The 57,671-nt window shown below is 42.6% G+C and carries 44 protein-coding genes (2 of these 44 running past the window's edge); 22 read left to right on the forward strand and 22 right to left on the reverse strand.

From position 1 onward, the window contains the following. Together PGR74_RS02015 and PGR74_RS02020 are read left to right on the forward strand one after the other, a co-directional pair. Nucleotides 1–2,729 carry the 3' portion of a golvesin C-terminal-like domain-containing protein gene (locus tag PGR74_RS02015; RefSeq protein WP_041504912.1) on the forward strand. 493 nt of this gene lie to the left of the window's left edge, so only the last 2,729 of its 3,222 coding nucleotides appear in the window; its start codon lies beyond the left edge, outside the window; it ends in the stop codon at nt 2,727–2,729. 230 nt (nt 2,730–2,959) lie between these two features. Further along, a complete protein-coding gene (locus PGR74_RS02020; RefSeq protein ID WP_270516654.1) occupies nt 2,960–5,266 on the forward strand; it encodes an ABC transporter permease in 2,307 nt (768 codons plus the stop codon). Nucleotides 5,267–5,375: 109 nt separating this feature from the next. On the opposite strand, the gene PGR74_RS02025 is transcribed toward PGR74_RS02020, so the two are convergent. The 3 genes from PGR74_RS02025 to PGR74_RS02035 form a co-directional block, all read right to left on the reverse strand. Further along, a complete protein-coding gene (locus PGR74_RS02025) occupies nt 5,376–6,551 on the reverse strand; it encodes a porin (protein ID WP_041503692.1) in 1,176 nt (391 codons plus the stop codon). 88 nt (nt 6,552–6,639) lie between these two features. Beyond that, nucleotides 6,640–7,701, reverse strand: a complete 1,062-nt coding sequence (gene ansB / locus PGR74_RS02030) for an L-asparaginase 2 (RefSeq protein WP_041503691.1) — start codon at nt 7,699–7,701, stop codon at nt 6,640–6,642. Between the two features lie 38 nt (nt 7,702–7,739). Beyond that, entirely contained in the window at nt 7,740–9,050 is a 1,311-nt protein-coding gene (locus PGR74_RS02035; protein ID WP_041504044.1) for an anaerobic C4-dicarboxylate transporter family protein, read from the reverse strand. Nucleotides 9,051–9,262: 212 nt separating this feature from the next. Between PGR74_RS02035 and PGR74_RS02040 the strand changes: the two genes are divergently transcribed. From PGR74_RS02040 to PGR74_RS02050, 3 genes are all read left to right on the forward strand, one after another. Beyond that, nucleotides 9,263–10,465, forward strand: coding sequence for a hypothetical protein (locus PGR74_RS02040; RefSeq protein ID WP_110688391.1), 1,203 nt, complete (start codon nt 9,263–9,265; stop codon nt 10,463–10,465). A 161-nt stretch (nt 10,466–10,626) separates the two neighbouring features. After that, the gene (gene gyrB / locus PGR74_RS02045) at nt 10,627–12,588 is read left to right on the forward strand and encodes a DNA topoisomerase (ATP-hydrolyzing) subunit B (protein WP_041503689.1); all 1,962 of its coding nucleotides are present in this window, start codon (nt 10,627–10,629) and stop codon (nt 12,586–12,588) included. Between the two features lie 96 nt (nt 12,589–12,684). Further along, entirely contained in the window at nt 12,685–13,248 is a 564-nt protein-coding gene (locus tag PGR74_RS02050) for a TIGR00730 family Rossman fold protein (RefSeq protein WP_041503688.1), read from the forward strand. A gap of 135 nt (nt 13,249–13,383) precedes the next feature. Here PGR74_RS02050 and nusB read toward each other — a convergent pair whose 3' ends face one another. Continuing rightward, entirely contained in the window at nt 13,384–14,331 is a 948-nt protein-coding gene (gene nusB, locus PGR74_RS02055; protein ID WP_041503687.1) for a transcription antitermination factor NusB, read from the reverse strand. A gap of 116 nt (nt 14,332–14,447) precedes the next feature. Here nusB and recN point away from each other — a divergent pair, with 116 nt between their 5' ends. The 5 genes from recN (at nt 14,448) to PGR74_RS02080 (ending at nt 21,294) form a co-directional block, all read left to right on the forward strand. Continuing rightward, a complete protein-coding gene (recN, locus tag PGR74_RS02060; RefSeq protein ID WP_041503686.1) occupies nt 14,448–16,106 on the forward strand; it encodes a DNA repair protein RecN in 1,659 nt (552 codons plus the stop codon). A gap of 134 nt (nt 16,107–16,240) precedes the next feature. Further along, complete coding sequence (locus tag PGR74_RS02065; protein ID WP_041503685.1) at nt 16,241–17,068, forward strand: enoyl-ACP reductase FabI; 828 nt, start codon at nt 16,241–16,243, stop codon at nt 17,066–17,068. Nucleotides 17,069–17,112: 44 nt separating this feature from the next. Then, nucleotides 17,113–17,685, forward strand: a complete 573-nt coding sequence (locus PGR74_RS02070) for a 3'-5' exonuclease (protein ID WP_041503684.1) — start codon at nt 17,113–17,115, stop codon at nt 17,683–17,685. Nucleotides 17,686–17,930: 245 nt separating this feature from the next. After that, nucleotides 17,931–19,469 (forward strand): replicative DNA helicase, encoded by a 1,539-nt coding sequence (dnaB, locus tag PGR74_RS02075; protein ID WP_041504043.1) that lies wholly within the window; start codon nt 17,931–17,933, stop codon nt 19,467–19,469. A 16-nt stretch (nt 19,470–19,485) separates the two neighbouring features. After that, on the forward strand, nt 19,486–21,294 hold the full coding sequence (locus PGR74_RS02080; protein WP_041503683.1) for an LTA synthase family protein: 1,809 nt from the start codon (nt 19,486–19,488) through the stop codon (nt 21,292–21,294). On the opposite strand, the gene PGR74_RS02085 is transcribed toward PGR74_RS02080, so the two are convergent. From PGR74_RS02085 to PGR74_RS02105, 5 genes are all read right to left on the reverse strand, one after another. Next, entirely contained in the window at nt 21,281–23,188 is a 1,908-nt protein-coding gene (locus PGR74_RS02085) for a SpoIIE family protein phosphatase (RefSeq protein WP_041503682.1), read from the reverse strand. The two genes, PGR74_RS02080 and PGR74_RS02085, sit on opposite strands and share 14 nt — an antisense overlap. After that, nucleotides 23,185–24,372, reverse strand: a complete 1,188-nt coding sequence (locus PGR74_RS02090; protein ID WP_041503681.1) for a metallophosphoesterase — start codon at nt 24,370–24,372, stop codon at nt 23,185–23,187. Before PGR74_RS02090 ends, PGR74_RS02085 begins: the two co-directional genes overlap by 4 nt. Nucleotides 24,373–24,382: 10 nt before the next feature. After that, the gene (locus tag PGR74_RS02095) at nt 24,383–24,967 is read right to left on the reverse strand and encodes a carbohydrate-binding family 9-like protein (RefSeq protein ID WP_052634662.1); all 585 of its coding nucleotides are present in this window, start codon (nt 24,965–24,967) and stop codon (nt 24,383–24,385) included. Nucleotides 24,968–25,111: 144 nt separating this feature from the next. Beyond that, nucleotides 25,112–26,782, reverse strand: a complete 1,671-nt coding sequence (locus tag PGR74_RS02100) for a formate--tetrahydrofolate ligase (RefSeq protein WP_059026145.1) — start codon at nt 26,780–26,782, stop codon at nt 25,112–25,114. Between the two features lie 21 nt (nt 26,783–26,803). Further along, entirely contained in the window at nt 26,804–27,691 is an 888-nt protein-coding gene (locus PGR74_RS02105) for a hypothetical protein (RefSeq protein WP_041503679.1), read from the reverse strand. A 168-nt stretch (nt 27,692–27,859) separates the two neighbouring features. Between PGR74_RS02105 and PGR74_RS02110 the strand changes: the two genes are divergently transcribed. Beyond that, entirely contained in the window at nt 27,860–29,149 is a 1,290-nt protein-coding gene (locus PGR74_RS02110; protein ID WP_041503678.1) for a DUF2851 family protein, read from the forward strand. On the opposite strand, the gene PGR74_RS02115 is transcribed toward PGR74_RS02110, so the two are convergent. Both PGR74_RS02115 and PGR74_RS02120 read right to left on the reverse strand, forming a co-directional pair. Further along, nucleotides 29,141–29,503 (reverse strand): hypothetical protein, encoded by a 363-nt coding sequence (locus PGR74_RS02115; RefSeq protein ID WP_041503677.1) that lies wholly within the window; start codon nt 29,501–29,503, stop codon nt 29,141–29,143. The two genes, PGR74_RS02110 and PGR74_RS02115, sit on opposite strands and share 9 nt — an antisense overlap. A 4-nt stretch (nt 29,504–29,507) precedes the next feature. Further along, complete coding sequence (locus tag PGR74_RS02120) at nt 29,508–30,158, reverse strand: hypothetical protein (RefSeq protein ID WP_041503676.1); 651 nt, start codon at nt 30,156–30,158, stop codon at nt 29,508–29,510. 327 nt (nt 30,159–30,485) lie between these two features. On the opposite strand from PGR74_RS02120, the gene PGR74_RS02125 reads away from it, so the two are divergent. Further along, on the forward strand, nt 30,486–31,673 hold the full coding sequence (locus tag PGR74_RS02125) for a carboxypeptidase-like regulatory domain-containing protein (RefSeq protein WP_041503675.1): 1,188 nt from the start codon (nt 30,486–30,488) through the stop codon (nt 31,671–31,673). Nucleotides 31,674–31,787: 114 nt separating this feature from the next. Here the strand turns inward: PGR74_RS02125 and PGR74_RS02130 are convergent, their stop codons facing one another. Then, entirely contained in the window at nt 31,788–33,137 is a 1,350-nt protein-coding gene (locus tag PGR74_RS02130) for a sodium-dependent transporter (RefSeq protein ID WP_041503674.1), read from the reverse strand. 252 nt (nt 33,138–33,389) lie between these two features. On the opposite strand from PGR74_RS02130, the gene guaA reads away from it, so the two are divergent. The 8 genes from guaA to PGR74_RS02170 all read left to right on the forward strand — a co-directional run bounded on the left by guaA (nt 33,390) and on the right by PGR74_RS02170 (nt 42,264). Continuing rightward, nucleotides 33,390–34,919, forward strand: a complete 1,530-nt coding sequence (guaA, locus tag PGR74_RS02135) for a glutamine-hydrolyzing GMP synthase (protein WP_041503672.1) — start codon at nt 33,390–33,392, stop codon at nt 34,917–34,919. 230 nt (nt 34,920–35,149) lie between these two features. Next, a complete protein-coding gene (locus PGR74_RS02140; RefSeq protein ID WP_041504909.1) occupies nt 35,150–36,175 on the forward strand; it encodes a DHH family phosphoesterase in 1,026 nt (341 codons plus the stop codon). 4 nt (nt 36,176–36,179) lie between these two features. Next, the gene (locus PGR74_RS02145) at nt 36,180–36,506 is read left to right on the forward strand and encodes a DUF1904 family protein (RefSeq protein WP_041503670.1); all 327 of its coding nucleotides are present in this window, start codon (nt 36,180–36,182) and stop codon (nt 36,504–36,506) included. A gap of 88 nt (nt 36,507–36,594) precedes the next feature. Next, nucleotides 36,595–37,020, forward strand: coding sequence for a MarR family winged helix-turn-helix transcriptional regulator (locus tag PGR74_RS02150; protein ID WP_041503669.1), 426 nt, complete (start codon nt 36,595–36,597; stop codon nt 37,018–37,020). A gap of 135 nt (nt 37,021–37,155) precedes the next feature. Next, on the forward strand, nt 37,156–38,610 hold the full coding sequence (locus PGR74_RS02155; protein ID WP_041504908.1) for an aminoacyl-histidine dipeptidase: 1,455 nt from the start codon (nt 37,156–37,158) through the stop codon (nt 38,608–38,610). Between the two features lie 114 nt (nt 38,611–38,724). Next, nucleotides 38,725–39,183, forward strand: a complete 459-nt coding sequence (locus PGR74_RS02160) for a GAF domain-containing protein (RefSeq protein WP_041503667.1) — start codon at nt 38,725–38,727, stop codon at nt 39,181–39,183. Nucleotides 39,184–39,306: 123 nt separating this feature from the next. After that, complete coding sequence (locus PGR74_RS02165; RefSeq protein WP_041503666.1) at nt 39,307–40,059, forward strand: hypothetical protein; 753 nt, start codon at nt 39,307–39,309, stop codon at nt 40,057–40,059. 336 nt (nt 40,060–40,395) lie between these two features. Then, nucleotides 40,396–42,264 (forward strand): PAS domain-containing sensor histidine kinase, encoded by a 1,869-nt coding sequence (locus tag PGR74_RS02170; RefSeq protein ID WP_041504907.1) that lies wholly within the window; start codon nt 40,396–40,398, stop codon nt 42,262–42,264. 146 nt (nt 42,265–42,410) lie between these two features. Here PGR74_RS02170 and PGR74_RS02175 read toward each other — a convergent pair whose 3' ends face one another. After that, on the reverse strand, nt 42,411–43,127 hold the full coding sequence (locus tag PGR74_RS02175; RefSeq protein WP_041503664.1) for a tetratricopeptide repeat protein: 717 nt from the start codon (nt 43,125–43,127) through the stop codon (nt 42,411–42,413). Nucleotides 43,128–43,185: 58 nt separating this feature from the next. Further along, nucleotides 43,186–45,018 carry a YgiQ family radical SAM protein gene (locus tag PGR74_RS02180; RefSeq protein WP_236684948.1) on the reverse strand — a complete coding sequence of 611 codons (1,833 nt, stop codon included), beginning with the start codon at nt 45,016–45,018 and terminating at the stop codon, nt 43,186–43,188. An 80-nt stretch (nt 45,019–45,098) separates the two neighbouring features. Here PGR74_RS02180 and rimO point away from each other — a divergent pair, with 80 nt between their 5' ends. Both rimO and PGR74_RS02190 read left to right on the forward strand, forming a co-directional pair. After that, a complete protein-coding gene (gene rimO, locus PGR74_RS02185) occupies nt 45,099–46,394 on the forward strand; it encodes a 30S ribosomal protein S12 methylthiotransferase RimO (protein WP_041504905.1) in 1,296 nt (431 codons plus the stop codon). Nucleotides 46,395–46,510: 116 nt separating this feature from the next. Beyond that, a complete protein-coding gene (locus PGR74_RS02190; RefSeq protein WP_041504904.1) occupies nt 46,511–48,694 on the forward strand; it encodes a sodium-translocating pyrophosphatase in 2,184 nt (727 codons plus the stop codon). 67 nt (nt 48,695–48,761) lie between these two features. Here the strand turns inward: PGR74_RS02190 and ftcD are convergent, their stop codons facing one another. From ftcD to purH, 8 genes are all read right to left on the reverse strand, one after another. After that, entirely contained in the window at nt 48,762–50,462 is a 1,701-nt protein-coding gene (ftcD, locus tag PGR74_RS02195) for a glutamate formimidoyltransferase (protein WP_041503660.1), read from the reverse strand. A 173-nt stretch (nt 50,463–50,635) separates the two neighbouring features. Then, complete coding sequence (gene hutI, locus PGR74_RS02200) at nt 50,636–51,889, reverse strand: imidazolonepropionase (RefSeq protein WP_041503659.1); 1,254 nt, start codon at nt 51,887–51,889, stop codon at nt 50,636–50,638. Between the two features lie 103 nt (nt 51,890–51,992). Further along, nucleotides 51,993–53,414 carry a rod shape-determining protein RodA gene (gene rodA / locus PGR74_RS02205; protein ID WP_041503658.1) on the reverse strand — a complete coding sequence of 474 codons (1,422 nt, stop codon included), beginning with the start codon at nt 53,412–53,414 and terminating at the stop codon, nt 51,993–51,995. Further along, entirely contained in the window at nt 53,407–55,245 is a 1,839-nt protein-coding gene (gene mrdA / locus PGR74_RS02210) for a penicillin-binding protein 2 (RefSeq protein ID WP_041504902.1), read from the reverse strand. Before mrdA ends, rodA begins: the two co-directional genes overlap by 8 nt. Nucleotides 55,246–55,277: 32 nt before the next feature. Further along, complete coding sequence (locus PGR74_RS02215) at nt 55,278–55,724, reverse strand: rod shape-determining protein MreD (RefSeq protein ID WP_236684946.1); 447 nt, start codon at nt 55,722–55,724, stop codon at nt 55,278–55,280. Between the two features lie 52 nt (nt 55,725–55,776). Further along, the gene (gene mreC, locus PGR74_RS02220) at nt 55,777–56,604 is read right to left on the reverse strand and encodes a rod shape-determining protein MreC (RefSeq protein ID WP_041504900.1); all 828 of its coding nucleotides are present in this window, start codon (nt 56,602–56,604) and stop codon (nt 55,777–55,779) included. 3 nt (nt 56,605–56,607) lie between these two features. Further along, complete coding sequence (locus PGR74_RS02225) at nt 56,608–57,630, reverse strand: rod shape-determining protein (RefSeq protein WP_041504040.1); 1,023 nt, start codon at nt 57,628–57,630, stop codon at nt 56,608–56,610. A gap of 5 nt (nt 57,631–57,635) precedes the next feature. Beyond that, nucleotides 57,636–57,671 carry the end of a bifunctional phosphoribosylaminoimidazolecarboxamide formyltransferase/IMP cyclohydrolase gene (gene purH / locus PGR74_RS02230; RefSeq protein ID WP_041504899.1) on the reverse strand. It continues 1,503 nt past the right edge of the window, so only the last 36 of its 1,539 coding nucleotides appear in the window; the start codon falls outside the window, past its right edge; its stop codon occupies nt 57,636–57,638.

The raw sequence follows: 57,671 nt of genomic DNA on the forward strand, positions 1-57,671 counted from the left end.
TGAACAGGTTAGTCAAATACCCGTTTGTCAGTTGGCTTATCCTGTTAGCTTTTCTCTATTTCGCGTACACTTACCTGACGACACCTCTTCACGGGATACTTGATTTCCGGGGAAGTCTGTTGCCTGACTCTTTTTCCACTATCGTTGGATTCATGCATCTCGGGGATTATCTGCTTCAGCGGGGGGTTTTTTTACTATTGGGAACAAGTTTTCTCTATTTTGCCGTTTTGTTCACGAAGAGACTTCCCGGTGTTCCCGGCCGAAGACGCTATTTTATCGTTCCGGCCTCCCTGTTTTTAGTAATTGCTATAGGTCTCGGGTTTTTCTATATTGAAAAGTTTCGAACCCGTTTTAAAAATAGAATCGAATACCGTGCGGTCTTTCTTAAATACGATGAATACCCCAAGGCACGGGTACTCGAGCACGATATCACTTATCGACCTATGGGAGATAATTTCTCGGCAACAAGCCGGATGAAGATCCAAAACCGGAAAAAAGTAACAATGGATCGGCTTCTGCTCTTTTTAAACCCGGGATTAAAGATCGGCAGGATTGAATCCGGGGGACAAAACCTTTCCTTTCACAGGGATCGGCAGGTGATCGTTATCGAGCGTCCCCTGGCTCCCGGGGAAAATATCGAGATAGAGATGGAGTACGAGGGATGTATCGACGAGGATATTTACCAGGTAAACATTCCGGACGAGGATTTCTTTTCTCCCGTCATGTATAGTTCCCGCGGAGAAAATTACGGCAAGCGTTCGGCTTTTGTATCGGGTAAATACACTTTGCTTTTGCCGCCATTGATGTGGTACCCGATGGCGGTTGCCCCGGTCGGGTTGCAGGCGTCCAGTGAGACCGATTTCACGGATTACACCCTCCATGTCAAGAAACCGGGGGATATGACCGTTTTATCGCAAGGCAAACCGACGAGTGAGGGAGATAAGGTCACGTTCCATAATCTACAAAACCTGACGGGGTTAAGCCTTTGTATCGGGAAATACGAGAAAAGAGCGATCACCGTCGATTCTCTTACCGTCGAGTTTTACACTTACCCGGGAAATGATTTTTATCTGAAATTCCTCGATGAGTGGGAGGAGTTGGAAGAAGACAACCCGGAGCGGGAGAGAAATTTAACGAGGATATTTAATCGATGCAAAGCTATCATCGAGGAGGGTAAGCCCAATCCTTACCCCTTTCACTATTTCAAGCTGGTCGAGGTTCCAGTATCTTTTCTGAACAGTGTGCCGTTCAGCGATAACATTCAACCGGAAATAGCGTTTTTCGAGGAACGATTTTGCACGAAGACCCATAGAAAACCCGGTACTCTTTCCGGGAGGTCTCCCAAAGACATGAGTGTACAGGAATACATGCTGTACAACGATATGCCCTATTACTTGGATCGGGTAAACACGGGTTATATTTTCACGGACCACAATCGAAGTATAACCTCCGACCGGTATAGGGGGATGGACTTGATATTCAATCAAATGATACAGCCGGAAGAAGTCAGATTAAATATAACGCCGAAAATATTGAATCGTATCGTGGAAAAAGGATTGGAAGGGGTCATCACGGAAGGGTATAGCCCGGAGCAAAGCATCGCCATTTCATTAAAAGTTTCTCATTTATTGGGTTACCTCACGACGATTACCACCTGGGACTCCCTGACCCGGTTTACACGGGAATTTAGCGAGCGTGCCCGTTTCCGGGAAGCGGACTTCGACTCGTTTGTCGAGGAGTTCGAACGGCGTTTCGGGCAGAACATCAAGGAATACATGGACGAGTGGTACGCGAGTCGTCAACTTCCCCTGTTATCGATAAAAGATCTCTCCTGTAAAACGGCAAAAGAGATACAAGTCATCGATTTCAAGGTCGGCAATTTCAGTGAAACGGAAGGTATCGTTTCGGTCATTACACGCGGTTGGACGCAAAGCGGGGAAGAGACGATCGTAAATTGCCGGGGTTACCGGATCGAACCCGGGGGATGTAAACGAATCGTCGTTCATGAAAACTTGAGATATTCCCTGAAATTAACCACGAACTACTCGGGCAATTTACCGAAAAATATTTTATTGAATAGGGGGGAGTCACCCTTGTCGGGTCCTGTACCCAAAGAAGGGGTTATCCCGCTCGATAGGGATCAATTCTACCCCCCGAGGGAGATTGTCGTGGACAACGAGGACGAGAACTTCCAGTTGACCGATTCGGCAAACAACCGGAAACGATTGGCGGATCTGATCAAAAGCGAGGACAATCAAGAATACTTTTTCGCAGGTTGTAATATTAAGGCTAACGCCTGGGGGGGGCCAGCCTTAGAAAATGGATTAAATAAGGCTTACGGCGAGTATATTCGGAGCGCTTTTACAAAAGCCGTCGGCACGGGACAATTCAAGGCCGAATGGACGGCAAGTCTTCCGGAAGCAGGCAAATACGAGATATTTATCCATCGGCCTCATGTAGAGACACAGAACATAGATCAATATACAACCGATTACCCGGGGATGAAAAACTACTATACCGTCTACACTTCAGGGGGAAAGGAAGAAATCGTCTTAGAAGTTCAAAAAGGCGATCCGGCATGGTTATCCCTGGGTACCTTTTCCTTACCGGCAGGTGCATCCCGTGTCGTGTTGGATGACCGGGGAGTTCCTCCTATCGAAAGTGATGGCGGGTTGAAGTATGCCCAATTAGTCGTGGCCGACGCCGTTAAATGGGTAAAGCTAAAGTAATAATGAAAATTTAATGTTATGAGATGAATCTTCGGATCATAATACGCTTTATCTTTGTTTTTTTCGAAATCGAGATTTTGAGAGAAAGGGATAGTGACAAAAAATCATACACTCGTTGTATGATTTTTTGATAGGATAAGAGAACCGTTCGAGCGTACCTTGTTGGCAATAAACAGGTTGTTTTTATGGCATAAGGGTTGATAATTCTCTTTGGACTAAAAATAATCCGTATGAATTTATCGAATTTAAAAATATTTTTTAGAAACCTGCAGAGAAATAAGCTCTATACTGCTATCACCGTTTCGGGTTTTGCCTTTTCCATGGCTTTTGTTATCTTGTTGAGCGTATATATTCATCAGGAACTGTCGGTAGATAATTTCCATAGTAAGAAGGATAGGATTTACAGGGCGATTGCCGATTACGGTTCTTATTTCGGCACTTTGGTGGGAGGGGAGTTGGCTTCAAAATATCCGGAAATCGAATCGTATACCCGAATCTTTCAGCAAAATGTAATTGTTACCGACGAACAGGGGCAGAAGTCGGACATAAATATTCTTATGGCGGATTCCTCTTTTTTTAATATCTTCTCTTTTCGTTTGTTGGAGGGAGACCCGAATGAGGTGTTGTGTACGACCAGAGGTATCGTTCTTTCTCAATCTTATGCCCGCAAGTTGTTTGGCGACAAATCGGCTATCGGGCGGGAGGTGATTGTTAACGAGCAACATCGGTTAAAGGTAACCGGAATCATGGAGGATATGCCCAAGGATACCCATTTCGATGCATGCGATGCGATGGTTAATTTTGAATTTATTGCCCAATTGTGGGGAGACCCGGATCTTTTGACGAATAATAATAATAATTCGTTCGGGCTGTATTTTCTGGTTAAACCCGGTGCGGACCTGGTTTCAAAGATTCCTCAGATTTTGGCTGAATTTAAGGAACATTACTGGATATATCAATCGGAACGTGCAAAGATTTTTGATTTACAGCCCTTGCAGGATATTTATTTTGGCGGGTATGAAGGCAGCGGGACACATGGGAATAGCAAAGTTTTAGTGAGTATTCTAACGGTAATCGTGGTTATTATTTTTCTTTTGGCATTGATTAATTACAACAATCTGTCGATGGCCCGTGCCGGATTTCGGGCGAAGGAGGCTGCCGTGAAAAAAATGCTGGGGGCTGGTAACACCAATCTTTACAAACAGTTTATCGGAGAGTCCGTTTGGCTTTGCATGCTTGCTTTTATCATAGCTGCGATATTGGCTGTAAGTATGGAGCCTTTGTTCAATACCTTGTTGGAGACTGAAATATCTATCAAAGACCATTTCTCTCTTTTTAATCTTATCGGTATTCTGGGATTTGTCGTTTTGACGGGTATCGTTGCCGGCATTATGCCTGCCTGGATGGTTACCCGTTTTAATTCCGTGGAGGTGGTTAAAGGGATGTTTCACCGGAAGAGCAAGAGCGTGTACGGTAAGGTATTGATCTGTTTCCAATTTGTAGTGACGATCGTTTTAATTATCGGCACCTTGGTGATTCGGGGACAAACGGATTATATGCGAAATTATTATTTGGGTTTTGACAAAGAGAACGTTATTTGGTTGACGAACAGGATAAATTATGGCCAGGATGCCGGATTCAGAAGCGAATTATCTCAATTGCCGGAAGTAAAAAGCTGTACTTTCTCTTCGGGAGCTCCCGGTTTTTGGGGAGATAACAACACGTTTGAATCCGAAGGTAAGTGGATCGGTTTTACCGTTTATTGTACGGATACGGCCTTCTTTTCTGTTTTCAATATACCGGTGACTCCTACCGGGATAACGGGTCCGGGGGTTTATCTGAATCGTACGGCCGTAAAAAACCTGGAACTGGAAGGTGAACCTACTTCATACAAACGGAATGGGCGGCTTATTCCCATCTTGGGGATTATGGATGATTTTCATTTCGCCGGATTTAAAGAGGCGATGGGGCCGTTAGAGGTGTCGTTCGGTAATAGATTTGGCAGATCTTTGATTCTGGTGAGGGTTACCGGAAACCCGATAAAGGCATATGAACGGGTAAAGAGCGTGTACGCGAAATTCATCGAAGGACGTCCTTATGGTTCCGGTTTCTTGGACGATAGAATTAATTTGTGGTACAAAGAGGGCGAACGTACCGCTTCTTTGGTAGGTATTTTTTGTTTGTTAGCCGTTATGTTGAGCATGATGGGTATATTGGCTATGTCCACTTATTTTATTCAACAACGATTGCGGGAGATCGGCTTACGCCGGGTAAACGGAGCTTCGATCCGGGAAGTACTGAGGATGTTGATATCCGGTTTTCTCCGGTGGATTCTGTTTGCTTTCGTGATTGCTTGTCCGATCGGTTGGTGGGCGACGGACTACTGGTTATCCGGGTATGTATACCGAATCGGGATTAGTTGGTGGATATTTGTTGTCGCCGGTGTTTTTGCTTGTATCGTGGCCTTATTGATGGTGGGTTGGCAAAGTTACAAAGCGGCAACTCTTAATCCGGTGCATTCGCTGAAAAGCGAATAATCCGAATAGATGATTAAGTGATCGGGTGATTAATTGATCGGAGGGAGGATAAACGATTTCGGGTTGGATTAAAAAATCCGGCAGTTCGAATCTGCCGGATTTTTTTATATTAGAACATCGGTAACTGGTAAATGAATCCAACGGATACCCGTTGAGTATCGTAATTATTGTAACCTGCTGCGCGGTGTGTGAAGTTATAAGAACGTCCGGTAAAGTTAGCGAAGAAATGCAGATTGCTTTCCATCGGATAGTATTCCACACCTGCCAAATAACCGTAAGAAGTACGATATTTACCTTTTTCAATTCCGTCCGTAGCTTTGAATATGGAGGCCGTTTCGTACATTCCTTTGATGAAAACGTTCCATTTCGGTGCCACGCGGTAGTTGAATTTGGCTACCATCGACATGTATTTGGCATTGAAGGCCACGTGGTTGTCCAGGTTGTTTCTTCCGCCTAAAATGTCGGTCATGATTCCTTTACGATCCAAATCTTCGTCAGAATACATAAAGTCGAAATACATATTGAAATCACCCAAGGTTAATTCATTACCCAAAGCGTAATAATACATCTGTTTTTTTTCAGCTTCACTCATGATGGAGGCAGACCAACGGGTTTTGAAGGCTCCGTCGAAGAAATTACCGTTCCAGTTTAAGGTATACACGAGCGGGGCCCGGCCGTTACCGATACCTACTTCGTTGATATCACCGTAAGTCTCTTCTACTGAACCGTTTCTGCTGTCCAAAATCTGAAACTGGATTTGGTGGTTTTCGTTGGCCTGGAAGGCGATATTCAATCCGGTCATGAAGTTACTCATGTATTCGATCATATCGCAATACTCGTAGATCTCGATCGGATTGAGGTCAAATTCGATACCTCCGTAAACGGTACATTGCTTACCGGCAAAAAAAGAAAACTGATCGTTCAGTCTTACTCCGATTCCGGCAATGTCGATAGAGGTCGGCATATTATCGATATTCGTGCTTCCGTTACCGCTTCCCCGGTTCAGACGTTGTCTCCAGCGGTAAGATAACCACGGTGTAACATTGCCTTTGGCCTCGATACGCAATTGGTTCATTTTGAAAGCAGCCTGTTGAAGTCCGTTTACACCTTCGTAGTTAAAATTGGCGTTGAATGTTCCTTGCATGTTCAAATAAAGGTGGAACCAGTCTACTTTCTTTTCGATTTTGGAAACCCTTTCGAAAAGCGTTTTCTCGTTGGATGTACTTTGGGCAAAAAGTCCTTGTACGCAACCCATTACCAATACTAATAATACTATTTTTTTCATAAGATAGCGTTTTCTTTTGGTTTATACCCCGGCAACATTCTTTTTACGGCTTGTATGCCGGGGTGTTTATCTTTATAAAAGAATCAGATTAATATTCGTTGAAATATTCTTGGATCGTCTTCCAGTCGTTGGTTTTTGTTAAGGCGAGCATCAGTAAAATTCTTGATTTCTGAGGATTCAATTCCTGAGAAGCAATGAATTGGTATTGATTATCATCTACTTCGGCATCTAAGGTAGTAGGACCTGTCGGAACTCTGGTTGAGCGAACGACAAGTATACCTTTTTTACGTGCGTTAATCAATTCCGGGAATACATTCTTATGGATGTTGCCATTTCCTAAACCGGCATGAATAATTCCTTTATATCCGCTATTAGCCATCATTTTTACGACATCGCCTTCCATATTTGAATAACTGTAAACGATACCTACTTTCGGAAGAGAATTTAAGTTGGTTACATCGAAAATAGATTGCGTGGTGTGTTTTTTCAACGGACTTTGGTTATAGAAAACTTTTCCATTGTAGATGTATCCGAGGGGACCTGCATTAGGGGCCTGGAATGTTTGTACGTCAATGGTATTCATTTTCAGTACACTTTGAGCTCCCAAAATGATGCCGTTCATGGCTACCAATACGCCTTTGCCCATGGATTCTTTCGCACCGGCCACAACGACGGCATTGTAAAGATTCAACGGTCCGTCAGCACTTAATGCCGTGGAAGGACGCATGGCTCCGACCAATACTACCGGCTTATTGCTTTTTACGGTCAGGTTCAAGAAAAAGGCTGTCTCTTCCATCGTATCGGTCCCGTGAGTGATCACAATACCGTCGATATCTTTTCTGGCCAATAAAGTGTTAATGGTTTTGGCTAATTTTAACCACACGTCGTCTGTCATATCCTGAGAACCGATCTTTACGATTTGTTCACCGGTAACATTGGCAATTTTCTGAATTTCAGGAACGGCAGAAAGCAGGGTGCCAATGGCAACTTGACCGGCCGTGTAATTCGTTCCCGTACTGGAAGATCCTGTACCTGCGATCGTACCTCCCGTGGCAAGAATGTGGATGTTCGGTAATTTTTGTGCAAATACGGTTGCAACCGAGAATAGCGCTAAGGCTATCACCAAACTGATTCTTTTTAACATTTTCATGATTTCTCAATTTTAGTTAAACGATTAAGCTATGTTTATTAAAAAATTTGGACAAATAACAGGCCGAGTCCCACGGCGACAACCGTGGCGATAAGACCGGGCATCATAAATGAATGATTTAATATGTATTTTCCGATATGAGTTGTTCCCGTTCTGTCGAAGTTAATAGCTGCAACGACGGTCGGATAGTTAGGTATGAAGAAATAGCCGTTTACGGCCGGGAACATGGCGATTAACATATAAGGAGATATGCCTAAAGCGATTCCTAAGGGCATAAAGGCTCTTACCGTCGCGGCCTGGCTATAAAGCAAAATAGACATGGCGAAAAGGGCGATTCCGAATAACCAGGGCATTTGGGTAACGATTCCTTCAATGGAGCTTTTTAGTTCTGTCATATTTCCTTGCAGGAAAGTATCACCCATCCACGCGATACCGAAAATTGCGACAACGGCCTGCATGCCGGCGGAGAACACGGAACCCTGTGCGGCTTTTAAGCCGTTGGTTTTCGTTAACATGAGTATTAAAGCTGCTGCTGTCAACATTAGGATTTCGATGATTGAAGGCATATCGAGAATGACGGTTTCTCCGTCGATCAAATAGGAGGGACGGAAACTGTCGAAAGAGCCAAAGAGTACGATAAATACCGTAGCTATAATAAAGACGAATACGGATATGCTGGCGTTTCTTTTATTTTTTACATCCTGGGTTTGGTATTTTTTATTGGAAAATTCTCCGTCGGCCAATCGTTTTTGGTATTCCGGATCATCCACCAGCTCTTTTCCAACCCGCATGGAATAGATCGCTCCTGTCAATACTCCGATCAAGGTTGCGGGAATCGTGACTTTCAGAATATCGAACAGAGAAATGTCATATCCTGCCAATAATCCTAATAGTGCAACCGTCGCCGCGGATATAGGGCTGGCCGTGATAGCCTGTTGGGAGGCTATGACCGCAATTCCCAAAGGACGTTCGGGTCGGATCTTGGTTTCCGTGGCGACCTCTGCGATTACCGGCAGTACGGAATAAGCCACGTGACCTGTTCCGGCGATGAACGTAAAAATGTAAGTTACCAGGGGACTTAAAATGGTTACGTGGGCCGGATTTTTACGGAGTAATCTTTCGGCTACTTTTACCATAAGATCCAATCCTCCGGCAGCTTGCATACAGGCCGCCGCGGATATTACGGCCACAATCATCAACATTACATCGATGGGAGGGGCCGTCGGTTGTAAGCCGAAAACGAAAGTAAGAATTCCTAGTCCGATACCACCCATGACGCCAAGCCCGATACCTCCAAGGCGGGCTCCGACAATGATAGCTGTTAAAACGAATGCTAATTGTAAAATCATCTCATTTAAATTTTCTGTCATTAACCGATTATCGACACATAAGCGTGTATACTTATATTCTTAAAAAAGGTTTCGTTAATTATGTTATAGAATGATTAATATTTATAACGTTATATAATTTTTTTTTGCTTAACCGCATTTTGTCGATAATTTTGTATGGATAATACAAAAAATATACCACGATGGTGTGTTGTTGTTCACAAAATTTTAACATGATGCAAAATCTTTACTTTTTTAATTCGGATAACGAGATGGCAATTGCCAATGGACGAATTAGTTATACTCCTCCCGTGAAGATTATGAAGATGATGAACGATTTGGCATTTTTGCCAGCCTTTTTGGCAGATAAAGGAGATTTCGTCTTGTTAAACAGTCCTTTAGCGGATTGTTTTAAGAAAGAATGCGAGGTTTTTCCTGGGCTGGTCGAATCCGGAATTACCTGGGAAGAAGCGGATCGGATCTTTTTCGATGAATTGCGTCCTTGGGGGTGGAGTCCCAGAGTGCATTATGTATTAAAAAAGTTGAAATCTCAATGTAAAAAAGAGTTTACGGAGAGCGTCATGGGGGAATGGGGTCCGGGACGGGAGGAGTGGTATAGTCGCCGGAAAGTGATCGATTATTTTCACATTTTACGCTCTTATATGGATTTTTCGGATGAGCTTGTCCCGGTAGTATGCTATTCGGTAGAGGAGGTCAAAAGATTATCGGAGAAGGGGAGTATCGTTGTAAAATCGCCTTGGTCTTCTTCGGGAAGGGGAGTATTTATGCTTGAGAAAGGAAAGCTGACCTCTAAGACGATCGAATGGATGAATGGTATATTCCATAGGCAGAAATATGTAATGGTAGAAAAAATGTGGGATAAGGTATGGGATTTTGCCATGGAGTTTGAGATTGACGGCAATGGGATTTCCTCTTTTTTGGGATTGTCTGATTTTTACGTGGGGGGGGAAGGCGGATACAAGGGGAATTACGTGGGAAAACAGGAAAAAATCGAAGAGAAAATTACGCGTTATGTCGGAAAAAAAGATTTTCTGGTTTTGCGGGATACCGTAAATCTGGTTATAGAAAGGTTATACGGTAAAAATTATATCGGTTGCCTCGGGGTCGATATGATGATTTATCGGGACGAACGGGGTGAATATAGGATTCATCCTTGCGTGGAAATCAATTTAAGATACACGATGGGGATTGTGGCTCTCTCTCTTTTCAGGCATTATATGGCAGAAGAGAGTGAAGGGGTGTTTCAAGTGCAATGTTTTTCTCGCCAAGGTGAAGCTTATCGCTATTATTTAGAAACGAAAAGGGATTTTCCCTTGATTGTTGAAGAAGGGAGAATCGTGTCGGGTTGCCTCTCTTTGACACCGGTTCTTGAAGATACGATCTTTATCGCCAATCTGCTGGTCAATGGAAGATAAAATGTGATGTAATGTATTTATTATCAAATATTTGTATTGTGATGTTCCCCCACAAAAATATCTTGTATTCTGCTCGTTTATTTGGACAAAAATGTTTATATTTGCATGTTTAAGAAAGAGGTTGGTATTGTATACAGGAATAAAATAAAATATATAAATCAATGAGTGAAGAATTAGAGCAAGCAGCAGCAAAAGAGTATTCTGCGGATAGTATTCAGGTGTTGGAAGGATTGGAAGCCGTTCGAATGCGGCCTTCCATGTATATAGGGGATGTGAACACGAAGGGGTTACACCATTTGGTATATGAGGTCGTGGATAACTCCATTGATGAGGCATTAGCCGGTTATTGTAAAAATATAGAAGTCACGATAAACGAAGATAATTCGATCATGGTCGAGGATGACGGGCGGGGAATACCGACAGCGCAGCACCATAAAGAGAATCGTTCTGCCTTGGAGGTCGTTATGACCGTTTTGCATGCCGGGGGAAAATTCGACAAAGGTTCTTATAAAGTGTCCGGCGGTTTGCACGGGGTTGGCGTATCGTGTGTGAATGCCTTATCGGAGAAATTGGTGGCATTGGTATATCGCGAAGGAAAAATTTGGAAACAGGAGTATAGCAAAGGGGCTCCTTTAGGAGATGTAGAGGTCGTCGGAGAGACGGATCGTACCGGGACGACGATTTTATTTAAACCCGATGATACGATATTTTACGTAACCGAGTACAAATACGATATCTTGGCGGCTCGTTTACGGGAATTAGCCTATTTGAACAAAGGTATTCGTTTGTCGCTTACGGATAAGCGGATGATAGATCCCGATACGAATGAATATAAATCGGAGGTTTTCTATTCCGAAGAGGGACTGAAAGAATTTGTGGAATATTTGGACGCCAACCGGGAGAAGCTGATAGATGAAACCATTCATATCACTACGGAGAAAAACGGTATACCTATTGAAGTCGCGTTACATTATAACACGGAGTTTAAAGAGAACATATTTTCGTACGTGAATAATATCAATACCATGGAGGGGGGAACTCACTTGGCCGGTTTCCGTCGCGGGTTGACGCAGACTTTGAAAACCTACGCCGAAAATATGGGTATGTTGAATAAGTTAAAGTTTGAAATCAATGGCGACGACTTCAGAGAGGGATTGACGGCAATTATCTCCGTGAAGGTGGCAGAACCGCAATTCGAAGGCCAGACGAAGACCAAGTTAGGAAATACGGAGGTCGGAACAGCCGTTGCGCAAGCGGTTAGTACGGTGTTGGCCAACTATTTGGAAGAGCATCCGAAAGACGCCAGAGCTATTGTGGATAAAGTCATATTGGCGGCGACAGCCCGTCATGCGGCTCGTAAAGCCAGAGAATTGGTACAGCGTAAAACGGTGCTTTCCGGTTCCGGTCTTCCCGGTAAATTAGCTGATTGTTCCGATAATAACGCGGAGAATTGTGAGATATTTTTGGTCGAAGGAGATTCGGCGGGGGGTACGGCCAAACAAGGACGGGATCGTCGTTTTCAGGCTATATTGCCTTTGCGCGGAAAAATATTGAACGTTGAGAAAGCGATGGCCCACCGGGTATGGGAGAGTGAAGAAATTAAAATCATATTCCAGGCATTGGGAATCACGATAGGTACGGCCGAGGATAGCAAGGCGGAAAACCTTGAGAAGATACGTTATCATAAAATTATTATTATGGCCGATGCCGATGTCGATGGAGCGCATATTGCCACGTTGATCATGACTCTCTTTTTCCGTTATATGAGGTCGGTTATCGAGAACGGTTATCTTTATATCGCAACGCCTCCTCTTTATTCCGTGAAGAAGGGGAAGGAGCAGCGTTATTGCTGGACGGAAGAACAGAGACTGCAATTGATACAGGAGATGGGCGGTGGTAAAGAGAATAGCTTGCATATTCAACGTTACAAAGGTCTTGGAGAGATGACGGCGGAACAATTGTGGGATACGACCATGTCTCCGGACGGCAGGACGTTAAGACAGGTCACCATTGAAAATGCTGCCGAAGCGGATCGGATATTCTCCATGCTGATGGGAGATGATGTTCCGCCAAGACGGCAATTCATCGAACAAAACGCTACTTACGCGACGATTGACGCTTGATATAGCGAATAAAATAGTACTGCTTTTCAATGGTTCGGATGTTGTTAGGTTCGACGCTTGTTAAGCGGTATTTTTTTAGAAAATAAATTGAATGGTATGAATATTTGTGTTTTTTGTGCTTCTTCAGAACAAATCGACCCGACTTACGTTCGTGCAGCATCTCTGTTGGGGAAACAAATCGCTGCCCGGGGATGGAATTTGGTTTACGGAGGGACGACTTGCGGGTTGATGCGGGTGGTTGCCGAAGCTACGTTGAAAGGAGGGGGAAGGGTTACCGGGATTATACCTCGCTGTATTGTTGATCGGGGTGTTGCAGCCCGGGATATTTCCGAGTTAACGGTTGTTGATGATATGAAAGAGCGTAAAAGTTTGTTGAGAGAGCGGGCCGATGCTTTTATCGCATTGCCTGGAGGGTGGGGAACGCTGGAGGAGATCACGGAGGTGGTTACGTTGAAACAGTTAGGAGAGCATCATAAACCTATCGTATTCTTGAATACGAATGATTTCTATGAATATTTTTTTCTTTTTATCCATACCATCCAAAAAGAGGGATTTATTTCTTCCGGATACGACCGTATTTTTGAAGTTTTGTCTTCCGTGGAAGAGGCGATGGATTATATAGAAAACTATAAAATAGAAAACTTGCAATTTAAATATTAAAAAAAACTTGCTTTTTTTAAAAACAACTTATAAATTTACCGAAGTGCTTGTATAGCGTAAATTTACTATTGTAGTGATTACAAAAGTTTGGTTAGTTTAGTTTAGAATGTAAAGGGTGGTTTACCACCCTTTACTTTATTCCATAAGTCCACGTCCCATCTTTTGAATTTCGTTGTTTTCTTTCAATAGGGCTACAACTTTGTCTAATACCCCGTTAATGAAACCACTGCTTTTAGGAGAGCAATAGGATTTTGAAATCTCGATGTATTCGTCCAAGGTTACTTTTACCGGTATAGAAGAGAAATATTTCAATTCGGTAATGGCGGTGCTCATAATCAATTTATCCATATCAGAAATCCGGTCTATTTCCCAATTGTAAGCGAATTTATCGATGATTTCCGTGTTTGTATCCTTGTCTAAAATTGTTTTTCTGAAAAGTGTTTTAGCGAAATCGTAATCTTCTTCTTCGTTGTAGAGGGCGATGAAAAACAGATCCTCTTCTTTGAAATTCGATTTCATATTTTTGATTGTCTTGTATACAATACTCAGCACCAGGTCGAAATCGTCATTCCAGAAGATATTTTTTTCTTCCATCGTTTCAAAAAATTCTTCATCCTGAGCGATCAGATCGACGATCATATCCAATACCATTTTTTTATGATCTTCATAACTGATATCGGTCTTTTCCATATAGGTTTTGTAGCATTCCAATTCCGTCAGATGATTGTAAAGTTTGGTTATGATTTCAGGCGTATCGTTCAGGGAAATCAGATTGGCGTTGATATAGGTCTTGAATTTCCGGTTACCGGCGATTTGAGCTATAACCGGATTTTCAATAAATCGAGTATTGGGATTCAGATCTTCTCGCGTCGGTGCTTTTCGGTTTTTGGCCGCATCAATTTTTAAAAAAGCCTTACGTTGGATCTCTGTTATTAATAGAAAAATGTAATAGTATAAATCCGTACTTTTAGATATACTTTTAAACAGATCTTTTTCACCTTCGGCTATCGTGTTTCCCTCTTTTTTAGAGAAAGCGTAGAGAAGTTGCAATACTTTAATTCTAATTAATCTTCTACTCGTCATGTTGAAAGAACTATATTAAATCGGAGCGCAAAAGTACGAATTAAATTCAAAATTGAAAATCGAAAGTTCAAAATAATTGCTATTTTCGCAAAAACTAAAGTCATGAAGAATTTGTTATGATAAGTAGCATCACGATAAATAATTACGCGTTGATCGATCGCACGGAGATCAATATGGCGGGGGGATTCTCTGTAATTACCGGAGAGACGGGAGCCGGTAAATCGATATTGTTGGGGGCGATCGGTTTGACCCTGGGGCAACGTGCGGATTCTTCCGTTATCATGGATAAGAGTCGGAAATGTGTTATCGAGGTGACTTATCAGGTAAAGGGATATGCTCTTGAGAATTGGTTCGCCGAGAACGAGTTGGATTATGACGAGCAGGTAATCGTGCGCCGGGAGATTGCGGTTGACGGAAAATCCCGTGCCTTTATCAACGATACACCGGTAAACAACAAGATGTTGAAAGAGTTGGGCGATTTTTTGGTTGATATTCATTCGCAACATCAGTCTTTGCTTATCGGACAGCCCGAATATCAGTTAAACGTGCTGGACAGTTATTGCGGAAATCAGGAATTATTGGCTGCCTATCAAATCCGGTATAGGGAGCGTCAAAGATTGATTGCCGAATTGGCACGGTTAAAAGAGCGGGTTCTTGCCGCGGAGAAGGAAGAAGATTATTTGAAATTTCAATTCAATCAGTTGGATGCGGCCAATTTGAGAATGGGGGAGCAACGAGAGCTGGAGGAGGAGCAGAGGGTGTTGGCCAATGCCGAAAATATAAAAACCACTTTTTTGGAGTTAAGCTACCTGTTAACGGGTTCCGATACTCCGCTCGTGCAACAGTTGAAAGGTGTTAAAAATCATATATCGGCTTTGAGAAATGTCGTAAAAGAGGCTGCCGGATACGAGGAACGGTTGCAGTCGATCATTTTGGAACTTGAAGATATGGCTGACGAGTCGGAGAGATTGGGAGAGCGTATAGAATATACCCCGGACCGTGTTGAGAGTGTGGAGGGGCGTTTGAATGTAATATATGATTTATTACACAAACATAGGGTTGAGGGAGTGGAAGATTTAATTCGGATAAAAGAGGATATCGGTATTAGGTTGAAAGGTATAGTTTCCTTTTCTGAACAAATAGATATATTGCAAAAGAAGATAGAAGATCTGGAAAAAGAGATGGAGAAATTGGCCGGGAGGATTCACAAAAGCCGGGTGGAAGGAGAAGGTAAGATGAAAGAGGAGATGCGTGCCTTGTTGGTCGGTTTAGGAATTAAGCATGCCGTATTTTCGATCTCCATCAATCCTCTCGATCATTTCGTCGCGTCCGGAAAAGATGATGTGCAGTTCAAGTTTGCTGCAAATAAAAATCAAGAACCGGGAGAGTTGTCGAGAGTCGCATCGGGAGGAGAGATATCGAGACTCATGTTATCCTTGAAATATATACTTTGCAGGAACAGGCAATTACCGGTCATTATCTTTGATGAAATTGATACGGGAGTATCGGGAGAGATCGCTCATAGAATGGCTTCCATGATGAGGGAAATGTCTTGCCGGATGCAGGTTATCAGTATTTCCCATTTGCCTCAGATAGCGGCGGCCGGGACGAATCATTTCAAGGTATACAAGGAAGACGGGCAAGCTAACACGGTATCCCGCATCAAATGGCTTGATGAGGAGGAACGAATCAGGGAGATTGCCGGAATGATCAGTGGGCATGAGATCAGTAAAGCGGCGTTGGAAAATGCCCGTTTGCTTGTTCGAAGCTATTAGCATCCATCAAATGCCGATCGGCAGGAGATATTTTTATACTGCTTTTTACTAAAAAATGTTTTTTATCTCCTGCTTTCCGAAAAAGAGAACTACCTTTGTATAAGTTTTGACAAAGTAGAATTAAATTTTTAAGTATGAGTTACAATTTATTGAGAGGTAAAAAGGGGATTATTTTTGGTGTTCTGAATGATAAATCGATTGCTTGGAAAGTAGCGGAAAAGTGTTTGGAAGAGGGAGCTCAAATCGTTTTGACCAATACGGAATTATCCATTCGGATGGGTGAGGTGAAGGATTTTGCGGCTAAAAATAATATCCCGTTGATCCCGGCAGATGCTACGAATACGGAGGATTTGGAGAGGTTGTTTAAGGAAGCCATGGATCATTTGGGAGGGAGAATCGATTTTATCCTGCATTCGGTGGCTATGTCGCTGAATGTACGTAAAAAACGATCATACGATAATTTGGATTACGATTTTTTACAAAAAACATTGGATATTTCAGCCGTTTCGTTTCATAAGGTATTGCAAACGGCTAAAAAATTGGATGCTATCAACGAGTGGGGGTCTGTGGTCGCTCTTTCTTATGTAGCGGCACAGCGTACGATGTTCGAGTATAACGATATGGCAGACGCGAAAGCGATGTTGGAATCCATCGCCCGTAGTTTTGGATATATTTACGGAAGGGAAAAGCGAATCCGGGTAAATACGATATCCCAATCGCCGACTGTTACGACTGCCGGGAGCGGAATCAAAGGTTTCGATTCTTTGATTGATTTTGCAGAAAGGATGTCTCCTTTGGGGAACGCCACGGCGGATGAGTGTGCGGACTATTGTATTACGTTGTTTTCGGATTTGACGCGGAAAGTGACCATGCAGAATTTATATCATGATGGCGGATTTTCGAGTATGGGAATGAGTTATAGGGCTATGCACCAGTATAATAAAAGTTTCGATAACGAGTAATCAAGTTCCGGGAGATTCCAGGGGCTTGCTATTAAAATATTGTTATGTATTTATTTTTCGATACGGAAACGACGGGTTTGCCGAAGCGTTGGAACGCTCCCGTGACGGATGTGGACAATTGGCCGAGATTGGTTCAATTGGCGTGGGTTATGTGTGATGATAAAGGAGGGATCATAGAAAAACGGAATGATATCATTAAACCGGAAGGATTTACGATTCCGGAAGAGTCTTCGCGAATACACGGAATAACAACGGCTAAAGCGATGTCCGAAGGAGAGGATATAGAATCTGTTTTGACTTTATTTTCCGACAGGATGGATGAAGCTTATGCTCTTGTCGCTCATAATATTAGTTTTGACGAATGCATTGTGGGTGCGGAATTTGAACGGAACAGAATGATGACCTCCTTATTTTTGAAGCCTAAATATTGTACGATGAAGCTTTCCAAGGCATACTGCCAATTGCCCGGCAAGCAGGGCTTCAAATCTCCGAAGTTATCCGAATTGCATCAGATTTTGTTTGGCGCGGGATTTGACGATGCTCACAATGCGTTGGCGGATGTCGAGGCTACCGTTCGCTGTTTCTGGAAATTAAAAGAATTGAAAGTAATTCAATGATTCGGAGGTCCTGTGATTGGGAGAGTCGTTACCGGTTGTTTTTAGGGTCGGACTGTGTAGCGTCGGCTAAAAATCCGGCCGTACATTTTGACAATACGAGTTTTGAGTTTAAAATAATTACTATCTTTGAATCAATAAAAATGGAGATAGCTCGGCGAATGATGTTGTAACAGGAAACAAATGCTTGTTCGATAATTTTGTATATGGATATTATTGTTGGACAATCTTTTGTAAATCAAAAAAGTATGGCTAAAAGATCGGAATATAATTATAAATCATTGCAATCGGATTACGGAAAGATGCCTCCTCAGGCAATTGATCTGGAAGAAGCGATTTTGGGTTCATTGATGTTGGAGAAGGATGCTTTCATTATGGTGAGCGATTTTTTGAAGCCGGATTGTTTTTACAAAGAGTCTCACCAGAAGATATATCAAGCTATTCAGAATTTATCTATTAATAACGAACCTGTCGATTTACTTACGGTTAGCGAAGAGTTGAAACGCCTCGGACTTCTGGAGGAGGTGGGGGGACCTTACTATTTGTCTCAATTGACTTCCCGGGTCGCCTCAGCCGCACATATCGAGTTTCACGCTCGTATTATCGTGCAGAAATACATTCAGCGGGAGTTGATACGGGTATGTACGGATATTCAAAATCGGGCTTACGATGATGCCACGGATGTAGCCGATTTGGTGGATATGGCCCAAAAGACCGTTTTTGAGATAGCCGAAGGTAATATAAAGAAGGAGACGACGGCAATTAATGCCATTATCGACGAAGCGCTCAAGGGAATCGAGTTGGCCGGGAAACGTCCTGACGGTTTAAGCGGAATTCCTTCCGGTTTTACCGCTCTCGATGAAATCACTTCCGGCTGGCAGCCTTCGGATCTCGTGATTATAGCAGCCCGTCCATCCATGGGTAAGACGGCATTTGTTTTATCTATGGCTCGAAACATGGCTGTTATGCATAAGCAGCCCATCGCTTTGTTCTCGTTGGAGATGTCTTCGGTGCAATTAGTGAACCGTTTGATTGCCAGCGAGACGGAATTAGGATCTGAAAAAATACGAAACGGACGATTGACGGATGACGAATGGCAGCAACTTCATGCCAAGATAAGAGCGTTGATGAATGCTCCGATTTACGTGGACGACACGCCTGCGCTCTCCATATTTGAATTGAGGGCCAAATGCCGGCGTTTGCAACAGCGATACGGTATAAAGGTTTTGATTATCGATTATTTGCAGTTAATGACTGCGGGAGCCGATATGCGAGGTAACCGGGAACAGGAGGTGAGTATGATTTCCCGCCAGTTGAAAATTATAGCCAAGGAGTTGAATATTCCGGTCATAGCGTTGTCTCAGTTGAACCGGGGGGTAGAACAACGTACGGGAGAGTCTAAAAAACCCATGTTATCGGATTTGCGCGAATCCGGAGCCATTGAACAGGATGCGGATATGGTACTTTTCATTCATCGTCCGGAAAGATACGGAATCTTGGAGGACAGTATGGGAAACAGTTTAAAGGGGATAGCGGATATCATTATTGCCAAGCATCGTAACGGAGCCGTAGGAGAGGTGCAATTACGCTTCAGGAACGAGCTGGCTCAGTTTTGTGATTTGGAAAGAACTTCGCCTTTTGCTTTTGAGAATACGGATGTCGTGACGAGAACATTCAGTTCCAAAATGAACGAGGACACCTTACCGGTAGAGCCCCTGAATACGGATTTTAAAGAAGGAGGCGCAAGTTTTGAACGTGCTGTCAACACGAACGACGCACCTTTTTAATCGGAATAAGTAAATCATGAAGGCAAAATTACTGTTTCTACTGAAATATTATCTGTTATGGATCGTATTTGCCCTGGTGGCGAAGGTGTTGTTTTTATTGTATCAATATCAGGAGACCGTTTCGTTGACTCTGCATGACTATTTCATGATTTTTATCGGAGGATTCCGAATGGATCTTTCTTATGGCGGATACGTCATGATGTTGGCTTGTGTCGTTATGGCTGTCGGAATATTTTTGCCGTTGAAAATATTGAAAGTCGTATATGCCGTATTGACAATTTTATTGCTGACGGTGAGTAGCTTGATCGTATGCGGAGATTTGGAACTTTTTAAAAATTGGGGATACCATATGGACTCCACGCCTTTGACTTATTTGAAAACACCGGGAGATGCAATGGCTTCGACTCCGGTGTGGCTTATTGCGGTTTTAGTCCTGTTGTGCGTTCTTTTGGTTGCGGGTTTTTATTATTTATATCGCGGATGGATTTCGACGGGTTTGAAACAAGGAAAAGATAAGTGGTGGCATAGTATTGTGTATATATTATTGGGGGGGATTATGATCATTCCCGTAAGGGGTGGGTTTAATGTTGCCCCGATGAATGTCAGTTTCGTGTTTTTTAACAATAAAAACATGTATGCCAATCAAGCCGCGGTAAATCCGGTTTGGAATTTTCTCTATGAGGTGATGCATGTGGGGAAATTAAAAGATTCTTATAATTTCATGCCATTAGAGAGAGCCCAACAATTGGTGGATAGTATTTATACGGAGCGGGGAAATTTCCCGAAGGTGTTGAAGACAGATCGTCCCAATATAGTTGTATTTTTATTGGAAACATTCACTTCTCAGGCCTTGGAGGCTATGCCTAATCTAAAGGCCGTTGCCAGGGAAGGAATTTTCTTTTCTCGCGTTTACGCTACCGGAAACCGTTCGGATCGAGGTATTCAAGGAGTTATCGGTGGTTTTCCTTCCTATCCGAAGGTATCCATGTTGAAGTATCCGAATAAAACATACGGTCATCCACGTTTTCCGGTCGATTTCGAGAAGGAGGGATATGCTACCCGTTTTTATTATGCCGGGGATTTGAATTTCGGCGGTTTCCGTTCTTATATTACCATGAGTTTTCAGGAGAGCGTAACCGAAGATGATTTTTCAGGAGAAGCTATTGAAAATCGTTTTAAATGGGGAGTACACGACGGTTACCTGTTGGATCGTTTGTATGAAGACCTGTTGAAAGCCCCGACACCTTATCTCTATATGGCGTTTACCATGAGTAGCCATGAACCCTTTGTCGTCCCGATGGAGACGAAGTTTCCGGGAGAAGATAACGGTTCCAAATTAAAGAATGCGATAGCATACACCGATGCGTGTCTGGGAAAATTCTTTCAAAAGTGCAAGAAGGCCGGAATATGGGACAATACGCTTTTTGTATTGATTGCAGATCATGGAACGCGACACATCGGTCCTTTGCAACCGTTTGTTCCTGAAGCTTATGAAATTCCGATGGTCTTTACGGGGGGAGTCATGTCGGTGAGGGATTCGGTCGTCTCCACTATCGGCTCGCAGACCGATATGGTGGCGACCTTGTATGCCCAATTGGGGATGGACGCTTCTGCTTTTAAATATAGTAAGAATCTATTGAATCCTTCCGTGATACCCTTTGCTTTTTACGCTTATCCCAATGCGATAGCCGTAGTTAACGGCGATGGAGCCTATATTTACGAGTTGGGAACCAAACGGAATCTGGGTAATAACGTGAATCCTGAAGCCGGAGAATTGGTTAAAGCTTATCTTCAGGTATTGGATCGTGATTTTAAAAGTAAATAATTTGATCGTTTTTCAAGTACTTTATAGACAACATGGTTAAGTCATCTGCTTCGTCCATGTCCCCGATATAATTAATCAGATCTGCCAAAATTTCGTCGATCAGCTCTTCCGGGGTTCTGGTTTGAAGGGTTTTGACGAATTGCAATAATCTTTCTTTGCCGTAAAACGCCCGGGCTTCGTTTTGTGCTTCGCTGATTCCGTCCGTGTAGATGAGGAGGGTATCGCCCGGGTAGAGTTGGAGATGCGTGTCTTTATAAACATTCTTCATAATCCCGATAGGAATATCCAAAGCCTCTTCCAGAAACATGCTATTCTCTCTTTGTTCCCTTTGGACGATAGGGTAAGGATGTCCCGCATTCGTGTAATTCAACAGGCCGGTTTTTAAATTTAAAATACCCACGAACATCGTTATGAACATGTCTTCGTTCAAATTGCTGCATAAATAATCATTGAGCGTGTTGCATATGCTGGCTGAAGATTGTTTCGAAGTTGCCATATAGTTGAATAACGTGCAGACAGAGGCCATATAGAGTGCGGCCGGGACTCCTTTACCCCGTACGTCTCCTACCGTGAAGTAGAGCAGGTCGTTTTTGACGAGGTAACTGTACATATCTCCTCCTACCGCTTTTGATTGTTCCAGCACGGAATAGAGGGAGATGTGTTCTTTGTCCAATTTATTCGAAGTAGGTAAAAATTGTTCCTGAATGTTTTGCGCAACCCGGATTTCGCTTTCGAACTTTTCTTTCTCCATCGTTGTCTTTTTCAGGTTTTTGATGGATTCGATAATTCGGTGCTGCATATACATAAATGAATTCCGCAGTTCCCGCAGCTCGTCGTTATCGTTTGTTTCCGGTATGGGAACATTGAAATTACCGTCTGCAATCGTACGGGTGACGGTAGCGAATTGCCGTAACGGTTTAAACACTTGCCTGATAATGCGGATAATGATCCAAAAGAGCAGGAGCAGGCAAATGAAACATCCGATTAGAATCAGGTCACTAATGTTGGATATGGAGTTATATACTTCATTGAACGGGCAAAGCGTTACCAACGACCAATTGGTATGGGGCAAACGTTTAAAATGAATGAAAAAGTTCTTTCCTTCTACAGTAAGTTTATCGGTACCGTCTTCTCCTTTAACGATGCGGTTGATAATCTTATCGTAATCGATATTTTTGGCTTTGGCGTATTGCCAGATGTTGGCATATCGTTTTATCTCTTGATTGGGATGAGAAAGAATGATTCCTTCCTGATTTAACAGGTAACAATATCCCGTTTGATATAATTTCAGATCTCGAACAAATTTGGTGAATTCTTTGATGGGGACGTCTAAACGGAGGTAGCCGATAAAGGTTTGGGCTGCATTGTAAATCGGTTCGTAACGAGAGAATATACGCTGTTTTACGAACAGCGTATCGGAATAATGGCGGCTCCAATAAGATCCTTTTTTCTGCAAGGTTTGAGCGTGGAGTCTTTCATCGGAAAAATGCTTTTCGGAATGATTGAGTTTCTTGACAAGAATTCGGTTGTTGTTTTGATAAACATAGATATCGTAGTCTCTGTATTCCGGGGCGAACTCCATCGCTAATCCGCATAATTCGGGTGTATTTTTCAACACTTGAACGTAAAGAGAGGTATCTTCGGAGATCAATAAGTTTTTCATGGGTTCTAACTTGAACATGGAGTTGACCCGCTCAATGTTTTTACCTTGTTCCGAGATTCTTTCGGATACCTTTTCCGTTATCATCCCGGCGTAGGTGACTACCGTCTTGTATTGCGAGATTTTAGGAATCACGTACAGCATGATAAAGATTATCACGTAGATGGCAGCACAGACTGAAATAATGTATATGGTCAGTTTCGTACTAAACGACTTCTTCTTGTTTACTTTCATTGTTTGCAATCATTTGTTAATTCTATTAACGTGATCTCCGGACGTTGCCCTATGCGTCCCGGAAATCCCAAGTAACCTGCACCTCGGGATACATAGAGTTGATGCCGATCGTGTTTGTAAAGACCGTTGTATTCCGGATAGATGTATTGAGAGGGACTCCATCGGAATCGACCTATTTGGATTCCCATTTGCATTGCGTGCGTGTGCCCCGCCAAAGTTAAAGCCACGGGATGGTAAATTACTTCCTGGCGCCAATGGGAAGGATCGTGAGAAAGGAGAATCACCACGTGGCCTTCTGTTCCTCGCAGCGCTTCGGGGAGTTTTCCATATTGAGGGAAAGGAGGTAATCCCCAGTTTTCGACTCCCGACAAATAAATCGTGTCCGTTTGAATAATGAGCGGTATATTCGTGTTATTCAACATATGAAAGCCCATATCTCGCATATTCTTAAAGAATTGGACGAGGTTCTCCTTGCGGTCCTCTTCCGTTTTCCAACGCGTATAGTGACCGTAATCGTGATTTCCCGTTATCGCGTATTTTCCATGGCGGGAAGTTAATAATTTTAACGTATCTTGCCAAGGAGTCATTTCGGAAGCGAAATTATTCACCATATCTCCGGTAAAAACAATTAAATCCGGTTGGAGAGCGTTTACTTTTTGGACGAGTTCAGATATACCGACGTACCCTTTCCGGTAGCTCCCCAGATGAAGATCCGTTAATTGCACGATGCGAAAATGGTCGAAGGTATCCGGTAACTCTTTTATGCATACCTCCTGTTTGACCACTTTATAATCGTATCTTCCCCACGTTATTCCATAGAAAATAACGAAGAAAACCAAGACACTCAATCCGAAAGCGAAATAGTGGATTATGCCTGATAACAGTTTCAGTCGTCTGACCATTAAGGCGATACCATTCAATACGATATAGATTGTTTTTGGAACATAACATAAGAATAAAACAGCGATCCCTTTTCCAAACCAAAAATAGGCTTCCGGGGATTTTATCCGGGGAATAATAAAATGATAACTTAACAACCCGATGATAAATAGCAACGAGTGTATCGCGTATAGAATTTTTCCCGTTTTACTTTTCAGGTAACGTTTTATTTCGAGGTAGAGAAAAAGATCGTTTAGCCATATATAGCCTAATCCTACTAATAGTATAATCGTTCCGGTTTTCATTTTATATCAATTAAAAAATCAATGAACCAAAAAATTCCGATCGGTGAAAATCAGGTTGTTCGGTATGAATAGGTCGCCAGGATAAAAAATGGGGGAAAGGCAATTTATTGCCGCATTTGTAGATATTGGCTTTTACGATCGTACCTTCTTGCGGTGTGAAATTCGTCTTGAATAAAGCGGTAAAAGGGATTTCGGCCGTCAGTTCCCAACAAAAAGAGTCTTTTTTACCTCCTCCGCGGGAAACGGATAGTTGTATCTCCCTACGAACTGAATTTGTAATGACGGAATCCGCCAGAATCCGGTCGTTCCGTCCCGTGCCGTAGCCTATTAACAATGCACCTATGGCATTGAATTCGAAATTGTAATAAAAAGGCGAGAAGGGTAGGGGCTGTAAGAAAAATTCGACGCAAGAGTCTTCCCATATGTTTCCGTTATCGCTTACTTCTTGGGCTCTGAAGGCGGTTTCCTCCACCTGAAATTTCAGGAATAGAGCTTGTTCGTTGTAAGCTATTTTGCATCGTACGCGAGGAATACTCTGGCATGAATTTTTCCAGTTTACCTGATCGACAGGAAGAAAAGTACATTTTTCATCCATTGAACTACCTATTCGATCAAGCGAATAAGTAGTTTCAGACAGGTGTGGAATTTTTTCGAGGTGTATCGGATCCATCGCCTTTGGTAGTGTCGTAAAATATAGTGGGAGAGGATTTGGTTCTCCCACTTTCGTTTTATTATTTTATTAGAACAGACCGGTAATCTTCCCGTTGTTGTCGATATCGATTTTTTCAGCAGCAGGGATATCGGGCAGACCGGGCATTCTCATGATACTTCCTGTAATCGGAATGATAAATCCGGCTCCGGAGGCGATTTCGATTTGTCGCACGGTGACCACGAAATCTTTCGGACGACCTAATAATTTCGGATTATCGGATAATGATTTTTGAGTTTTCGCGATACAAACCGGCAGTTTGTCTAATCCCAAATCCATTACCTTTTTCAAGTCGTTTTTAGCCTCGCTCGTGTAATCGATAGCAGCAGCCCCGTAAAGTTCTTTCGCTACCGTTTCGATTTTCTTTTCGACGCTCCATTCCCATTCGTAAAGGGGTTTTAAGGTACAGCTGCATTGTTCGGCCACTTTAGCAACAAGTTTAGCCAGGTTTTCAGCTCCTGCGCCTCCTTTTGCCCAAACTTCCGCCACCTCCATGGGAACTTCCAGTTCATTACATTTCTGGGCCAAATAAGCGATCTCTTCCTCCGTATCGGATTCGAATTTATTGATTGCCACGACCGGACAAATGTTGAACTTTTTCATGTTTTCAACCTGTTTCTCGAGATTACCTATCCCTTTCTTCAATGCTTCCACGTTAGGTTCTTTCAACTGGTCTATTTTAACACCTCCGTGGTACTTCAATGCTCTTACGGTAGCGACCAAGACCACGGCGCTCGGTTCCAGACCGGCTTTAACGCATTTGATGTCAAAGAATTTTTCCGCACCTAAATCAAACCCGAATCCGGCTTCCGTTACCACGAAATCGGAAAGTGTCAGTCCCATGCGTGTTGCGATGATCGAGTTGGTACCCTGCGCTATGTTGGCAAAAGGTCCTCCGTGAATAATGGCGGGATTGCCTTCCATCGTTTGGACGAGGTTGGGTTTTATCGCGTCTTTCAATAAGGCTGCCATTGCTCCGTTAGCCTGAAGATCGCGGGCGTATATGGGCTTTTTGTCAAACGTATATCCGATAAATATATTACCTAACCGATTCTTCAAATCTTCAAAGTCATCCGAGAGGCATAGTATAGCCATTACCTCGGATGCGGCCGTGATATCGAAACCGGTCTCCCGCGGAATACCGGCAGTCGTTCCGCCTAACCCCACGATGATGTGACGCAGGGAACGATCGTTCATGTCCATCACTCTTTTCCAAGTAACCGTTCGCGGATCGATGTTTAAGGAGTGTGTCTTACTCTGTATGTTGTTGTCAATCAAAGCTGCCAATAGGTTGTGCGCTTTCTCGATGGCAGCAAAATCACCTGTGAAATGCAGATTGATATCTTCCATCGGTACTACTTGCGAGTATCCTCCTCCCGTGGCACCGCCTTTGATACCGAATACCGGTCCTAAAGAGGGTTCGCGTAAAACGACGGTCGTTTTTTTACCGATGCGGTTCAATCCTTCGGTTAGCCCGATGGATATGGTCGTCTTTCCTTCTCCCGCCGGGGTAGGGGAAATTGCCGATACCAAAACTAATTTCTTATCCTTTATTTTATCAAAGTCTATAAGACTTAACGGTAATTTCGCCTTGTATTTGCCGTACGGTTCGAGTAAATCTCTTTCGATACCTAATTTATCTGCAATTTCGTAAATAGGTTTTAGAGCTACCGAATTAGCAATTTCGATATCTGTTTTCATGTGTTATATAATTTAATATTCCTATTTCAGTATGAATTCAGTAGATCCGATCTGTTGATTATCACTAAAAAGATCTGCAATGTATTTTCCTTTTACCAGACTTCCGTCGTTCGGCCAGTAGATGGAAATTTCCAAACGTTCGCCCTCGTATTCTATTTCCCGTTTGGCCGAGTAGGTGAGGCTTGTATTCTGATACTTGAAGAATGACTTTTCTGAGGCCGCGATTACTTTTCCGTCAGGACGCGTCAGTCGCAAATAGATAAGTCTCGGTCCTCTTTTAGCCGTGATGTTTTTCGCGATGACAAAATCGGTCTTTAATTGAGAGCATTTCTTTACCGATGTCTCTTTGCCTCTCTTGTTAATGGGATAAATGTTTATATTTTCTGCGGAGAGGGTACTTGCTTTCTCCAGAGTTTCGGCCATTAATTCTGTTTTTTTCTCTAATTTCTGGCTCTTCTCCCTTACCCAGTTCATCTGTTTTTTTACCTCCGTATTTTCTGCCAGTAATTTCTTGTTCAATTGATTTAAGGAGTCAATTTGAACCACGTAACTTCTGAGGACACCCTTCAACGTGTTTATTTCCCGTTTGTACCGATTGATTTCAGCGTATGAATTATTCTTAAACTCCTTCATCCTTTCCAGTAGATGGGTGATCTTTTCCTGTTCATGGGTCAGTTTGGCGTTTAATGTATCGTTATCCGTTTTTAAATTATCGTAATTATGACTTAAATCCGTCAATTCTTGTTCCAACGCTTCTTTCTCCGACGTGATTGCAAGCATATTCGCTTTATTTTCACTTCTTTCTATCAAAAAAAATATAAAAAGTACAATAAGTACAAGGGATAAAGCTCCAATAATAACCAATAAGGTTTTGTCTTTCTTATCCTTGATTAATTTCTTCTCTTCCATAGTTTTTTTACGTTTGGTTTCCTCCGTTTTCTGTTTTTTTTATTCTGCAAGCAAAGATAAAGATAATAAACCAAACCTTGGTAATGGTTGAGCTTTTTTTAAAAATTTAGCAGTTGATTTTTTGTAAAGAAAATTGTAATTTCGTAGAAACCATCTCAATGTTAGAATATGAATGAGGAATTCTTACAATACGTATGGGCAAATTCTCTTTTTCGGGAATCCGTCTGTTTTTCTACCGGGAAAAAACAGATTCGCATTCTGCATGTCGGAACACAGAATCTCGATTCGGGACCTGATTTTTTTTGTGCCAGAATTGAAGTCGACGGTATTGTTTTGGTGGGAAACGTGGAGATACATCAAAGAGGAAGCGATTGGTATCATCACCGTCATCATGAAGATCCGGCTTATGACAATGTGATCCTTTCTATCGTAGAGGTTGCCGATAAAGACATATATAGCAGTAAAGGAATTAAAATAGAATCCGTTATTTTAGGATTTGATAAAGGGTTATGGGATGAATATGTTTATATGCGGGGCATACCGTTAATACCTCGTTGTCACCGGCATTTAAAGCACGTAGGTAGATACGGGAAAGAGATTATTCTTTCTGGATACGCCGTAGAGCGTTTGGAAAGGAAGTGTCATGAAATAAAAGAGATGTTGACCCGGAATCGGAACGATTGGGAAGAGTGTTTTTATCGTCTGTTGTTGAAATATTGGTCAGGAAACGTGAATGCCGATGCCTTTTCTTTGTTGGCCGAATATCTTCCTTACAAGAAAATTTTGCGTTGCGGAGACTCGCTGTTCAAGATTGAAGCTCTATTGTTCGGATCTTCCGGTTTTCTGGAGGAGGAGTTCGAATCGGACGAATACAGGAGTTCCTTACAACGGGAATACGAGTATCAGTCGGCGAAGTTTGAATTGGCACGGATGGAGATTTTTCAATGGAGGTTTATGCGTGTTCGTCCTATCAATTTTCCGTCGGTTCGTTTGGCTTTGCTTGCCGGAATGATGTATCGTTTTCAGTCTTTGTTTTCCGTTTTTTTGGAAATTCACTCGCTTCCGAAAGCCAAAGAACTATTTGATGCGAAGACTTCTGTTTATTGGAATACGCATTATCGTTTCAACGTTGTTTCTCCTTACAGGGTGAAAAAGATAGGAGAGGCCATGAAAGACGTTATTCTAATTAATGCGGTTATTCCTTTACTGTTCGTGTACGGTAAGGAAAGGGGAGAAGAGCATTATTGCGAAAAAGCGTTGAGGTGGTTGGATGGACTGAAGGCGGAAAAGAATCGTATAACCCGTCAATGGCAACGATACGGTCTGACGATTCAAACGGCCTTACAAAGTCAAGCTCTTTTACAAATTAGGAGGGAGTATTGCGAAAAACATCGTTGTCTTCAATGCAAAATAGCCCGCGAAGTGTTCAGGGGATTAAAAGAGACGGAATCAGTTTAATTCCTGTTTTAAAACATCCGGGATCTCGATCTCTCTTTTTTCCAAACTGATCAGCCAATCGTTTATCTCTTCAGGACGTAAGGTGTATAAAACTTCCCGAAAGAGGTCGATCTCTTCGTCTTTATAAGTATCAGACGGAACACCTCGGAATCGGTCCAACTCTTCATCGTCAAAATAATCGATTTTTTCGGTTATTTTTTTTAGTCCTTTCTCACATATAGCATGCGCTCCGCAGCATTCTACCGGAGGAGTGACCGGTTCTTTTTCCCGGACCTCGTTTTTTGTTTTTTGGAAGAATGTAAATAGGGCAACTATGATTAGCAGCCCTATTACACTCAGAATTATATAGATCATTTTTTTATTTCCCCAATTCTTTTTTCAACAACTTAACCTGATTGCTCAGTTTCTCTACCTCTTGGTTTTTTTGGGATAAAAGTTTTTTGTTTGCAGCCAATTGATTTTTTATACTTTTTACTTCCTTTTCCAACCGGGTTATTTCGCTATCTTTAAATTGAATGTTGGATTTAATCGTTTCGATCTCACTTTTTAATTTTCGGTTATCCCACTCCGAATTTGTTTTTAGATCGGCTAACTCTTTTTTTAATTGATCCCGTTCGCTCTTTACCGTTTTTATTTGGTTTTCCAAGGTTTCCAGTTGAACATTGCTGTTTTGTTCTTTGTATTTTACTTGATCCGAAACGTCTTTTAGTTCTGATTTCAATGCCGACTCTTTCGTTTCCAATACGCGAAGTTTAGCATATAAGGCGTCAATCTGTTTATCTTTTGCAGCGATATTGGCCGTTAACTGATATCGGATGGCATTGAAATCATTTTTCATTTTCACTATTTCGGCTTCCATTCTCTTTTTATCGTTTTGCAGATTTACGACCTCTCGATCGCTACTTCTTTTAGCTCTTGCCAACTCTTCGAATTTCTTTTTCGAGACGCAGGAAGAAAGAGACACGGTTATCATTAAAATGCCTGAAATGTAAAATAACGCTCTTCTCATATCGAAATGTTTAAGGGTTACAAATTATAATTTCTGTATTTTGAACGATTGATTCCTAATTGTTAACCATTAGGCTAAACCGAATTAGCCGTTGGTGAATCTTTCGCTCCGATTTTCATCATGGAGACAAAAGTAACGAAAATATTTGTGTATAACAAAAAAAGCGGCAGATGTTCATTCGGTTGAAAATAATCTTTTTCTGGTGAAGATTGTTTCCGTCATTTTCGGGGATAAAAGCTATTTTTATTTGTTGATATGTCTGAAATAAGATTTATATCATGTATATTTGCAAGGATGATTTATTGTTGAACATGTAGATTATTAGGTATGAATAAAAGGATATTCTTGTTGCTGGTGTTATTTTTCGGTGTGTTTTCTTTCGTTCAGGCTCAAGATGATGATGGAAAAATCAGAATAAAAGGAGTCGTTTTGGATGAGAAAACACGGGAACCGATCGCTTTTGCCAACTTGGGGGTATTGGGAACGGTGTTGGGGGTCGCCTCCGATATAGACGGACAATTTGAATTGATAATTCCGGAGAGATGTATTTCGCACGTACTGAAGGTTTCGGCCATCGGATACGGAAGTAAAGAGTGTAAAGTATATGATGTAAAGGATAAAGGAAAGGTTGAAATCCTTTTGCAACCTACGACTTACGGTATTAAAACAGTTGATGTGACAGCAGAATCCTTGGTGTTTAAAAAATTATTAGAGAGGGCTGTCGCCAATATCGGATTGAATTATATTCCGCGGGCCTATAATTACGAAGGATATTTCGAGTACGGAATCCGGGTAAACGACGGGGAGCGAAAATCAAAAGAGGCAATAGTAAAAATATACGATAAGAATGGATACGAGCGGAGTAATGTCGAAGAGAATTTTCTCGCGTTGAACTATAAATTTACTCAGGTTCGCCGGAGTGAGGAAGCCGTATCCGTGGCTGACGGAATGATCTATTTTGATGATATCATCTCTGCCGATATCGTTCGTAATACCCGGAACATATTGGATATTGAGAATTTGCGTGATTACACGTTAAAAAACAAAGGCATTATTTTATATGACGGAGATTCGGTTCAGGTGATCGGGTACGAATGTAAAAAACCTACTCTATCGAATGCCGGAGATGCTTCTGTAACGCAATACAGCGGGGAGATCTATATCCATATGAAAAATGCCGCCGTCCTCAAGAATGTGATGCACATTCGTTCTGCCGGATTCAATAGGATGGGACGCAATTTATTGCCGATCGAAGGAGACTCGAAATCCAATGTGGTAACGACTATCACCACGAATTATAAGAAAATCAGTTCCTATTACTTCCTTAGCGGTGTCAGTATGGTGTATTCCTATAATGAAGGCAAGGATGTAGTAAAAGGAGAATTACAATACCAGACGACCCGCGTCGGTATAAGTAATGTGGAGGCGATCGAAGGGCGTACGTATTACGAGGATATGAAAACAGATCACGATTTTTGGAATCGTTATACTATTTACTTGGAAGAAGAGGAATAATAACAGGTAGGATATAGTTCGGGAATATATCCTCCTTCGTTAAGCCGGCGGCGATCGTTTTGGGTCGTTACCTCTTTTGATCCGGAAAAAGCGGCGTCTTGTTTTTTTATTCCCTTAAAAGAGATGGAGGGCATGTAAAAGAATAATCGAGATAAAGAGCGGTGCGATGTATTTTAGAATAAACACCAACGGTTTAAAAAGACGTAATCTTAATTTCCCGTTATTCGTCAGCTCTGCTTCCAGCAGATGGCGGTCGAATTTCCAACCTGCATAAACAGATAACAAGATTCCGCCTAACGGGAGAAGTATATTGGAACTCACGAAATCGAATATTTCGAATAGGGTCAGACCTGCGATATGCAATTTACCTAAAGGGCCGAACGAGAGCGTACAGATTGCTCCGAAAAAGGTCACGATAAAAGTGGAGAGCATAGTGGCTTTTCGTCTTGTCATTTTCCTTTCTTCCACGAAAAAAGCGACGATTACCTCCAGTAAAGAGATGGAAGAGGTCAGGGCGGCCATCGTCAGAAGCAGGAAGAAGAGAATAGCCCAAAATTGTCCGAAGGCCATACTTTGAAATACTTGGGGCAAGGTTAAAAATACCAACCCCGGTCCGGAATCGGGACTTATATTGAAGGCGAATACGGCAGGAAATATGGCGATTCCGGCCAAAAGGGCAATGGCTGTATCTGCACAAATTACCTGAATGGAGATTGAAGTCAGATTTTCCGATTTGGGGATATAGGAAGCATAGGTGAGTAATACACCCATGCCGATGGAGAGAGAAAAGAATGCCTGCCCCAAAGCCGAAAGAACTCCTTGGGCGGATAATTCCGAAAATTTAGGAAGAAATAAAAACTTCAGGCCTTCGGAGGCTCCGTCCAAAGTACATGCCCGGATACAAAGAATAACAATGATGACAAAGAGTAACGGCATCATCATTTTCGTGTATCGTTCGATGCCTTTTTTTATACCGGCTAACACGATAAAGCCCGTTAATATCATAAAGATGATTTGCCAGATAACCGGCTTATAGGGATTGCTGATAAAATCGGAGAAGAGGGTGTTCAGTTCCGTGCCGGATAATCCGTTTAACGAATGGGTGAAGGATTTGACCACGTATTCCAGTGTCCAACCTGCGACCGTACCGTAAAAAGAGAGAATCATACAGGCTGCTAACAAAACGAGGATACCGAAATGTCGCCAGTGGGTTTTGCCGCCTAAAGTCATGAAGGTTCCGAAGGCGTTTCGTCCGGAATGCCGACCTATGGCGAATTCCGAGAGCATAACCGGCAATCCGATGGCAACGGTAAAAAATACATATACCAGCAGGAAGGCTCCTCCTCCGTTATTACCTGCTTCGTAAGGGAATTTCCAGATGTTTCCCAATCCCACGGCTGAACCCGCTAACGCGGCGATAGCTCCGAATTTGGAACCGAAACCGTCTCTCGTATTCGTATGCATTATTAAGATTTTAAAGGTTTTGCTACGAATTTACGAATTTTATGGAGAAACGTTCGGAGTTTGGTAAAAAAAACGAGTGCGTACTATCAGGGATTCGATACCCGATGCAAAGGTGTCGGGGTTGCTTTATGGACGTAAGATACTTTTTTTAATATGAAAAGAGGCGGAAAGATTTGTAAACACAGTAGGATTTTCATTTTTAACTTTCAACGGAAAAAGTTATCTTTGTGCGCAAATCAATAAGCTGTTCAAATGCAAGAAAAAATTTTAATACTGGATTTCGGTTCTCAATATACTCAATTGATTGCCAGAAGAGTAAGAGAGTTGAATGTCTATTGTGAGATTTATCCTTATAATCATTATCCGGTTCCGGATGCTTCTGTGAAAGGTGTTATTTTATCAGGCAGTCCCTTCTCGGTAAGGGACGAGAAGGCTCCTAAACCCGATTTGTCCGCTATTAAGGGTAAATTACCCTTGCTCGGCGTATGTTACGGGGCTCAATATTTGGCTCACTATTTCGGTGGGGAGGTAAAGGCTTCTAACAAGAGAGAGTACGGGAGGGCGAATTTGTCTTTCGTGGATAAAACTTGTCCTTTGTTTACGGGTATAAGCGACCATTCCCAGGTATGGATGTCTCACGGGGATACCATCGAATTTTTACCGGCCCATTATAAAGTAGTGGCAAGCACGCATGATGTGACTCATGCTGCCTATCGTGTCGAGGGGGAGACAACTTACGGCATACAATTTCACCCTGAAGTGTATCATAGTACCGAGGGAAAAGAGTTACTAAAGAATTTTGTCGTCGGTATATGCGGTTGTAAACAAGATTGGACGCCGGATTCCTTTATCGAGACAACGGTAGCCGATTTGAAGACTAAAATCGGGAATGACCGGGTGATCCTGGGCTTATCCGGAGGTGTTGACTCTACTGTTGCGGCCATGCTGCTGCACCGGGCGATCGGAAAAAATCTCACTTGCATTTTTGTGGATAACGGTTTATTGCGAAAGAATGAATTCTCTTCCGTGTTGGAAAATTATAAAGAATTGGGATTAAACGTCATTGGAGTGAATGCGGGGGATCTTTTTCTTTCCAGACTGGCGGGAGTGGAAGAACCGGAGAAAAAGCGCAAAATCATAGGAAGTACTTTTGTAGATGTATTTGATGCCGAATCCCGGAAAGTGGAGGATGCAAAATGGTTGGGGCAAGGAACTATTTATCCCGATGTGATCGAATCTTTATCGGTAAACGGTCCTTCGCAGACGATCAAATCTCATCATAACGTGGGAGGACTTCCCGAATATATGAAATTAAAGGTCGTAGAGCCTTTGCGGTTACTTTTTAAAGATGAAGTACGGAGAGTAGGTAAGAGTCTCGGATTGGCCGATAAGTTTCTGCAGCGTCATCCATTCCCCGGTCCCGGTTTGGCAATTCGTATACTCGGAGAGATCACGAAAGAAAAAGTACGTCTCTTGCAAGAGGCGGATCATATCTATATTACCATGCTTCAGGAAGAGGGATTGTATCATCATGTATGGCAAGCCGGAACCATCCTTTTACCTATCAAGAGCGTGGGAGTCATGGGAGACGAACGTACTTACGAGAACGTAGTGGCTTTACGGGCGGTTGAGTCCACCGACGGTATGACAGCCGACTGGTGTCATCTTCCCTATGAGTTTTTAGCCAAGGTTTCCAATAAAATCATAAACAACGTACGGGGAATCAACCGGGTTGTCTATGATATCAGTTCAAAACCGCCAGCCACCATCGAATGGGAGTAAAATGCTCTTCATCCGGAAAAATGCTTGATCGGATAGGAACCAGTCATTTAACATCAAGTGACTGGTTTTTCTTTTGTACAATTCGGATCCTTTTAAAAAGAAGCTTTGTTTTTTCGTAAAGAGAGACGAAAGAAAATCGGTGCTAAAACGGAGAATAATCAGTCTCCGGAAACGGTAAAAGGGTAAATTTTTTATCTTTGTAACTTCTAAAAACGGGAGGTTACAAAAATATGAAGTCAAATAGCATCATAATAGAGAGATTAAAGGAGCGTTTAAGCGATAAGAGATTGAAAATAGTGATTATCCCGCATATTTCTCCGGACGGAGATGCCGTCGGTTCCTGTTCGGCTCTATGGCAGGTTTTTGATCGGTTAAGTATGCATTGTCATCTGATTACTTGTGATTACATACCGGATTATCTGAAATGGTTGAAGAGAATACCGGATGCTATTTCATTTCAAAATCGTCCACAAGAGTGCAGACGTTTGATTCGTCAGGCCGATCTGATCTTTATGATGGATCACAATACGATAAAGCGGGAGGGGGATCTGGAACCTTTGGTGAGAGAATTCAGGGGGGACAAGGTAATGATAGACCACCATCCGGAACCCGATGATGTGGATTACCGTATTTCGGATATTAGCGTTTCGTCTACTTGCGAATTATTGTATCAGGTTATCCTGAAGATTTGGGGAAGGGAGATGGTGGACCGGGATATGGCCAATGCCATTTACAGCGGGATTTCGACAGATACCGGAGGATTAAGTCATAACTCTTCCTGTCCGCAGACTTACCGGGTTATAGCGGACTTATTGGAACTTGGATTGGACAAGGGGTATGTCCACGAGCAGCTATACCAACGGAATACGTTATCCCGATTGCGTTTGACCGGAAATTGTCTGTTAAACAAGCTGACGATAGACGAAAAGTATCCTTTGGCCGTTATCCCGATCACCTTACAGGAATTGGAACTTTACGACTATAAGGACGGGGATCTGGAAGGTTTGGTAAACGTACCCCTTTCCATAGAACATATACGGGTATCCGTACAAATCACGGAGAGGAAAGAGAAGGTGAAACTCTCTTTCAGGTCGAAAGGAGATATACCCGTGAACCTTTGGGCAAAAGAGTATTTTAACGGGGGAGGACACCAGAATGCGGCCGGAGGCCAAATGCCATTGCCTTTGGAAGAGGTAACAAAAAAACTCAGGGATACAGCCGAATGGTTTTTTAAACAAATCAGCGATAAAATTTAATGCCATGCCTTTTTTAAGATTTCACGCCGTAGAGCAAAAGAGATTGGAGCGGGTAGGAGAGCAGTTGGTCTCGGAGATCGTCAAGACGTTAGGATGTCCAAGAGAAACGGTCGTACTGGAAGTGATGAATTCCTCTTTTGTCTCTGGAGCGGATAAGATTCAGCCTTACGCGTTCGTAGAGGTCCTCTATTTTGAACGTCCACCGGAACAACAGGATAAAATAGCTCAAATTCTATATGATTGTCTGAGGGAAGCGGGGTATGCGGATTCGGACGTGTACTTCTCCTGTTTGCAAAAATGTAACTATTACGAGAACGGAGTGAGGTTATAGCAACAAATTGTCGATAATTTTCTTAATTAAAAACTGCAATTTACAATTAAAATAATTAAGTTTGTGCATAGTATAAAATGCAACGACAATGACTGACCTGAAAGAATTAGTAACACTTTTGAGTGAATCGGAAAGAGGTTACACGAAAATTTTAAACCGGAGTTTTCTGAATGCCGGTTTTGATCTCAGCCGGGAACAATATGAACTTTTACAGGTGTTGTGGGAAGGAGATAACGTGAATCAGCAAACCATCTCTAAAAAACTTCATAAGGATAAGTACAACGTGACGAAATTGTTGAATACGCTTCAAAAAAGAGGTTACGTACAGAGGAAGATGGGAAAGGAGGACAGACGGAATAACTTCGTCGTGTTGACGGATAAAGGTATTGCGGCTGAAAAATCTTTACGTGCGATCGAAGAGCAGTTACATACGGATATTGCATTTACGATCTCTCCTCAGGAGATTAAATCGGGGATCTGGGTATTAAAAAAGATAACCGATAGGCTGGTTTAGATAAAAAGGATTGAGTGATTATAAGATTAGGTGATTCTGTGATTATATTTTAATTCCCCAATCACTAAATCATTAAATCGCAGAATTACAGAATCGTTAAATCTATTTATAAATCATAAATCATAAAAAATAAGTATGGGTATTTTTAAAGGATTAAAACCGGAAGCGGTTTGGAATTATTTCGAGGAAATATGTCAAGTCCCCAGACCTTCTAAAAAGGAAGGAAAAATTATAGCTTTTTTGTTGGAATTCGGACAAAAGAACGGTTTGGAAACTTTTCGTGACGAAGCCGGCAACGTGTTGATCCGTAAGCCGGCAACCATGGGAAAAGAGAATGTACCGACCGTCGTTTTGCAAGCTCATATGGATATGGTTTGCGAGAAAAATTCAGATACGGTACACGATTTCGATAAAGATCCGATTATCCCCTATATAGATGGAGAATGGGTAAAGGCAAAGGGAACTACTTTAGGAGCGGATGATGGAATCGGAGTGGCTGCCTGTATGGCAATTTTAACCTCCAAAGATATCCAGCACGGTCCGATCGAATGTTTGTTTACGGTGGATGAAGAGACCGGATTGACAGGAGCTTTCGCCTTAAAACCGGGATTCATCAGCGGAAATATATTGTTGAATCTGGATTCGGAGGATGAAGGTGAGTTATTTATCGGTTGCGCGGGTGGTATCGATACCGTTATTCATTTGGGATATGAAACGGAAAAACTTTCCTCAAACGCTTTCGCCGTTAACATACGGGTAAAAGGATTGCAAGGCGGTCATTCCGGAGACGATATCAATAAGGGCAGGGGAAATGCCATTAAGATATTGAATCGTTTCGTTTGGGATTTAAATGCCAAATACGGAGTGAGGGTCGCATCTTTGGAAGGGGGAAATCTTCGGAATGCGATCGCCCGTGAGGCGACAGCCGTGATTACCTTTGACGGAAACCAAAAAGAACAGATAAGGGCCGATTTTAATGTTTATGCGGCTGAAATGGAAAATGTATGGCATATTACCGAGCCGGGATTACAGTTGACGATGGAATCTACGGAACTTCCGGAGTGCGTTTTAAGCGCGAAGAGTAACGCCGATCTGTTGAACGCCCTCTATGCTTGTCCTCACGGAGTCTTTTCCATGAGTTATCGTATGCCAGGATTGGTGGAAACTTCAACCAATTTGGCAGCCGTTCGGTTCATTGAAAATAATACGATTCTTATCACGACTTCACAGAGAAGTGATTTGAATTCGGAGAAATACAACATCGCGAATATGGTAGAGGCTGTGTTCAAGATGGCCGGAGCTAAGGTGGAACACGGGGAGGGTTATCCGGGATGGACCCCCAATCCGGATTCTCCTATTCTGAAGGTGGCGGTAAATTCTTATAAGAAATTATTCGGGAAAGAACCTGTCGTACGTTCTATCCATGCCGGTTTGGAATGCGGCTTATTCCTGGAAAAATACCCGCGAATGGATATGGTTTCGTTCGGACCGACATTAAGGGGTGTACACTCTCCCGACGAGAAGATCAATATAAGGACTGTGGAAATGTGGTGGTCTCATTTGGTGGATATTTTACAGTCTGTCAAGTAATCCGATGACCGTTTATTCTCAGATTTACGATTGAGGTTAGATCGGATGTTTCCTACTCTTCAGCCGCGAATCTGAGTTTTATAAAATGAGTTCGTATACTAAATTTATAAAGCATTGGAAACTTCTAAGAAATTGGCTAAATACGACAGGCTTTACGAGCAAATCAAAACCTACGTCCGGTCGACGGAGGATATTTGGGCCCGTTTGGCAACCATGGAAGCCGTACTACATCATAAAATGCAACCGTTTTTCTGGACGGGTGTTTACGCCTTGGTAGACGGGGAGCTGATCGTGCGTTCTTACCAAGGACCTGTCGCTTGTCAAAAGTTAAAAGAGGGTGGAGTTTGCTGGAGTGCCATCCGTTCCGGGGAGACGGTTATCGTGGGTGATGTTAACCAATTTCCGGGACATATCGCGTGCAATGCCGCTTCTAAGAGTGAGATCGTTATTCCTATACGGGATCGGGAGGGAAAGATTTTCGCTTGTTTGGATGTGGATAGTGATCGGTACGATGCCTTTGACCGGGAGGACGAGGTCGGATTGAAAAAAATTCTTTCTCTTCTTTTTCAGTAAGATAAAGTAAAATGATCTCATTTATATAAAAAATAAGTTAAGTTATTTTTGATTTTTCTTAAGAGTATGCTATCTTAGTCTCAATAACTAAAGAATATTCATGTTAATACTAAAACCATAGGTATGAAAAAATTACTTTTATTTGTTTTATGCGGTCTGTTTATGGGAACCGTTTCTGCACAAGATGAAAATGGTAAATTGAAAAACGAAGGGAATGCAGCCCTGAGAGCGAAAAATTACAAGGAAGCGTTTGCGAAGTACGAACAATACCTTAAGGCTGTCGAATACAAGGATCCCGCTATCGTGTTCAATACGGCTTTCTGTGCGGATAAAATTAAAGACTACGCGGCAGCGGATAAATATTTTACGATGTCTATTCAAAATAAGTATAAATTGGCTTCTGCCTATCTTGGAAAAGCCAACGCTTTGCAAGATCAGAAAAAGATTCCGGAAATGTTGAAAACTCTGGAAGAGGGAATGAAAGCCAATCCCGGTCAGGCAGGTGCTAAATTGGAAAAAATGTATGCCGTTCATTATTTGAAAGAGGGGCAGAAATTCCAGAAAGAAAATAAAGTGGAACAAGCTGCCGAGTGTTACGCAAAGATTACCCAAATGGCCAATAAGGGAATGAAAACCAACGGTTATTTAAGTTTGGGAACTCTTTATTTCAATAACGGGGCGACCATTCTTCAGAAAGCACACGAGTATGCGACAACGGAAGTAGACCGATACAATGCCGAAAAAACAAAGGCTTTGAACAGCTTTAAGAAAGCTCAGGATTATTTGGTGCAGGCATCCAGTCTCTCACCGGAAAATCCGGAAGTAAAAGAGGCAATGAAGGCCGTGAAAGAGGCAATGGCTCCGTTGACCAAATAAATGGAATAAGTTATAAGGAAAAGGATGAACTCCAAGTTCATCCTTTTTTTATTGCAGTAACGGAAAGGCAGGTCAGAATGTTAATAGTTATATTTTTGTAAAATAGTATCGATTAATGGATTATCTGCTTCCTTTTATAACTTTTTTTAGTGATTTTTCGTAACATTACCTGTTCTTTGAAATCAAAAAAAAATACTCTTTAACAATAAAACTTTGAGCTATTCTCTATTTTTGTCGACATAATAAGGAACAGTTATATTAAAGTCTTTGTGCTATGGGAGTTAAAAAGACACCCAAGGAACTGAACCGAATGAAGGACAATAAAATTATTTGATCATGACCAAGCAACCGGATTCTATATTCTTTTCAAAATTGATGAATAGCGCTAATATGGGATGGTGGAAAGCGGATTTGGAGAGCGAAAATTATACTTGCTCTGAATATATTTCTGTTTTATTGGGGTTAGGAGAAGACGGCAATATCAGTTTTGAGGATTTTAATAAACGAATTGTAAACGAAGAGCAACAGCCTACAACCGTTCACTCTTTGGGTATCCAGCAAATACCTGAAGCCGTTTATCTGCTTAAAAGCGTTAAAGGAAATGTTTGGATCCGAAGCAAGGTGTGTTTTCAAGAAACGGATAAGAACGGGAAAACGATGATTTACGGTATTGCCGAAATTCAAGATGGCCCGGATATGGTGTCAGCTTATCAGGTATTACAACATAAAGAGCGTATCCTGTATAATATTTATAAGAATTTGCCGGTCGGCATTGAGTTATACGATAAGGATGGGGTACTGATAGATCTGAATGATAAAGAGTTGGATATGTTCGGTCTGTCCCGCAAGGAGGATGCTTTGGGGATCAATATCTTCGATAATCCTATTTTTCCCGAAGAGATGAAGGAGAAGTTACGGAGAAATGAAGATGCGGATTTTACCTTCCGTTATGATTTTTCAAAAATAGGAACCTATTATAATTCGTTAAGGAAAGAAGGGACCATCGACCTGATGACGAAAGTCACGACTTTATATGATGAAAACCGGAACCCGATCAACTATATTTTAATTAATGCGGACAGGACGGAAACCACTATCGCTTATAATAAGCTTCACGAGTTTGAAAATCTTTTCGAATTAGTGGGGGACTATTCAAAAGTCGGCTATGCCTATTATAATTTACTTACGAAAAAAGGGGATGCTCCTAAAAGCTGGTACCGGAATATCGGAGAAAAAAACGGGACGCCTTTAAGTGAAATCGTGGGAATATACAGCCATGTTCATTCGGAGGACCGGGCTTTTATGATCGAATTTATAAATAAAGCCGGAAAAGGTATCGCTCAGGAATTCAGTCGTGAAGTACGGGTATTTCGGGAAGATGGAAGTTACACGTGGACTTATGTTAATCTTTTGCTGAAGAATTATGCTCCGGAGTGCGGCATTATCGAACTAATATCCATTAATTACGATATTACCGAACTGAAGAAAACGGAAGAGATGCTTACCAAAGCGAGGGATAAGGCCGAAGAATCCGATCGGATGAAGTCTGCCTTCCTTGCCACGATAAGTCATGAGATCCGGACACCTTTGAACGCTATTGTAGGGTTTTCCGGCTTACTCTCCTACACGGAGGATGAAGCCGAAAAAGAGCAATACAATGCATTGATTCGCCATAATAACAATCTATTACTCGGTATCATAGATGATATTATCGATTTTTCCAAGATAGAAGCCGGCAACATGGAACTTTATCCCAATTGGTTCGACCTGTCGAGCCTGATTCAAGAGTGCATGACGGAGTACGAGGAGAATGTGCCGACTGATGTGAAACTCTTATCCCGGTATCCCGAACGTAATTATCTGATAGAGCTCGATCAAATGCGTATCAAACAGATTTTGAACAATCTTGTCTCCAACGCATTGAAAAATACACTGCGTGGGCATATCGCAATCGCTTACGAGGTTACCGATTGCGGCGTAATACTAAGTGTCAGCGATACGGGAAGAGGTATTCCTCGGGATAAAATAGACAAAATATTCGAACGTTTTGAAAAGGTAGACCCGTTTGTACCGGGTGTAGGATTGGGACTAACCATATGCAAATCCATCGTTGAAAAGATGAATGGACATATTTCGGTAGATACGCAGGAGGGAGTAGGCAGTACGTTTAAGGTCGAATTACCTTGTCAGATTCTTTTGGCTTAGTAAAAAAAGGAAATCACGGTAGATTTCTCCTCTGAAAAATAAGGATTGTTCGGTATTTGGAACGGGATATGGTAAAAATTTAATGAATCGTAATTAGACGGCAGGAACCCGGATCAGTTTTATATTGATAAAGGAGAAAAAGATATCTATTTTTTCTTTTCCGGATAGTAGCGGGAAATTACTTCCGAAGCTTTCGAGTAACCTAAGTGTTGTGATACTTCCAGATCCTGTAAAGCCTCGTTGTAATTATCTACCCGCAGTTTGGAAATGGCACGGTAATAATATGCTTTGGCATTGGAAGGATCTATTTGGATAGATCGGGAGTAGTTTTCGATGGCGTCGCTTAACCGATCTTTTTGATGATAGATAACGCCTTTGTTAAAATAAATGGCACTCGATTGCAATCCCAGGGAGAGAGCTTTATCATAATCGACAAGAGCCCCGTCCAGGTCTTTCATTTTAAAGCGGACAATTCCCCGGTAATGGTATGCGTTTGCGAGATCGGGTTTTAAATTAATCGCTTGGCTGTAATCACGGATGGCTTCTGTGCCTTTTCCGAGGTTCTCGTGTATAATTCCCCGGTTATAGAATGCAAGAGCATTCGTGGGATCATTGGCAATCACGTAATTCATATCTTCCAACGCTTTCCCGGGCTGTTTCAGGTTAGCCTGAACAATGGCCCTGTTGTAATAAGCCGGCAAAAAATCGGGCGCAAGCGATATAGCGTTGTTAAATTCCTCCAATGCTTTTTCGTATAGATTACGGTTGATGTAATCCATGCCCCGTTTGTTATTTTCCTGCGCCTGATAACGATCACAGGATACAAAACATAATACGAGAATAACCCAAAGCGTATATCGCATATCCGTCTTTTTAATATTCACTTCAAAGTTAATGATTTGATACGGAAAAATAAATATTTCATCGGCTTTTATTCGAATAGAGGCGTTTTAAAAGGTCCGGACGACGTATTTTATTCAAGAGATTAGCGATCTCGTTCCGAAATTCTTTTTTATACCAGAAGAAAAAAATATTCTGTTGTTTCTTCTCTTTTTCACTCTTGGCAGATTTAATTTCACGCATGGAATAGGGATGAATTCCGGAATAGTAGATATCCGTGGCCAATGTCATGGGTGTCGGCGTAAAGTCTTGAACCTGTTCTAAGTGAAAATTCAATTCCTTAGTCAAGATGGCTAATTCCGCCATGTCTTCCAGCCTGCAGCCCGGGTGGGATGAGATGAAATAAGGAATTAGCTGCTGGTTGAGATGTTCTCGCTTATTTATGGCGTTGAAACGATGGGTAAGTTCTCGAAAAAGCTGAAACGAAGGTTTCCGCATCAAATGCAGGACTTGATCGGAGGAGTGTTCCGGAGCCACCTTTAACCTTCCGGAAACATGATACTTGATGACGGTTTCAAGATAATCTCGATTTACGTTGTCCACCTCCTTATTGCCCGTGCGATGCATTGCTAAGTCGTAACGAATACCGGAACCGATGAAAGCGTGTTTCACGCGGGGGTGCTTTCGGACATGACCGTACAACTCCAACAAGGAGGAGTGGTCGGTATCGAGGTTTTTACATACGATAGGAAAAAGACAGGAGGGGCGTTTACAACGTTCGCAAAGATCCTTATCTTTTCCTCTCATCGCGTACATGTTAGCCGAAGGACCTCCCATATCTGAAATAGTTCCTTTAAAGTCCGGCATCTCGCATATTCGCTCGACTTCCCGCAGGATAGAGGTTTTCGAACGGGAAGATATGAATTTGCCCTGATGGGCGGAAATCGTGCAAAAAGCACATCCCCCGAAACATCCCCTGTGCATGGTTATGGAGTGCCGTATCATATTATAAGCACTGATCTCTTTGCCTTTGTATTTCGGATGGGGCAAACGGGTAAACGGCAAATCGTATATCGCATCGAGTTCATCCGTGGTCAATGGAGGATAAGGAGGATTGACGATCACTTGTTGTTCTCCGACAGGCTGTATCAGTCGTGCCGCATGGATACTATTGGATTCTTCCTCGATGTGGCGGAAATTTACGGCAAATAATCGTTTGCTTTGCAAACACTCTTCGTGAGAGTGCAACGTGATACTCTCCCATTTTTTGTTTGTAGCGTATTTTTCATTTTTCCCCCGGATAACCGCAGTCTGTGGAATATTGGTAAGATTGGCAAAAGGAACTCCCCGGCGTAACATCCGACAAATTTCCATCATCGGTTTTTCGCCCATACCGTATACGAGCATATCCGCATGACTCTCCCAAAGGATAGGGGGCTTTAGCATGTCTTTCCAATAATCGTAATGAGTGAAACGGCGTAGAGAGGCTTCTATTCCCCCGATAATAACAGGAGTATCGGGGTACAACTCTTTCAGAATCCGGGTGTAGACGATAGTCGGCATGTCGGGACGGGCTCCGCTGTGTCCTCCGGGGGTATAGGCATCGTCAGAGCGTTTTCTACGGGCTGCCGTGTAATGGTTAACCATGGAATCCATGCTTCCGGGACTGATCCCGAAAAAAAGATCGGGTTTTCCCAATTTTTTAAAATCTCTTAAATCGTCTTGCCAATTGGGTTGCGGAACGATAGCCACGTTTAAACCCATGGATTCAAGTACCCTTCCGATAACGGCAGCACCGAATGAGGGGTGATCCACATAGGCATCTCCGGAGAAAAGAATGACATCAATACTTTTCCATCCCCGTTGTTCTACTTCCTTTCGGGTCGTTGGCAACCACCTGAATTCTCTTTCCATTCCCATGTTTTTTATATAATTGTGCAAAGATATGAAAGATAATTCCTATTTTACTACCTTTGTGCCCAAATTTGGAACGAATGAAAAAAGTGAATATTATCAGCCTGGGGTGTTCGAAAAACTTGGTGGATACCGAGTTATTGATGAAGCAACTGGAGACCTCCGGGTATAGCGTAGAGGTTGATGGCGATCATTCGGAGGCAGAGATCGTAGTTATCAATACTTGCGGCTTCATCGGAGATGCGAAAGAGGAGTCGGTCAATACGATATTGGAGCAGATAGAACGGAAAAAAGAAGGTGTTATCGAACGGGTATACGTGATGGGGTGTTTGTCACAACGCTATCATGCCGAACTGGCCCATGAAATTCCGGAAGTAGACGGTTATTTCGGGAAATTCGATTGGAAAGGAGTTTTAACGGCATTGGGAAAGGATTTCGACGAAGGGATAAAAAACGAAAGACATTTGACAACCCCGAAACATTATGCTTACCTGAAGATCTCGGAAGGGTGTAATCGGGGATGTTCCTATTGCGCCATTCCCATTATGACGGGCGAATACAAGTCGAGGGATTTCGAGGAGATCGTGGAGGAAGCCGGACTCTTGGCCCGGCAAGGAGTGAAAGAGATTTTAGTGTTGGCACAGGATATAACTTATTACGGAATCGATAAATACGGTAAGAACCGTTTGGCCGAATTAGTCGATCGTTTGTCGGGTATACCGGGAATAGAATGGATCAAGCTGCATTATGCCTATCCGGCGGGATTTCCCATGGAGTTGTTACCGGTCATGCGGGAGCGGAAAAATGTATGCGCTTACTTGGACATTGCTTTGCAACATTGTAGCGATCACATGTTGAAATTGATGCGAAGGGGGGTGACGAAACAACAGACCAGGGATCTCGTAGCCCGCATCAGAAGAGAGGTTCCGGGGATATTTATTCGTACGACACTAATGACGGGACATCCGGGAGAGACGGAAGAGGATTTTAGAGAGTTGCTTGAATTTGTGGAAGAGATGCGGTTCGAGCGTTTGGGGGTATTTCCCTATTCTCATGAAGAGGATACCTACTGCGATAAACATTACCGGGATGATGTTCCCGAAGATATAAAACGCGGGAGGGCGGAGGAGATCATGGAGAGGCAAAGAAGGATATCGGCCGAATTGAATACCCGTTTGATCGGTCAAAAATTGAACGTATTGATCGATCGGGTTGAAGATGAATTTTACGTGGGGCGTTCCGAACACGATTCTCCCGAGGTGGACCCGGAAATCTTTGTCACAAGTGATAAAAAACTTTACCCCGGTCGTTTTTACGAGGTAATTGTTACAGGTGCGGATGACTATGATTTATATGCCGAAATGAAGATAATTTAAAAAAAACAGAAAAGAGATAGATATTTTCAGTTATTTATGTTTACTTTTACTCATCAGGTTCGTTTACTGCTTGATGAGTTTTTTGTATTTAATATTAACTGCCAAATATAAGAACTATGTTAAACGATCTATTCTGGATAGTACCTGTTTGTGCTATTATCGCGCTGCTTTTCGCAAGAATCTTTTTTAGTCATATGATGAAAGAATCCGAAGGTACGGATACGATGAAACGTATTGCAGGACACGTGCGTAAAGGAGCTATGGCTTATTTAAGTCAACAATATAAAGTAGTCGGTATTGTATTCGTAGTATTGTGTATCCTTTTTGCCTGGATGGCGTACGGACCCGGTTTGCAAAACGAATGGGTGTGGTTCGCCTTTTTGACTGGTGGTTTTTTCTCGGGGTTAGCCGGGTATATAGGCATGAAAACAGCTACCTATGCGTCTGCCCGTACGGCTAATGCGGCACGCAGGAATTTAAACGACGGATTGAAAATAGCATTTCGTTCAGGAGCCGTGATGGGATTGGTAGTTGTCGGATTGGCTCTGTTGGATATCTCGTTGTGGTGGCTTTTATTGGATTATTTCGTTGAAGAACCGACGACATCAGAAAAGGCGATCGTGATTACGACGACCATGCTCACTTTCGGCATGGGAGCTTCGACGCAAGCTCTTTTCGCGAGAGTGGGAGGGGGTATTTTTACCAAGGCTGCCGATGTCGGAGCGGATCTGGTGGGAAAGGTAGAGGCCGGTATACCGGAAGATGATCCTCGAAATCCGGCGACAATAGCCGATAACGTGGGGGATAACGTGGGGGATGTCGCTGGTATGGGAGCCGATTTGTATGAATCCTATTGCGGTTCTATCCTGGCAACGGCAGCATTGGGGGCCGCAGCCTATCGGTTGGATCCCGATATACAGTTCAATGCTATTTTGGCCCCGATGTTGATAGCCGCTTTCGGAGTCGTACTTTCATTATTGGGTATATTTATGGTAAAAACGAAAGAAGGAGCTTCACAACAACAACTTCTGAGGGCCTTGGACCGGGGTATTAATATCAGTTCCGTTTTAATTATAGCCTCCAGTTTTTTAGTTTTTCATTTGTTGGGTTTAAGTTACTGGATATGCGGTTCCGTCATCGTGGGACTACTCACGGGAATCGTCATCGGAAAGGCAACCGAGTATTACACGTCACATGCTTATAAACCGACGCAGGATATAGCTAAAAGTTCAGAAACAGGACCTGCCACGGTGATAATCAAGGGTATCGGAACAGGTATGATCTCTACATCGATTCCTGTACTCGCTATCGTTGCGGGTATTATTCTCTCTTTCCTTTTTGCTTCGGAATTTGATTTTTCAAACGTATCGGTAGGCCTGTACGGTATAGGTATTGCAGCCGTCGGAATGCTTTCTACTTTAGGAATCACGCTGGCGACCGATGCATACGGTCCTATTGCGGACAATGCGGGGGGAAATGCCGAAATGAGCAATCTGGGAAAGGAGGTACGTCATCGTACGGATGCTTTAGATGCTTTGGGAAATACGACGGCTGCCACGGGAAAAGGGTTTGCGATCGGTTCTGCCGCTCTTACCGGATTAGCTTTGATCGCCTCTTATCTCGAAGAGATTAAAATCGGATTGCTCCGTATGGGAGAAGAGATATTGACTATCGGTAGCGAGACCGTTAAAACGGCTGATGCTTCTTTGACGGATTTCATGTATTATTACGATGTGACATTGATGAATCCGAAGGTGTTGGCAGGTATATTTATCGGAGCTATGATGGCTTTCTTATTCTGCGGGTTAACCATGAATGCCGTGGGGAGAGCGGCCCAAAAGATGGTAAACGAAGTCCGCCGTCAATTCAGGGAAATCAAAGGAATCATGACGGGAGAGGGAGAGCCTGATTACGCCAAGTGCGTCGAGATATCCACGAAAGGAGCTCAACAAGAAATGATTTTTCCTTCCTTGTTAGCCATCATTGTTCCGGTTGTTATGGGATTGATCTTCGGTGTTGCGGGAGTCATCGGCCTCTTGGCGGGTGGATTGGGAGCCGGGTTCGTATTGGCGATCTTTATGGCCAACTCGGGAGGGGCTTGGGATAATGCCAAAAAGTTTATAGAAGAAGGAAATTTAGGGGGCAAAGGATCCGACAATCACAAGGCGACGGTCATTGGTGATACGGTAGGAGACCCGTTTAAAGATACTTCCGGTCCGAGTTTGAATATTTTGATCAAGCTGATGAGTATGGTCGCTATCGTGATGGCAGGCGTTACCTGTGCTTTCAGTTTGCTGTGAAACGGGTGGGGTGAAATAAAAAAATCCACGATGAATATCATCGTGGATTTTTTATATCGATTCTATATTATATTTTAGAATTGACGATCTCTAAGATCTCCGTTTCCATTTGTTTTGCCATCTCAACCACTTTTTCTCCTCGGCTGATGATGTCGTTTGCGTACGCTTTGTCGTCTAATCCCGCGGCGTTTATTTTCACGTTTAAAAATGCGCCGATTACTCCGGAGCGGGCGGCCAAAGCACCTACTCCAGCATCGGTTACCGAATTCGGGTTTCCGATTTCAGCCATGGCTTTCACCACTTCCATACATTCGTAACATAACATCATCGTTTTGAAAGGCACTTCCGTGGCAAACCGGGTTGCATCCTGAATCGCCCGATGACGGGCTGCTTTTTCTTCTTCGCTCTTCTTGGGTAGGCCGAATGCATCCATAATACGATTGAATGCGTTAGTATCCTCGTCAACCATTTTGATTAATTCCACCTGATACGCTTTCCCCCTTTCTGCCCAATTGCTAAATTCTTCCCAACGATCGTCCCAACCCCGTTTATGAGAGGAGAGGTTTGCTACCATCGCGGCCAAGGAGGAGCCCAAGGCTCCCATATAAGCGGAAATCGAACCGCCCCCGGGAGCGGGAGATTCCGAAGCCGTTTCATCGGCAAATTCGGCTAATGTCATATCCACCAAATGCTTCTTGCCGTTATTCATTTCGTCTTCTAATATGTACTCGATGATTTTTTTCCGCGGTTCAAAAGGATAAAGTTCGTCTAATCCCAAAGATTTGACAGCGATCTTTATCAATTCTTTATCCGAAACGCCGGTAGAACGTTGTTGTTTCCGTAAGAAATAGCGTCCGGCATCCAGCATGGCCTTTAATGGAATAACACCGACTAATTCGGAACCGGTTACTCTTACTCCCCGATCATTGGCCTTACGACAAACTTCATCGAACGCCTCGTGTACGGAGGTTACCGATATATCTGTCAAGTTCATGGAGATCTGGGCAATACCGTATTCTTCTATAAACCAACCGATCGCTTTGACCGATTTCAACGTTCCGGGAATCATAACGGGTTTCCCTTTTTCGTCCAGCACTTTTTTCCCCGTGATGGGATTTCCTTCCCGTTTAACCCGCCCGCGTTCACGTACGTCGAAGGCTATGGAGTTTGCCCGTCGGGTAGAAGTGGTGTTCAGATTGACATTGTAAGCCACCAGGAAGTTTCGGGCTCCTACGGCCGTGGCCCCGGTCTTGGCTGTCCATTCGTTTAATTCCCGGGGACCGAAATCGGGATGCCATTGCTCACTGCTCAATCGTTCTCCCAATGCTTCGTATTCTCCAGCCCGGCAGGTTGCCAAATTCTTTCTTTCCGGCACGAAGGCTGCATTTTCGTAACAATACACGGGTATATTCAATTCTTCTCCGATACGTTTTGCCAATTTACGAGCATACTCGACCGTCTCTTCCATGGTAATATTAGCTACCGGAACCAACGGACAAACATCCGTGGCACCGAAACGGGGATGTGCTCCTTTGTGTTTCTTCATATCGATAAGTTCGGAGGCTTTCTTTACGGCACGAAAAGCAGCTTCGCAAACTTCTTCAGGAGTACCGACCAAGGTGACAACCGTACGGTTGGTCGCTTTTCCCGGGTCTACGTCAATGAGGCTGACTCCTTCCACGGCTTTAATCTCTGCTGTAATCTGATCGATGATATGCATATCGTTTCCCTCGCTGAAATTGGGAACGCATTCAATTAGTTTTTTCATATTCTATTGCGATATTGTTATAACAACTGATGTTTATTCTGTCTCTAACACTCTAATCTATTCAAAAAAAGCTTTCAATTTGTAATCCGAGAATGCCAATGGGCTACGGATAACGGATCCGATAGGCTTTGCGAATCCATACTTTTTTATAATGTGAATAAGGCATACCGTTATTAAATTTGTTCTCCGTTCAAAAACACGGCTTCGATCAGATTACTCCCGTAAGCATATGGAAGAAATTCGATCCCGCTAACGGGTGTTGTGATATAGAAATTAGCTTTTTTGCCGACAGCGATACTTCCCAGTTCGTTTTCAACTCCCATAGCATACGCGGAATTAATCGTCGTGGCGTTAATTACCTCCTCCGGAAGCATTTTATAATTCACACATCCCAGAGACATGACGAATTTCATGTTGCCGGAAGGAGAGGAGCCGGGATTATAGTCGGAAGCCAATGCGACGGGAAGCCCCGCGTTGATCATTTCCCGCACCGGAGAATAAGGCATATTCAAAAAGAATGCCGCTCCCGGTAATACCGTCGGCATCGTCTCACTGCCTTTCAATGCTTCGATCTCTTTTTCCCCCACATATTCTAAATGATCGACGGAAAGTGCGTTGTATTTTACACCTACCTGGATACCACCCGAGTAGTCCAGTTCGTTAGCATGTATCTTCGCGCGTAATCCGTGTTTCATTCCGGCATTCAACATACGATCCGTATCTTCGACCGTAAAAAATCCTTTATCGCAGAACACATCGATATAGTCGGCCAACTCCTCGGAAGCGACAGCCGGAATCATTTCGTTGATAATCAAATCCACGTATTCCGTCTGGCGTCCTTTGTATTCGGTCGGAACAGCATGTGCTCCTAAAAACGTTGATTTTATGGTCAGGGGTGTATCCTCTTTTAATCGTTTGATTACCCGCAGCATCTTTAGTTCGCTTTCCGTACTAAGACCGTAACCGCTTTTAATTTCAACGGCTCCCGTTCCTAACATGGCAATCTCTTGGAGACGTTCGAAAGCCGAATCGTACAATTCCTCTTCACTGGCCTTTCGAATACGTTCTGCAGAATTTAAAATTCCTCCTCCTCTTCGAGCAATCTCTTCATAAGAGAGCCCTTTGATCTTGTCGATGTACTCGATCTCCCGGCTGCCTGCATATACAATGTGCGTGTGTGAATCGCAAAAAGCGGGGAGAACCAAACGGCCGGTGGCATCAATCTCTTGAATGGTATCGCCTCCTTCGTACACGGCGTGCTGGTCCAATTCGCTCATTTTACCGAAAGCTTGTATGTAACCGTCTTCCACCAACAAATAGGCATTGTCGATCATTCCCAAACGGGCCATGTCCGCACCTGCAACCCTCGTTCTCGGTTCTTTCTCAACTTGAACAAGTTGTTTTATATTTATAACTAATGTTTTCATGTTTATCGTTTTAAATTATTCGGGAGCGAAAGTATAAAATTTAATCTACAATTTAAAACATTTACGATTTATAGGCTCCAGTATACTCCAATTAAAATATCTACTATCTAAATACTTGTAAACGATTGGAGTCGAGCCGTAAAAATATGAATATGAGTATCGTAAAGGCCCACAGCGAAGATCCCCCGTAACTGAAAAAAGGAAGAGGAATCCCGATAACGGGAGCCATCCCGATGGTCATCCCGATGTTCACTGCCATATGGAAGAATAGGATAGAGGCTACGCCATACCCGTATATCCGGGAAAAATTGGAACGTTGGCGCTCTGCCAAATAGATAATACGTAAAATAAATGTCATAAGTAATAGTATGACCAGGGCACTTCCCACGAACCCCCACTCTTCCCCGACGGTACAAAAGATGAAATCCGTGCTTTGTTCCGGAACGAAATTAAATTTTGTCTGCGTTCCTTGTAAAAAACCTTTTCCCCAAAAACCCCCTGAACCAATGGCAATTTTGGATTGATAGACGTTATATCCCGTTCCTTTTTTGTCCATGGTTATACCTAACAGATTATTAATACGGTCCCTTTGGTGGGGTTGAAGTTTCTCGAACATGTAGTCGACAGATACCGTGGCTCCGATGCATAACCAAGAAACGAATATCAGTAATGCGATATGCTTTATCTTCTTTTGGTAGATATAGATCAATCCGGCCAGGTTGCAAATCAGATAAGACAACAGCAACAGATAGTAATCAGATAAATTTCCTTGAATGGCCCAGTTGACCAAAAAGAAGAGAAAAAAGAGCAGGGTCAATATTCCGATGATTTTGATTAGTTCCCTGAGATTATGTCGGTAATAATAATAGGCAGCTAAGGTTCCTATCAGTATTATAACCAATACGGTAAACGGAGAGTACAAAATACTGAGAACAAAAAGCGCCACGGCAACAAAACAAAGTAAAAGAATGGAACCGTGCAGCCCTTCCCTGAATAATACCAGAATAAAAGAGCTGTATACCAGAGCGGAACCCGTGTCGTTTTGTAAAATAATGAGAGCGGCAGGTATGAACAAAATAATCCCGATCAACAATAAATTACTTATTTTCATCACCTTGAAATTATGTCTGCTCATCACGTTGGCCAATGCCAAATTGGTCGCAAATTTAGCGAATTCAGCCGGCTGAATGCGAATACCCTGAATTTCGAACCAGGAACGAGCCCCATGTACCTCTTTACCGAAGATTAGCACACAGAGCAGAAGACATATGGTAATCCCGTAAATGATAAAAGAAAAAGCGGTAAAAAATTTACTATCGGTCAGTAACACTAAAAAAGCCAATAGGAAAGAAGCACCTATCCATATCAGTTGTTTCCCGTATTGTTGCGAAAAATCAAATATACTGTTGTGATTCTCGTCGTATACGGCGGCATATATGTTGATCCAGCCCATAAAGACAAGCAAAATATAAAGTAGGATAGAGATCCAGTCGATATTAGCAATCAGGTTCGTTTGTCTATTCATCGCCTTTTCTGTTTTTATTTGTTTGGCGAATTAAATCGCTTTCAAGCATTCTTTTTTCTAACTCTTTTTTCTTATCCGATATCTTACCTTTCAAATATTTTTCAATCAACAAGCCGGCAATAGGGGCGGCATAAGTAGATCCCCACACTCCGTTTTCCACGTAGACGATAAGTGCGATTTTAGGGCGGTCCACGGGTGCAAAAGCGATAAAAACGGAGTGATCGTCCCCTTGCGGATTTTGTACGGTTCCTGTTTTTCCGGCAATCGCTATGGAATCGACCTGAGCATTTCTTCCGGTACCTTTTTTCACTACTAATTCCATCCCTTCTATGATCGGCTTAAAATAGGCCTTATTGATATCGACGGTATGTTTTTCTATCCGGTTCCGGGGGGCGGTCTCGTCAGGCCGCACGATATGGGGAGTCATGTAATATCCGCGGTTTGCCAGAATTGCGGCGATATTTGCCATCTGTATAGGGGTTATCAACAGTTCGCCCTGTCCGATCGACAATGATATGATATAGAGAGGATGCCAATTTTTGGTGCGGTGTACCCGGTCATAATAGGCTTGTGTCGGAATGGAGCCGTTCACCTCGTTTTGGAAATCAGGACATAATTTGCTTCCCAACCCGAAGGAGATTACGTATTTTCTCCATTCATTATAGGCATTTCGTACATTTTCATATTGCGGTAACTCCAATACGCGCCGAAATACATTCACGTAATAAGGATTACAGGAATTTTGAATAGATGCCCGCAAATCGGTAGGGGAGTCGTGGAAATGACATTTCATAAAACGTTTACCGCCAATATAAGCTCCTCCTGAACAGGAAAATTTGCTTTCGGTAGTTATCGCTTTCGTCTGCAGTCCGATCAGGGCTTGAATCGTTTTGAAAATAGATCCGGGAGGATACTGAGCCATTGTCGTACGATCGAACAGAGGACGTAAACTGTCCTGTTCCAGTTTCAAGTAATTCCTGCCTCTGTCCAGTCCAACCATCAGTTGGGGATCGTAACCCGGACTCGATACCTTTGCTAAAATCTCCCCGGTTTCCGGTTCGATTGCCACGATACCTCCTTTTTTGTTACGCATTAGCTGATAAGCGTATTCCTGTAAATCTATATCCAGTGTCGTTTCCAAATCTTGCCCTACAATCGCTTCCTTGTCGTATTTTCCGTCCTGAAAGGAGCCTTTTACCCGGTTATGATTATCGACCAAGACGATTTTTTTTCCTTTTTCTCCCCGAAGTGTGGTCTCGTAAGTTCTTTCCAATCCGTTAATACCGATATAATCTCCCGGTTCGTAACAGGTGTCTTTTTTCACTTGATCCAAACTGACTTCTCCGATATAACCGAATACATCTGCAGAATGTTGAACATTGTATTTTCTTAATGTTCTCGTTTGAATATAGAATCCCGGATAGCGATACAGCTTTTCCTGAAGTACGGCATATTTATCTCCGGTAATTTGGGAAACCAAAATAGAAGGCTTATACCTGGAGTAAGTTTTGCATTTTTGAATGTTTCTGTCTAAAAATTCTTTCGATATGCCAAGTATGGAAATTAAGTCCGTCGTGTCGAATTCTTTTACCTGTCTCGGAATAATCATCAAGTCGTATGCCGCTTGATTATCGACCAATAGTTTATGATTACGGTCGTATATCAGACCGCGTGCAGGGTATACTGTCTCGATCCTCTGTGAATTATTGTCTGCCATTTGTTTGAATTGATCATCGACTACCTGATAAACGAATAGCCTGATGATATAAATAACGCAGACGCATACGATAATACCCGCGATAATTCCTTTTCTATATCCAAATTTATTCATTTGAATGAATCTTTTTCAATTCGAAGAAATACTTACCTGTTTACCTTTTTCAATCCGATAAAGTAATAAAGCAAGATCAACAACCAGGAGATAAAAGTACTGAAAATTATCCGGATTAAAGTGATAAACGGATCGCTAAAAGTAAAAGCTTCGGCAAAAATAAGAACGACATTGAACAGGAGGGTTGACACACCCGAATATTTTAGAAACCAGTTGAATTCCGTCAATCGTTGGGCTCCATGAATATCATCCAATTTCTCCCGGTTAGATGTCGATTGCAACAGCCAGGGACGGATATAGGCAGTAAAGGTGGAAGCCGCCGCATGGATTCCCACGGTCTTGTCGGCCAGGTCCATTACGAATCCCAATAGAAAACCAAAAAACAATAGGGAGATTCCTTTGAATTTGTAAGGAAGAATATAAATGGCCAGAATATAAATATTGATATAGAAATAAGATCCGAGATGAATGTTATCCAAAATAAAAATTTGGATAATACACAATATGAACAAATGGATAAAATAATTTATATTATTCATGATAATTGTTTCCTTCTAATCTTTTTTTCTCATCCTTCCAATAATCATTCACGATGTAGACATGATAGAGTTTTTTAAAGTCTACGGCCAAGCGCACTTTTATAGCTAAAAAGTTAGCCGTTTCCCGAGTAGTCGATTCGACGAAACCGATCAGCAATCCTTCCGGAAAAATAGAGGAGAAGCCGGAGGTGACCACCGTATCTCCCGGACTGATCTCCACGTGGTAGGGTATATCGTTCAAATTAGAGTAACGATAATCACTTCCGTCCCATTGCAACGAACCGTAATACCCGTTTTTCTTTATTTTAGCCGATACCCTCGAATTCACATTGATCAACGGAATTACAAAAGAATAATGTTCGCTCGTGTCCTGTATTAAGCCGACTACTCCCTCCGGGGAACATACCGCCATCTCTTTCCGGACGCCGTCCTGACCTCCCCGGTTTAACGTCAAATAATTTTTAGTCCTGTTGAAAGTTGCATTTACAACTTTCGCATCCACATAGTTGTACAGTATGCAACTGTCAAGGATAAACGATTTTACTTCTGAACTATCTTTTTTTGAATTTAAAATCTCCAATCGATTTTTTAAAGCTACATTCTCTTTTACCAAGTTTTCATTTCGTTCGGCCAACCAAAAATAATTTTCGGTTTCCGTAACAACGGAAGAGATGTAATTAAAGACAGAAGAAGAGTATTGGGAGAATACAACTCTCTGATAGTCGTTATTATTGACTATCAGAGAAAAGCATAAAACTTCCAATAATATAAAAATTATAGTAAAATGATACTTAAGTATCAGTCTTATAATTTCTTTCACCTCTTATCGGATAAGGAATGAGAATTTATCTACATTTTTTAGTGCGATTCCGGTTCCGCGTGCCACAGCACGAAGAGGATCCTCTGCGATATGGAACGGTATGTTCAATTTATCTGATAACCGTTTGTCCAATCCTCGCAACAAGGCTCCGCCTCCGGCCAAGTAAATGCCTTTATTCACAATATCGGCATACAATTCAGGCGGGGTTTGTTCCAAAGCACCCAAAATAGCTATCTCTATCTTAGAAATCGATTTTTCTATACAATGAGCGATTTCCTGATAGGAGACCGGAACTTCTACAGGCAGGGAAGTCATTTGGTTCGGACCTTGTACCACGAAGTCCGCAGGCGGTTCGTCCAATTCGGATAGAGCCGATCCCACATGAATTTTTATCTCCTCCGCCGTTCTTTCTCCGATCTTTATATTGTGTTGGTGACGCATGTATTCCTGAATATCGTCCGTCAAATCGTCACCTGCGATACGAATCGATTTGTTGCTAACTATACCACCCAAAGAAATAACTGCGATTTCTGTTGTTCCGCCACCTATGTCAACAATCATATTTCCTTCCGGAGCCTCCACGTCCAAACCGATACCTAATGCCGCGGCCATCGGCTCATAGATCATGTATACGTCCCGTCCTCCCGCATGCTCGGCGGAATCGCGTACGGCTCTAATTTCGACCTCCGTACTTCCGGAAGGGATACATACGACGATCCGTAAAGAAGGGGAGAAGAATTTACCTTTTCCGTTAGCCATTTTAATCATTCCCCTGATCATCTGTTCGGCAGCGTTAAAGTCTGCAATAACTCCATCGCGCAACGGGCGGATCGTTTTGATATAATCATGGGTTTTTCCTTGCATTTGCCGGGCTTTTTCCCCAATTGCAATTACCTTTTCCGATTTTTTATCTATGGCTACGATAGAGGGTTCATTCACCACCATCTTATCGTTCATGATGATAATGGTGTTTGCCGTCCCCAAGTCTATCGCGATATCTTGTGTTAAAAAAGAAAATAAACTCATAGTCATTAATGTTTAAAATGTCTCATACCTGTAAAAATCAT

The sequence above is a fragment of the Sanguibacteroides sp. AM78-02pH3A genome (genome assembly GCF_027666085.1).
In the GTDB taxonomy this organism is placed as follows: Bacteria; Bacteroidota; Bacteroidia; order Bacteroidales; family Marinifilaceae; genus Gabonibacter; species Gabonibacter massiliensis.

Bases quoted from the DNA above. Each gene is read 5' to 3' on its own strand.
- PGR74_RS02020 (WP_270516654.1), top strand. From the start codon at position 2,960: ATGAATTTATCGAATTTAAAAATATTTTTTAGAAACCTGCAGAGAAAT.
- PGR74_RS02025 (WP_041503692.1), bottom strand. From the start codon at position 6,551: ATGAAAAAAATAGTATTATTAGTATTGGTAATGGGTTGCGTACAAGGA.
- ansB (WP_041503691.1), bottom strand. From the start codon at position 7,701: ATGAAAATGTTAAAAAGAATCAGTTTGGTGATAGCCTTAGCGCTATTC.
- PGR74_RS02035 (WP_041504044.1), bottom strand. From the start codon at position 9,050: ATGATTTTACAATTAGCATTCGTTTTAACAGCTATCATTGTCGGAGCC.
- PGR74_RS02040 (WP_110688391.1), top strand. From the start codon at position 9,263: ATGATGCAAAATCTTTACTTTTTTAATTCGGATAACGAGATGGCAATT.
- gyrB (WP_041503689.1), top strand. From the start codon at position 10,627: ATGAGTGAAGAATTAGAGCAAGCAGCAGCAAAAGAGTATTCTGCGGAT.
- PGR74_RS02050 (WP_041503688.1), top strand. From the start codon at position 12,685: ATGAATATTTGTGTTTTTTGTGCTTCTTCAGAACAAATCGACCCGACT.
- nusB (WP_041503687.1), bottom strand. From the start codon at position 14,331: ATGACGAGTAGAAGATTAATTAGAATTAAAGTATTGCAACTTCTCTAC.
- recN (WP_041503686.1), top strand. From the start codon at position 14,448: ATGATAAGTAGCATCACGATAAATAATTACGCGTTGATCGATCGCACG.
- PGR74_RS02065 (WP_041503685.1), top strand. From the start codon at position 16,241: ATGAGTTACAATTTATTGAGAGGTAAAAAGGGGATTATTTTTGGTGTT.
- PGR74_RS02070 (WP_041503684.1), top strand. From the start codon at position 17,113: ATGTATTTATTTTTCGATACGGAAACGACGGGTTTGCCGAAGCGTTGG.
- dnaB (WP_041504043.1), top strand. From the start codon at position 17,931: ATGGCTAAAAGATCGGAATATAATTATAAATCATTGCAATCGGATTAC.
- PGR74_RS02080 (WP_041503683.1), top strand. From the start codon at position 19,486: ATGAAGGCAAAATTACTGTTTCTACTGAAATATTATCTGTTATGGATC.
- PGR74_RS02085 (WP_041503682.1), bottom strand. From the start codon at position 23,188: ATGAAAGTAAACAAGAAGAAGTCGTTTAGTACGAAACTGACCATATAC.
- PGR74_RS02090 (WP_041503681.1), bottom strand. From the start codon at position 24,372: ATGAAAACCGGAACGATTATACTATTAGTAGGATTAGGCTATATATGG.
- PGR74_RS02095 (WP_052634662.1), bottom strand. From the start codon at position 24,967: ATGGATGAAAAATGTACTTTTCTTCCTGTCGATCAGGTAAACTGGAAA.
- PGR74_RS02100 (WP_059026145.1), bottom strand. From the start codon at position 26,782: ATGAAAACAGATATCGAAATTGCTAATTCGGTAGCTCTAAAACCTATT.
- PGR74_RS02105 (WP_041503679.1), bottom strand. From the start codon at position 27,691: ATGGAAGAGAAGAAATTAATCAAGGATAAGAAAGACAAAACCTTATTG.
- PGR74_RS02110 (WP_041503678.1), top strand. From the start codon at position 27,860: ATGAATGAGGAATTCTTACAATACGTATGGGCAAATTCTCTTTTTCGG.
- PGR74_RS02115 (WP_041503677.1), bottom strand. From the start codon at position 29,503: ATGATCTATATAATTCTGAGTGTAATAGGGCTGCTAATCATAGTTGCC.
- PGR74_RS02120 (WP_041503676.1), bottom strand. From the start codon at position 30,158: ATGAGAAGAGCGTTATTTTACATTTCAGGCATTTTAATGATAACCGTG.
- PGR74_RS02125 (WP_041503675.1), top strand. From the start codon at position 30,486: ATGAATAAAAGGATATTCTTGTTGCTGGTGTTATTTTTCGGTGTGTTT.
- PGR74_RS02130 (WP_041503674.1), bottom strand. From the start codon at position 33,137: ATGCATACGAATACGAGAGACGGTTTCGGTTCCAAATTCGGAGCTATC.
- guaA (WP_041503672.1), top strand. From the start codon at position 33,390: ATGCAAGAAAAAATTTTAATACTGGATTTCGGTTCTCAATATACTCAA.
- PGR74_RS02140 (WP_041504909.1), top strand. From the start codon at position 35,150: ATGAAGTCAAATAGCATCATAATAGAGAGATTAAAGGAGCGTTTAAGC.
- PGR74_RS02145 (WP_041503670.1), top strand. From the start codon at position 36,180: ATGCCTTTTTTAAGATTTCACGCCGTAGAGCAAAAGAGATTGGAGCGG.
- PGR74_RS02150 (WP_041503669.1), top strand. From the start codon at position 36,595: ATGACTGACCTGAAAGAATTAGTAACACTTTTGAGTGAATCGGAAAGA.
- PGR74_RS02155 (WP_041504908.1), top strand. From the start codon at position 37,156: ATGGGTATTTTTAAAGGATTAAAACCGGAAGCGGTTTGGAATTATTTC.
- PGR74_RS02165 (WP_041503666.1), top strand. From the start codon at position 39,307: ATGAAAAAATTACTTTTATTTGTTTTATGCGGTCTGTTTATGGGAACC.
- PGR74_RS02170 (WP_041504907.1), top strand. From the start codon at position 40,396: ATGACCAAGCAACCGGATTCTATATTCTTTTCAAAATTGATGAATAGC.
- PGR74_RS02175 (WP_041503664.1), bottom strand. From the start codon at position 43,127: ATGCGATATACGCTTTGGGTTATTCTCGTATTATGTTTTGTATCCTGT.
- PGR74_RS02180 (WP_236684948.1), bottom strand. From the start codon at position 45,018: ATGGAAAGAGAATTCAGGTGGTTGCCAACGACCCGAAAGGAAGTAGAA.
- rimO (WP_041504905.1), top strand. From the start codon at position 45,099: ATGAAAAAAGTGAATATTATCAGCCTGGGGTGTTCGAAAAACTTGGTG.
- PGR74_RS02190 (WP_041504904.1), top strand. From the start codon at position 46,511: ATGTTAAACGATCTATTCTGGATAGTACCTGTTTGTGCTATTATCGCG.
- ftcD (WP_041503660.1), bottom strand. From the start codon at position 50,462: ATGAAAAAACTAATTGAATGCGTTCCCAATTTCAGCGAGGGAAACGAT.
- hutI (WP_041503659.1), bottom strand. From the start codon at position 51,889: ATGAAAACATTAGTTATAAATATAAAACAACTTGTTCAAGTTGAGAAA.
- rodA (WP_041503658.1), bottom strand. From the start codon at position 53,414: ATGAATAGACAAACGAACCTGATTGCTAATATCGACTGGATCTCTATC.
- mrdA (WP_041504902.1), bottom strand. From the start codon at position 55,245: ATGAATAAATTTGGATATAGAAAAGGAATTATCGCGGGTATTATCGTA.
- PGR74_RS02225 (WP_041504040.1), bottom strand. From the start codon at position 57,630: ATGAGTTTATTTTCTTTTTTAACACAAGATATCGCGATAGACTTGGGG.